Annotated in this window: 52 protein-coding genes and 1 pseudogene (1 of these 53 cut by a window edge); 26 read left to right on the top strand and 27 right to left on the bottom strand. The window is 72.3% G+C overall.

Translation table 11 applies throughout. The features are described from left to right. Positions 1 to 132 precede the first annotated feature (132 nt). The 3 genes from AB0C38_RS32980 to AB0C38_RS32990 all read right to left on the bottom strand — a co-directional run bounded on the left by AB0C38_RS32980 (position 133) and on the right by AB0C38_RS32990 (position 4,719). Positions 133 to 1,875 (bottom strand): FAD-dependent monooxygenase, encoded by a 1,743-nt coding sequence (locus AB0C38_RS32980; RefSeq protein ID WP_360681086.1) that lies wholly within the window; start codon positions 1,873 to 1,875, stop codon positions 133 to 135. After that, entirely contained in the window at positions 1,872 to 3,647 is a 1,776-nt protein-coding gene (locus tag AB0C38_RS32985; RefSeq protein ID WP_360681088.1) for a maleylacetate reductase and hydroxyquinol 1,2-dioxygenase domain-containing protein, read from the bottom strand. The genes AB0C38_RS32980 and AB0C38_RS32985 overlap by 4 nt, the downstream gene beginning before the upstream one ends. A gap of 196 nt (positions 3,648 to 3,843) precedes the next feature. Further along, complete coding sequence (locus AB0C38_RS32990; RefSeq protein WP_360681090.1) at positions 3,844 to 4,719, bottom strand: AraC family transcriptional regulator; 876 nt, start codon at positions 4,717 to 4,719, stop codon at positions 3,844 to 3,846. A 99-nt stretch (positions 4,720 to 4,818) separates the two neighbouring features. On the opposite strand from AB0C38_RS32990, the gene AB0C38_RS32995 reads away from it, so the two are divergent. Beyond that, positions 4,819 to 5,574 (top strand): DUF4184 family protein, encoded by a 756-nt coding sequence (locus AB0C38_RS32995; RefSeq protein WP_360681092.1) that lies wholly within the window; start codon positions 4,819 to 4,821, stop codon positions 5,572 to 5,574. Positions 5,575 to 5,632: 58 nt separating this feature from the next. Here the strand turns inward: AB0C38_RS32995 and AB0C38_RS33000 are convergent, their stop codons facing one another. Genes AB0C38_RS33000 through AB0C38_RS33010 form a run of 3 tightly spaced genes read right to left on the bottom strand, consistent with a single transcriptional unit; the run spans position 5,633 to position 7,952 of the window. Further along, positions 5,633 to 6,427 (bottom strand): siderophore-interacting protein, encoded by a 795-nt coding sequence (locus AB0C38_RS33000; RefSeq protein ID WP_360681094.1) that lies wholly within the window; start codon positions 6,425 to 6,427, stop codon positions 5,633 to 5,635. After that, the gene (locus AB0C38_RS33005) at positions 6,427 to 7,311 is read right to left on the bottom strand and encodes a PDR/VanB family oxidoreductase (RefSeq protein WP_360681096.1); all 885 of its coding nucleotides are present in this window, start codon (positions 7,309 to 7,311) and stop codon (positions 6,427 to 6,429) included. Before AB0C38_RS33005 ends, AB0C38_RS33000 begins: the two co-directional genes overlap by 1 nt. A gap of 2 nt (positions 7,312 to 7,313) precedes the next feature. Beyond that, positions 7,314 to 7,952, bottom strand: a complete 639-nt coding sequence (locus AB0C38_RS33010; protein ID WP_360681098.1) for a pyridoxamine 5'-phosphate oxidase family protein — start codon at positions 7,950 to 7,952, stop codon at positions 7,314 to 7,316. Between the two features lie 68 nt (positions 7,953 to 8,020). On the opposite strand from AB0C38_RS33010, the gene AB0C38_RS33015 reads away from it, so the two are divergent. Then, the gene (locus AB0C38_RS33015) at positions 8,021 to 8,638 is read left to right on the top strand and encodes a TetR/AcrR family transcriptional regulator (protein ID WP_360681100.1); all 618 of its coding nucleotides are present in this window, start codon (positions 8,021 to 8,023) and stop codon (positions 8,636 to 8,638) included. A gap of 7 nt (positions 8,639 to 8,645) precedes the next feature. Here the strand turns inward: AB0C38_RS33015 and AB0C38_RS33020 are convergent, their stop codons facing one another. Both AB0C38_RS33020 and AB0C38_RS33025 read right to left on the bottom strand, forming a co-directional pair. Then, positions 8,646 to 8,864, bottom strand: coding sequence for a hypothetical protein (locus tag AB0C38_RS33020; RefSeq protein ID WP_360681102.1), 219 nt, complete (start codon positions 8,862 to 8,864; stop codon positions 8,646 to 8,648). 219 nt (positions 8,865 to 9,083) lie between these two features. Then, positions 9,084 to 9,662: a response regulator transcription factor gene (locus tag AB0C38_RS33025; RefSeq protein ID WP_360681104.1), complete on the bottom strand. Its 579-nt coding sequence runs from the start codon at positions 9,660 to 9,662 to the stop codon at positions 9,084 to 9,086. A gap of 23 nt (positions 9,663 to 9,685) precedes the next feature. Between AB0C38_RS33025 and AB0C38_RS33030 the strand changes: the two genes are divergently transcribed. Then, entirely contained in the window at positions 9,686 to 10,675 is a 990-nt protein-coding gene (locus tag AB0C38_RS33030; RefSeq protein WP_360681106.1) for a histidine kinase, read from the top strand. On the opposite strand, the gene AB0C38_RS33035 is transcribed toward AB0C38_RS33030, so the two are convergent. Next, complete coding sequence (locus tag AB0C38_RS33035; RefSeq protein ID WP_360681108.1) at positions 10,617 to 11,348, bottom strand: polysaccharide deacetylase family protein; 732 nt, start codon at positions 11,346 to 11,348, stop codon at positions 10,617 to 10,619. The two genes, AB0C38_RS33030 and AB0C38_RS33035, sit on opposite strands and share 59 nt — an antisense overlap. Before the next feature lie 111 nt (positions 11,349 to 11,459). On the opposite strand from AB0C38_RS33035, the pseudogene AB0C38_RS33040 reads away from it, so the two are divergent. Then, a pseudogene (locus tag AB0C38_RS33040) lies at positions 11,460 to 11,582 on the top strand (helix-turn-helix domain-containing protein); the annotation flags it as partial. A gap of 9 nt (positions 11,583 to 11,591) precedes the next feature. Further along, entirely contained in the window at positions 11,592 to 12,122 is a 531-nt protein-coding gene (locus AB0C38_RS33045) for a hypothetical protein (RefSeq protein ID WP_360681110.1), read from the top strand. Between the two features lie 45 nt (positions 12,123 to 12,167). Here AB0C38_RS33045 and AB0C38_RS33050 read toward each other — a convergent pair whose 3' ends face one another. Then, complete coding sequence (locus AB0C38_RS33050) at positions 12,168 to 12,974, bottom strand: NAD(P)-dependent oxidoreductase (protein ID WP_360681112.1); 807 nt, start codon at positions 12,972 to 12,974, stop codon at positions 12,168 to 12,170. A gap of 26 nt (positions 12,975 to 13,000) precedes the next feature. Continuing rightward, on the bottom strand, positions 13,001 to 13,810 hold the full coding sequence (locus AB0C38_RS33055) for an IclR family transcriptional regulator (protein WP_360681114.1): 810 nt from the start codon (positions 13,808 to 13,810) through the stop codon (positions 13,001 to 13,003). Between the two features lie 159 nt (positions 13,811 to 13,969). Here AB0C38_RS33055 and AB0C38_RS33060 point away from each other — a divergent pair, with 159 nt between their 5' ends. From AB0C38_RS33060 to AB0C38_RS33090, 7 genes are all read left to right on the top strand, one after another. After that, positions 13,970 to 15,475 (top strand): sodium:solute symporter family protein, encoded by a 1,506-nt coding sequence (locus AB0C38_RS33060; protein WP_360681116.1) that lies wholly within the window; start codon positions 13,970 to 13,972, stop codon positions 15,473 to 15,475. A gap of 50 nt (positions 15,476 to 15,525) precedes the next feature. Next, the gene (locus tag AB0C38_RS33065; protein WP_360681118.1) at positions 15,526 to 16,461 is read left to right on the top strand and encodes a 5-dehydro-4-deoxyglucarate dehydratase; all 936 of its coding nucleotides are present in this window, start codon (positions 15,526 to 15,528) and stop codon (positions 16,459 to 16,461) included. Beyond that, a complete protein-coding gene (locus AB0C38_RS33070; RefSeq protein WP_360681120.1) occupies positions 16,461 to 17,717 on the top strand; it encodes a glucarate dehydratase family protein in 1,257 nt (418 codons plus the stop codon). Before AB0C38_RS33065 ends, AB0C38_RS33070 begins: the two co-directional genes overlap by 1 nt. 4 nt (positions 17,718 to 17,721) lie before the next feature. Beyond that, a complete protein-coding gene (locus AB0C38_RS33075) occupies positions 17,722 to 18,861 on the top strand; it encodes a hypothetical protein (protein WP_360681122.1) in 1,140 nt (379 codons plus the stop codon). 16 nt (positions 18,862 to 18,877) lie between these two features. After that, a complete protein-coding gene (locus AB0C38_RS33080; protein WP_360681124.1) occupies positions 18,878 to 20,332 on the top strand; it encodes an aldehyde dehydrogenase (NADP(+)) in 1,455 nt (484 codons plus the stop codon). A 161-nt stretch (positions 20,333 to 20,493) separates the two neighbouring features. Next, the gene (locus tag AB0C38_RS33085) at positions 20,494 to 22,860 is read left to right on the top strand and encodes a polysaccharide lyase 8 family protein (protein WP_360681126.1); all 2,367 of its coding nucleotides are present in this window, start codon (positions 20,494 to 20,496) and stop codon (positions 22,858 to 22,860) included. A gap of 70 nt (positions 22,861 to 22,930) precedes the next feature. Then, positions 22,931 to 24,412 carry an NAD(P)/FAD-dependent oxidoreductase gene (locus AB0C38_RS33090; RefSeq protein ID WP_360681128.1) on the top strand — a complete coding sequence of 494 codons (1,482 nt, stop codon included), beginning with the start codon at positions 22,931 to 22,933 and terminating at the stop codon, positions 24,410 to 24,412. On the opposite strand, the gene rpmJ is transcribed toward AB0C38_RS33090, so the two are convergent. The 6 genes from rpmJ to AB0C38_RS33120 all read right to left on the bottom strand — a co-directional run bounded on the left by rpmJ (position 24,403) and on the right by AB0C38_RS33120 (position 31,780). Further along, complete coding sequence (rpmJ, locus tag AB0C38_RS33095; protein WP_155546278.1) at positions 24,403 to 24,525, bottom strand: 50S ribosomal protein L36; 123 nt, start codon at positions 24,523 to 24,525, stop codon at positions 24,403 to 24,405. The genes AB0C38_RS33090 and rpmJ overlap by 10 nt on opposite strands. Positions 24,526 to 24,615: 90 nt before the next feature. After that, a complete protein-coding gene (locus AB0C38_RS33100; protein ID WP_360681130.1) occupies positions 24,616 to 25,788 on the bottom strand; it encodes a VWA domain-containing protein in 1,173 nt (390 codons plus the stop codon). Continuing rightward, entirely contained in the window at positions 25,785 to 27,968 is a 2,184-nt protein-coding gene (locus AB0C38_RS33105) for a DUF5682 family protein (protein WP_360681132.1), read from the bottom strand. The genes AB0C38_RS33100 and AB0C38_RS33105 overlap by 4 nt, the downstream gene beginning before the upstream one ends. Further along, positions 27,965 to 29,050, bottom strand: a complete 1,086-nt coding sequence (locus AB0C38_RS33110; protein WP_360681134.1) for an AAA family ATPase — start codon at positions 29,048 to 29,050, stop codon at positions 27,965 to 27,967. The genes AB0C38_RS33105 and AB0C38_RS33110 overlap by 4 nt, the downstream gene beginning before the upstream one ends. Further along, positions 29,047 to 30,432, bottom strand: a complete 1,386-nt coding sequence (locus AB0C38_RS33115; RefSeq protein ID WP_360681136.1) for a DUF5691 domain-containing protein — start codon at positions 30,430 to 30,432, stop codon at positions 29,047 to 29,049. Before AB0C38_RS33115 ends, AB0C38_RS33110 begins: the two co-directional genes overlap by 4 nt. Positions 30,433 to 30,460: 28 nt before the next feature. Continuing rightward, on the bottom strand, positions 30,461 to 31,780 hold the full coding sequence (locus AB0C38_RS33120; protein ID WP_360681138.1) for an SWIM zinc finger family protein: 1,320 nt from the start codon (positions 31,778 to 31,780) through the stop codon (positions 30,461 to 30,463). A 135-nt stretch (positions 31,781 to 31,915) separates the two neighbouring features. Here AB0C38_RS33120 and AB0C38_RS33125 point away from each other — a divergent pair, with 135 nt between their 5' ends. Beyond that, positions 31,916 to 32,419, top strand: a complete 504-nt coding sequence (locus AB0C38_RS33125; protein ID WP_360681140.1) for a PadR family transcriptional regulator — start codon at positions 31,916 to 31,918, stop codon at positions 32,417 to 32,419. Then, positions 32,419 to 33,018, top strand: coding sequence for a GyrI-like domain-containing protein (locus AB0C38_RS33130; protein ID WP_360681142.1), 600 nt, complete (start codon positions 32,419 to 32,421; stop codon positions 33,016 to 33,018). The genes AB0C38_RS33125 and AB0C38_RS33130 overlap by 1 nt, the downstream gene beginning before the upstream one ends. 127 nt (positions 33,019 to 33,145) lie before the next feature. Here the strand turns inward: AB0C38_RS33130 and AB0C38_RS33135 are convergent, their stop codons facing one another. The 3 genes from AB0C38_RS33135 to AB0C38_RS33145 form a co-directional block, all read right to left on the bottom strand. Beyond that, positions 33,146 to 33,409, bottom strand: a complete 264-nt coding sequence (locus tag AB0C38_RS33135) for a hypothetical protein (RefSeq protein WP_360681145.1) — start codon at positions 33,407 to 33,409, stop codon at positions 33,146 to 33,148. Further along, a complete protein-coding gene (locus tag AB0C38_RS33140; RefSeq protein ID WP_360681147.1) occupies positions 33,409 to 35,475 on the bottom strand; it encodes an AMP-binding protein in 2,067 nt (688 codons plus the stop codon). The genes AB0C38_RS33135 and AB0C38_RS33140 overlap by 1 nt, the downstream gene beginning before the upstream one ends. Before the next feature lie 284 nt (positions 35,476 to 35,759). Beyond that, entirely contained in the window at positions 35,760 to 36,698 is a 939-nt protein-coding gene (locus AB0C38_RS33145) for a WYL domain-containing protein (RefSeq protein ID WP_360681149.1), read from the bottom strand. A gap of 85 nt (positions 36,699 to 36,783) precedes the next feature. Here AB0C38_RS33145 and AB0C38_RS33150 point away from each other — a divergent pair, with 85 nt between their 5' ends. From AB0C38_RS33150 to AB0C38_RS33165, 4 genes are all read left to right on the top strand, one after another. Further along, positions 36,784 to 37,176, top strand: a complete 393-nt coding sequence (locus AB0C38_RS33150; RefSeq protein WP_360681151.1) for a VOC family protein — start codon at positions 36,784 to 36,786, stop codon at positions 37,174 to 37,176. A gap of 377 nt (positions 37,177 to 37,553) precedes the next feature. Continuing rightward, entirely contained in the window at positions 37,554 to 38,303 is a 750-nt protein-coding gene (locus tag AB0C38_RS33155) for a 3-hydroxybutyrate dehydrogenase (RefSeq protein ID WP_360681153.1), read from the top strand. A 42-nt stretch (positions 38,304 to 38,345) separates the two neighbouring features. Beyond that, positions 38,346 to 39,683, top strand: coding sequence for an MFS transporter (locus tag AB0C38_RS33160; RefSeq protein WP_360681155.1), 1,338 nt, complete (start codon positions 38,346 to 38,348; stop codon positions 39,681 to 39,683). 1 nt (position 39,684) lies between these two features. After that, a complete protein-coding gene (locus AB0C38_RS33165; protein ID WP_360681157.1) occupies positions 39,685 to 41,556 on the top strand; it encodes a GAF domain-containing protein in 1,872 nt (623 codons plus the stop codon). A gap of 70 nt (positions 41,557 to 41,626) precedes the next feature. On the opposite strand, the gene AB0C38_RS33170 is transcribed toward AB0C38_RS33165, so the two are convergent. Further along, positions 41,627 to 42,772: an MFS transporter gene (locus AB0C38_RS33170; protein WP_360681159.1), complete on the bottom strand. Its 1,146-nt coding sequence runs from the start codon at positions 42,770 to 42,772 to the stop codon at positions 41,627 to 41,629. Positions 42,773 to 42,802: 30 nt separating this feature from the next. On the opposite strand from AB0C38_RS33170, the gene AB0C38_RS33175 reads away from it, so the two are divergent. Beyond that, on the top strand, positions 42,803 to 43,813 hold the full coding sequence (locus AB0C38_RS33175; protein WP_360681161.1) for a LacI family DNA-binding transcriptional regulator: 1,011 nt from the start codon (positions 42,803 to 42,805) through the stop codon (positions 43,811 to 43,813). Here AB0C38_RS33175 and AB0C38_RS33180 read toward each other — a convergent pair. Then, positions 43,803 to 44,696, bottom strand: a complete 894-nt coding sequence (locus AB0C38_RS33180) for an NADP-dependent oxidoreductase (RefSeq protein WP_360681163.1) — start codon at positions 44,694 to 44,696, stop codon at positions 43,803 to 43,805. The two genes, AB0C38_RS33175 and AB0C38_RS33180, sit on opposite strands and share 11 nt — an antisense overlap. Before the next feature lie 79 nt (positions 44,697 to 44,775). Here AB0C38_RS33180 and AB0C38_RS33185 point away from each other — a divergent pair, with 79 nt between their 5' ends. The 3 genes from AB0C38_RS33185 (at position 44,776) to AB0C38_RS33195 (ending at position 47,617) form a co-directional block, all read left to right on the top strand. Continuing rightward, positions 44,776 to 45,312 carry a helix-turn-helix domain-containing protein gene (locus AB0C38_RS33185; protein ID WP_360681165.1) on the top strand — a complete coding sequence of 179 codons (537 nt, stop codon included), beginning with the start codon at positions 44,776 to 44,778 and terminating at the stop codon, positions 45,310 to 45,312. Between the two features lie 68 nt (positions 45,313 to 45,380). Further along, entirely contained in the window at positions 45,381 to 45,563 is a 183-nt protein-coding gene (locus AB0C38_RS33190; protein WP_360681167.1) for a hypothetical protein, read from the top strand. Then, the gene (locus tag AB0C38_RS33195) at positions 45,560 to 47,617 is read left to right on the top strand and encodes a TOMM precursor leader peptide-binding protein (protein WP_360681169.1); all 2,058 of its coding nucleotides are present in this window, start codon (positions 45,560 to 45,562) and stop codon (positions 47,615 to 47,617) included. Before AB0C38_RS33190 ends, AB0C38_RS33195 begins: the two co-directional genes overlap by 4 nt. On the opposite strand, the gene AB0C38_RS33200 is transcribed toward AB0C38_RS33195, so the two are convergent. Then, entirely contained in the window at positions 47,614 to 48,813 is a 1,200-nt protein-coding gene (locus tag AB0C38_RS33200; RefSeq protein WP_360681171.1) for a PHB depolymerase family esterase, read from the bottom strand. The genes AB0C38_RS33195 and AB0C38_RS33200 overlap by 4 nt on opposite strands. 189 nt (positions 48,814 to 49,002) lie before the next feature. Between AB0C38_RS33200 and AB0C38_RS33205 the strand changes: the two genes are divergently transcribed. The 3 genes from AB0C38_RS33205 (at position 49,003) to AB0C38_RS33215 (ending at position 51,778) form a co-directional block, all read left to right on the top strand. Continuing rightward, complete coding sequence (locus AB0C38_RS33205) at positions 49,003 to 50,331, top strand: tannase/feruloyl esterase family alpha/beta hydrolase (RefSeq protein ID WP_360681385.1); 1,329 nt, start codon at positions 49,003 to 49,005, stop codon at positions 50,329 to 50,331. Between the two features lie 314 nt (positions 50,332 to 50,645). Beyond that, positions 50,646 to 51,122, top strand: coding sequence for a hypothetical protein (locus AB0C38_RS33210; RefSeq protein WP_360681173.1), 477 nt, complete (start codon positions 50,646 to 50,648; stop codon positions 51,120 to 51,122). A 71-nt stretch (positions 51,123 to 51,193) separates the two neighbouring features. Beyond that, positions 51,194 to 51,778, top strand: a complete 585-nt coding sequence (locus AB0C38_RS33215) for a dihydrofolate reductase family protein (RefSeq protein ID WP_360681175.1) — start codon at positions 51,194 to 51,196, stop codon at positions 51,776 to 51,778. Here the strand turns inward: AB0C38_RS33215 and AB0C38_RS33220 are convergent. The 4 genes from AB0C38_RS33220 to AB0C38_RS33235 are packed head-to-tail and all read right to left on the bottom strand — an operon-like array spanning position 51,753 to position 55,785. Further along, the gene (locus AB0C38_RS33220) at positions 51,753 to 52,637 is read right to left on the bottom strand and encodes an aminoglycoside phosphotransferase family protein (RefSeq protein ID WP_360681177.1); all 885 of its coding nucleotides are present in this window, start codon (positions 52,635 to 52,637) and stop codon (positions 51,753 to 51,755) included. The genes AB0C38_RS33215 and AB0C38_RS33220 overlap by 26 nt on opposite strands. 49 nt (positions 52,638 to 52,686) lie before the next feature. After that, positions 52,687 to 53,667, bottom strand: coding sequence for a hypothetical protein (locus AB0C38_RS33225; RefSeq protein ID WP_360681179.1), 981 nt, complete (start codon positions 53,665 to 53,667; stop codon positions 52,687 to 52,689). Further along, positions 53,664 to 54,905 (bottom strand): MFS transporter, encoded by a 1,242-nt coding sequence (locus tag AB0C38_RS33230; protein ID WP_360681181.1) that lies wholly within the window; start codon positions 54,903 to 54,905, stop codon positions 53,664 to 53,666. Before AB0C38_RS33230 ends, AB0C38_RS33225 begins: the two co-directional genes overlap by 4 nt. Before the next feature lie 4 nt (positions 54,906 to 54,909). After that, entirely contained in the window at positions 54,910 to 55,785 is an 876-nt protein-coding gene (locus AB0C38_RS33235; RefSeq protein ID WP_360681183.1) for an alkaline phosphatase family protein, read from the bottom strand. A 235-nt stretch (positions 55,786 to 56,020) separates the two neighbouring features. On the opposite strand from AB0C38_RS33235, the gene AB0C38_RS33240 reads away from it, so the two are divergent. Continuing rightward, positions 56,021 to 56,134, top strand: the 5' end (the start) of a protein-coding gene (locus AB0C38_RS33240; RefSeq protein WP_360681185.1) for a hypothetical protein. The gene runs 144 nt beyond the window's last position; only the first 114 of its 258 coding nucleotides appear in the window; the start codon lies at positions 56,021 to 56,023; the stop codon falls past the right edge of the window.

The following is a 56,134-nucleotide window of genomic DNA, read 5'->3' on the forward strand; positions in this document are numbered from 1 at the left end:
CGGTCGGTCAGAACACACCAGCCGAGACCCGGATCAACTACGGTCAGGTCTCAGCTGCCTGAAAAACCGGTGTCCGTCTCCCGGGGGCAACTCCACCGCCGTGTCGTCGCTTCAATCACGCGTGTCGACTCCTCAAGCACGGTCGAGGAGGGTTCGCAACGCCGTCAGGAGGGACTTCGCCGCTTCGGGGGAAGCCGTGCGTTGGCGCCAGGCGACGTAGCCGTCCGGGCGGACCAGGACGCAGCCGTCCTCGTCGATGCCGCTCAGCCGGGACCAGTCGCCGTACGCGTCGCGGCCTTCCGGGTCGCCGACGCGCACCGCGCGCAGGTCGAGGCCCAGCTCGGCGCCCACCTTGGCCGCCGCCTCGCGCCACGGCGTGCCGGTCAGCCCGGTCAGCACCGTCCAGCGGCCGCCGCCCACGAGGTCCAAAGTGGACACCCGGCGCCCGTGCGGCCCGACCAGCCACGCGTGCGGCAGCTTCGCTCCCGGCTCGGTGCTCGGCCGGTGGAACAGCTCGGGATCGCGTTCCGAAACCGCCACGACCCCGTCGGGCAGCACCGCGCCCGAGGCGTACCGCTGGTCCAACTCGACGCCGTGGGCGTTGAACTCGTAGTGCTTCAGCTCGATGGCCTTCTCCAGCTCACGCCGTTTCCGCGCGCCCTCGGCCGTGGGCGCGAGGCAGGTCTCGAGCCCGGCCGTGACGCCGTCGGCGTCGGTGTCGCCGGTGATGCCCAGCGCGGCGAAGATCGGCCCGAACTGGTCGCGGCTCAGGTTCGCGCGGTCGACGATCTGCTTGCCGACGGGCGCCCGCTCGGCGCTGTAGCTGTCCAGAAGCCCTTCGCCCGCTTCGCCGCGAAGCACCATCGCGAGCTTCCACGCGAGGTTGTAGGAGTCCTGGATCGAGGTGTTCGAGCCCAGCCCGTTGGACGGCGGGTGCCGGTGCACCGCGTCCCCGGCGCAGAACACCCGGCCGCTGCGGTACTCGGTCGCGTAGTTGTGGTTGACCGTCCACAACGACGTCGAAGTGATCTCGACCTCCAGCAAGGGGTCGCCGACCAGGTCGCGCACCAGTCGTGTCGCCTCTTCGACGTCGACCTCCGGGGGTGCTTGCTCGATGTCGTAGCCCCAGGTCAGCAGCCATTCGTTCCACGGCCGCACCATCCGGACCAGGCCCATCCCGATCCCGCCCAGGTGCGCCCCGGGCCGCATCACCCAGTACAGGACGCTCGGGCGGTGCGCCACGTACGGCCCGAGATCGGCGGTGAACGTGATGTTCATGCTGCCCGCCTTGCCGGTCTGCCCGGCGATCGGCAGGCCGGCCTGCTCGGCGACGCGGCTGCGCGCGCCGTCCGCGCCGATCAGGTACTTGGCGCGCAAGGTGAACTCGTCGCCGCGCACGCGGTCGAGGAACCGCGCGGTGACGCCGTCTTCGTCCTGCGTGAAGTCGAGGAACTCGGTGTCCAGCCGCAGTTTCGCGCCGCGCGCCGCGGCTTCGCTGGCCAGGATCGGCTCGAGGTAGGTCTGCGGCAGGTCGATCATGTGACACGGGCTGGCCGCGGCGTACTCGGCCGCCGAGGCATCGCCGGTGCCCCAGCTCGCGATGCGGCCGATCTCCGGCCCGGTCAGCGACGTGCAGAGCACGGTGTCGCCCATCAGCTCCGGCGGCGTGCCGACGTCCAGGGCCTTCTTCTCGACGCCGAGGTCGCGCAGCACCTCCATGGTGCGCTGGTTGGTGATGTGCGCGCGGGGCGTGTTGGCCATCCAGCCGTACTTGGTGGCCAGCACGGCAGGCACGCCGTAGGTGGCGAGCAGCAGTGCGGCGGAACCGCCCGCGGGGCCGCTGCCGATCACTATGACGTCGGTGTCGTAGCTCATTCGCTGCTCCCTGAGATGCGGAACGTGAAGTCGAGCTGCCGCCCTTCTCCGCCGGGCCGCTCGGTGAAGTCGACGATCAGGCCGTCCTTGACGCCGAACACGGTGTCGGAGTCGAGGTACTCGCCGCCGGCGACGAACAGCTGGGTGATCAGGGTGCGGTAGCCGGGCTTGGCGATCATGAAGTGCACGTGCGGTGCTCGGTAGGGGTGCCGCCCGACGGCGTCGAGCAGTTGCCCGACGGGACCGTCCGCCGGAATGGGGTACGCGCTCGGCACGATCGTCCGGAAGCGCAGCCGGCCGTCGGCGTCGGTGCGGAAGCGGGCGCGCAGCACCGGGCCGTCGACGTCGGGCAGCTGGACGTCGTAGAAACCGTCCTCATTGGACTGCCAGACGTCCACGATCGCTTCCGCGACCGGCTGGTCGTCGGTGTCGGTGACCCGGACATCCGTCCACAGTGGAGTTCCCGGAAGCCCCTCCGCAATGTCGGCGCCCTGCGGGGTTTCGGGTGGTCCTTCGACGTAGAACGGGCCGAGCACGGCCGACGGCGTCGTGTCCGGCGTCCGCGAGTTCGTCAGGACGTCGACGACGCTCGACACGCCGAGGGTGTCCGACAGCAGGATGAACTCCTGCCGGGTGTCGGTGGTGATGTGGCCGGCGCGGGTCAGGAAGCCGATCGCGTACTCCCACTCGTCCTGCGTGAGGTCGGTGCGGATCGCGTAGCCGTGCAGCGTCTCGACCAGGTCCGTGAGCAGCTCGCGGATGCGGTCCGGCGCGGCGGCGAAGCTGTCGACGACCTGTTTCGTGAGCGCCTTGAGGCTCGGGGGCGCGGCCGGGCGGGTGCCGCGCAGGGCTTGGCGGAGCAGGTCCGCTTCCGGCTCGTCGGCGATGTCCGCTTCGGTGAGGCCGAGCTCGGCCAGCGAGTGCGGGATCGGCAGGCTCCCGGCGAGGTCGAAGACCTGGCCGGCGTCCTCGAGACCTTTGTGCGCCATGACGTACGGGAGCAGGACGGCGTGCGTCTCCGCGTGGGGGAGGCCGAACTTGCCGCCGAGGAGGTGGCAGAGCTTGTGATGCAGGCCCATCGAGACGGCGTCGAGGCAGGTGCCGGCCAGCCAGGCGCCGCGCAGGGCGTCGGTGCGGGCGTCCACATCGGACGGATCCGTGGCGATGCGCGGCAGGGCGCTCGTGAGCAGCTTCGTCGCTTCCGCGGCGAGGAGGTCGGTCATCGGGTTGGCGTCGGGGGCGTAGCGGGCCTCGACGGCGTGGGCGAGCGCGTTCAGCCCGCTGGCCGCGGAGAGCGGCACGGGCAGCCCGAGCGTGAGGTCGACGTCGTAGATGACGGTCTCGGGCCGGACCTTCGGGGTCTTCTGGGTGGTCTTGCGGCCGTCGGCCGTCTGACCGAGGACTTCGGTGAGTTCGGAGCCCGCGTACGTCGTCGGGACGATCAGCTGCGGCAGGTCGGTGTGCAGGGCGATCGCCTTGGCCAACCCGGTGGCCGAGCCGCCCCCGATGGCGACCACCCCGTCGACGTCGTGCTCGGCGACGACCTTGAGCGCGCGCTCGGTGACTTCGACGGGGGTGTGCATGGCGGCGTCTTCGAAGCGCGCGGCCAGCAGCGGGCCGAGGACGTCGGCGGCGCGGTCGGCGTAGCGCGGGCTGCCGACGAGCAGGACGCGGCTCAGCCCGAGGCTGCGTGCCTCGTCACCGAGGCTGCCGAGCGTGCCGCGGCCGAAGACCACCCGGACGGGGTTCGCGGCGTAGGTGAACGAGGTCATGCGGGGGAGTATCCGGCGGCCGGACGTCGCGGTCCTGCACGTTCGTGCTGCGGGGCGGCACGAAACGCGCGTTGCCACGCCGTGATCGGAGCCGGAACTCGCGTGATCCAGGCCGGAACTGGCGTGATTGAAGCCGGAACTCGCGAGTCACGGGTTCAGTCACGCCGGTTACGGCTCCGATCACGCGAGTTCCGGGTCAGCCCGCCCGGCGCAGGGCCGCCGGGGTGGTGCCCAGCTGGGCGCGCAGCACCCGCGTCAAATGTTCTTGGTGGGAAAAGCCGCAGCGGGCCGCTATCTCGGCGATCGGGTCGGTGCCCGTGCGCAGCAGGAGGCCGGCCTGCTCCACTCGCAGGCGCAGCAGGAAGCGGTGCGGGGGCAGGCCCGTGCGGGCCTTGAACTGCCGCGAAAACTGGCTCACGCTCAGCCCGGCGAGCGCGGCCAGCTCCGCCAGCGGCACCGGCTCGGCCAGGCGTTCGGCCATCAGGTCGCGGACTCGCGTGAACTGCCGGTCGGAGAGACCGCGCGCCGGGCCGGGCTCGGGGGCCGGGCCGGCGTGGTGGCGGCGGACCAGCTGCGCCGCGACGAGCGTGCCGAGCTGGTCGGCGTAGGTGCGGGCGGCCGGCTCCCAGTCGCGGACCACGCCGTCGAGGCTGAGCACCAGCTGTTCGAGCAGGGGGTCGGAGCTGCCGAGCTCCTCCGCGAGCCGCACCGGCGCGTGCTCCCCGGCGGCCTCCTGGACGGCGTCGTCGGCGACGTACACGTGCACGGTTTCGAGGTCCCCGCCGAGCTCGACCGACAGGTCCGCGTGCGACGGCTGCAGGAACAGCCCGCCGGCGGGCATCCGGCGGCTGCGCTCACGTGGGGTCCCGACGCCGCGCCGGACCGTCACCGGCCCGTCGAGGTGCAGGATCAGCTGGTGGCTGCGGGCGGGCGCGAACTCGGCGCGGTAGGGACGTTCCCGCTGCTTGGAGACGTAGACCCGGTCCCAGCCGAGCCCGGCGCTGGTGCGTTCGGGCCGGACCCAGGGCAGCGCGAGGATGCCGTTGGTGTCGGTCAGCCCGAGTTCGCCCACGCCTGCCTCCTCGACGTCGAGGCTGCTCGCGATGGTACGCGAACCTCGTCCGGGGGCCGGACGTCTTCTCCGCAGTCCGTCCGAGCCCTGGGGAGTCCGTTGCCGTTCACCTTCGCCCACCCGGCCGCCGTGCTGCCGCTGGCCCGCCGGCTGTGGCTGCCGGGTCTCGTCGCGGGCTCGCTGGCGCCCGACGTCGCCTACTACCTGCCCGTGCCGGGTGGCGAGCTCACCCACGAGCCGCTCGGGCTCGTGACGCTGGACCTGCTGCTGGGGCTCGTCCTGGTCGCGGCGGGCTACGCCGTGCTCGGCCCGGCCCTGGCGCTGGGCCCGGCGGGGCTCCGGGACCGGGTGTCCCGGCCGGCCGTGCGCGTGCGGTGGCCCGGAGCGGTGGTGGCGATCGTGGTGGGAGCGGCCACCCACCTGCTCTGGGACGCCTGCACGCACACGGCCGGCTTCCTGGTCCGGCACTGGCCGCTGCTGCGGGTGCCGGTGCTCGGGCCGCACCGGTTGTACAACGTCGTCGGCTACGTCTCTTCGGTACTCGGTCTCGTCCTGCTCGGGGTGGTGGCGGCACGCTGGTACCGCCGGACGCCGCGGGCGGACCGCGCCTGGCCGGCGCTCCCGCGAGCCACCCGGCTAGTCGTGCTCGCCGGCCTCGGCGCGGGCTTGGTGGCCGGCGCGCTGCTCGGCCTGACCGATCCGGTGAGCCGGGTGAGCGGCTACGACTGGGTCCGGTGCCTGCTGCTCGGCGCCATACGCGGATTCGCCCTGACAGCGGCGGCCTACGTACTCGCCTGGACGGTCGGCTCGCGTACCCAGACGGTCGGCTCACGAGCCGACCCTCCAGGTACGTGAGCCGACCCTCCAGGTACGTGAGCCGACTCTTCAGGTACGTGAGCCGACCCTCTGGGTACTAGCCCGGGGCGGCTCGGCCGTGGCGCCAATAGCCCAGGAACGCGATGTCGGACTTCGCCCAGCCGCGGTCTCGCACCAGGTGGCGGCGGACTCCCGTGGCCAGCGCGGCTTCGCCGGCGACCCACGCGTAAGCCCGGCCACCGGGGAGAGCGGCCGCGCGGATCGCCTCCAGCGCCAGCGACCCCGGGCGACCGGGCCGGAGACGCGGCAGCCAGTGCACCCGCGCCCCGGGCGGCGCCTCGAGCACCCGGACGTCCGCCGCCGACGGCACCTCCAGGAACACCTCGGCCACCAGGTCGGCCGGGGCGTGCTCGAGGATCGCCAGGATCGCCGGCACCGCGCTCTCGTCCCCGGCCAGCAGCTGCCACCCCACCCCGGACGGCGGCAGGTAGCTCACGCCCAGGTCGAAGATGCCCGCCGGATCGCCGGGATGCGCTCGCCGGGCCCACGACGCCGCCGGGGCGTCGCCGTCGTGCAGCGCGAACTCGATGTCGATCTCACCCGGACGCGCGCGCCGGATCGTGTAGTTGCGCACCCACGGCCGGCGGCTCTTCGGCAGCATCAGCACTTCCGCCATCCAGCCCTCGTTGTCGAGGGTCGGCATCCGCAGCCCGTCCTGGCCGTCACGCGGGAAGAACAGGCGCACGGCCTGGTCGTCGCCCGCCACTTCGAGGTCCGCCACCCCGGGGCCGCCGAGCGTGACGGTCCGGAACGCCGGGCTGGGCGCGGTGTTTGCCAGGACTTCCAGGCTGATCATCCGGCGCGTCCGCGGGCGCCGTACCTTCGGGATCATCAGACGTCCAGCACGAGACGCGGCGACGAGGAGCGCGACACGCACGCGTACATCCGTCCCGGCGGCGCGCCGATGTCGTCCCGGTGCTCGGGTTCGCCGTCGATCACCGACAGCTCGCAGCTCCCGCAAACCCCCTCGCGGCACCCGGAGGGCACCGGTCGTCCGGCGTGGTTCAACGCGTCGAGCAGGGACTCGTCGGCCGGGACCCGGATCGTCGCCCCGGACCGCGCGCACTCCACCTCGAACGGCTCGTCGGGCCCGAAGACGCGCCGGGTCGGCTCGAAGCGTTCGGCGTGCACCCGCGGGAAGACCGCTTCGGCCGCGGTGAGCATCGACGCCGGCCCGCAGCAGTAGACCTCACCCGCGAAATCCGCGAACGAAGCGAGATCCGGCCGCCCGTCCGCGAACAGCCGTACGCGTTCCCCATACGTGGCAACCAGTTCCGACGCGAACGGCATACTCGAAGCCGACCGTCCCACGTAGACCAGCGACGCGGCGGCCCCGGAAGCGACGGCCGCCCGCAGCATCGGCACGATCGGCGTGATCCCGATCCCGCCGGCCAGGAACAGGTACTCCGGCGCGGGCCGGAGCGGGAAGTGGTTGCGTGGCGAGGAAACCTCGAGCGTCCGGCCCGGGCTCAGGTACCAGTGGACGTACTCCGAGCCGCCCCGGCTCAGCGGATCGAGCCGGACCGCGATCCGGTACGCCGAAAGGTCGCCGGGGTCACCGCACAGCGAGTACTGCCGCGTCAGCCAGTTCGGCAGCGCGAGGTCGATGTGCGCGCCCGGCTCCCACGCTTCCAGGGGCCCTTCATCACCGCGAAGCACCAGCGAGACGACGTCGTCGGCGACGCGCTCGACGCGGTCCAGCATCGTTTTCTGCATGGTCAGTACAACTTCCGGTAGCTGTCTTCGAGGACCTGCTCGAACACCGCCGGGTCGACGGCGACGCCCAGCTGGTCGACGACGATCTCGCCGGCCGACGGCAGCTCCGCGGCCAGCGCCTGGCTGGCCGGGTCCCACAGGCGGGACCGGATCAGCGCGCGGCCGCAGTGGAAGTACGCCTCGGCGACCTCGACGATGATGGCCAGCATCGGGGCCTTGGCCTCGGTGCGCATCCGGGCGAGCACGTCCGGATCGTCGGTGACGTACGCGCTTCCGTTGACGCGCAGGGTCTCCCGCAGGCCGGGGATGAGGAACAGGAGGCCGACGCCGTCGTTCTCGGCGATGTTGCGGAACGAGTCGGCGATCTTGTTGCCGGGCCGGTCGGGCAGCGCGAGCGTGTGCTCGTCGAGGACCTTCACGAAGCCCGGGTAGTCGCCGCGGGGCGAACAGTCGGTGTGGCCCGTCGCGTCGGCGGTGGCCAGCGCGAGGAACGGAGCGTGGGCGATGAAGCGGCGGGCGTGCTTGTCGACGTGGTCGAGCTTCTTGCCCTCGATCATCTCTTCGGGGGCGCCCAGCCGGTTCCTGACCTCGGCCATGGAGACCCGCCGGTACCGGGTGCTCAGCGTGTTTGTGCTGGTCATGGCATAATTATGAGCAAATACTCAGGTCTTGCGCTACTCGCTTTTCCAGCCGCGCGGAAGGGAGCGCCGTGTCCGCGGACCAGCGCCGCATCCAGCCACGTAAACAGCCGCGTCAGGTCCGCGCCGAGCTGACCCGGCAGCGGATCCTGACCGCGGCTGCTCACGTTTTCGGCGAGCACGGCTACGCCGCCGGCACCACCAACCGCATCGCCGAGCGGGCCGGGATCTCCATCGGCTCGCTGTACCAGTACTTCCCGAACAAGGACGCGATCCTCGCCGAGCTGCTCGTCCGCCACCTCGACGACGGCGCGGCGATCGCCGAGCGGCTCCAGCGCGAAGCGCTGCCGGGCCCGATCGAAGACATCTTCCGCCTCTTCGTCCGCGGGGCGATCGAAAGCCACCTCGACGAGCCCCGGCTGCTGCGGGTGCTGCTGGAACAGGCCCCGAAGTCGACCGACGTCCTCGTGAAGGTCGAGCGCCTCAAGACGAACCTGGTCGGCTACCTGCGGGCGCTCCTGGACGGGCACCCCGAGGTCCGGATCACCGACACCGAGACGGCGGCCCGGCTGATCGTCACGACGGTCGAGCTGGTGATCCACCAGCTGGTGGCCGACCACGAGCCGGTGGACATCGGGTGCCTGGAGACCGAGCTGGTCGCGATGCTGACGCGCTACGTCCGGGGGTAGGCGCCGATCACGCGTTCGCGCGGCGGAGGCGTTCGGCCGCCTGGGCGCAGACCGCGTCGCCGGACACCGGGGGATCGGCAGCGACGTCCACCTCGGCCAGCTCGGTCATCAGCCACGCGAACACCGCCGCGCAGCGCACGGCGACGTCCGGTGAGTCGCCGCGCAGCACCGCACCGCCGGGGCGCGACTCCTCGGCGTGCACGGCCAGCGAGCCGACGACCGACACCGCGGGTCAGCGGCCGGGGACACGGAAACCCGCGCTCCGCCAGCCGGGCCTGCGCGGTGACGCACGAGGACGCGCGGCCGTCGTCTTCGCGGGCCTTCACCACGACCTCCCGGCCGTCGGCCGGCCGCAGGCCGGACACTGAGGAGAGGGAGTGCCGTTCGAAGAGCACTTCGACCGGGGTGCTTCCCAGGTGCTCCGCGCACCAGGGCGAAAGCCAGGTCACCGGTCCCGGGCCACGAGCGCGGCCTGCGTGCGGCTGGTGACGCCCAGCTTGGCGAGCACGTTCCCGACGTGCACCTTGACCGTCCGCTCGGCCAGCCGCAGCCGCGCCGCGATGTCCCGGTTGGACAGTCCTTCGCCGAGCAGCTCCAGGACATCCCGTTCGCGCGGGGTCAGCGCACCGCCGCCGCTCAACGCCGAGGCCACCGCCGGGCTCAGCGCGGTCACGCCCTGGTGGGCGGCCCGGACGGCGGCCGCGAGCTCGTCGCCGGAAGAGTCCTTCAGCACGAACCCGGCCGCACCCGCGCTGAGCGCTTCACGGATCTCGCGCGGCCGGCCGACCGTGGTCAGCATGAGGACGCGCGGCGCCGGGGGCCGCAGCCGGCGCAGGACTTCGAGGCCGTCCATGCCGGGCAGGTAGAGGTCGAGCAGGATGACGTCGGCTTCGACGGACGAACCGAGCAGCTCCGGCCCGCTCGCGTACTGCGCGACGACGTCGAGGTCCGGCCGCGCCCCGAGGATCAGCGCGATGCCCTCGCGCACCAGCGCGTGGTCGTCGACGACCTGAATCCGGATCATCCCGGCACTCTACTGTCGGGCGCATGCGCCAGTCTCTCGTCACGACGGCCGCGGCCGCCGCGGTGTTCTTCGCCAGCGGCGCCTGGGCCCCGCACCAGGGCTGGGTCGCGGCGCTGCTCAGCGCGGTCCAGCTGGTGCCGCTGCTGTGGTCGCGCCGCGCGCCCGCCGTCGTGCTGGTGGTCGTCACCCTCGCGACGGCCGGGCACCTGCTGCTCGACCAGCCGCGCAACACGATGTACGTGCCGGTGCTGCTCGCGTTGTACAGCACGCCGCAACGATGGCTCGCGGCCGCCGCGGCGCTCGGGATCGGCGCCGCCGTGTTCCCGGCGAAGGGCCCGCTCGACGGCACGGTCCTGGTCATCACGATCTGCGCGGTCGCCTGGCTGCTCGGCGCCGAACGCCGCCGGGCTCTCGCCGACCGTGCCGAACGCGCGGCCCGGCGGCTGCACGACACGCTCGCCCAGACCACGGCCGTGATGCTGGTGCAGGCCGAGACGTTGCGCGCGGTCGGCGACCTGACCGACGCCGACCGCGAGCGGCTCGACACGTTGCTGGCCGCCGGCCGCGGCGCGCTCACGCTGGTCCGCCGCACGCTGGACGACCTGCGCGACGACGCCGAACGAGCACCCGACCTCGCGGAGGTGCTGGCCCGGCTGCGCACCGCGGGACTCGTCCTCGACCGCGACCCGATGCTGCCCGTGCTGCCGCGGCCGGTGCGGGAGCTGGCCGAGCGGTTCGTCGCGGAGACGGCGGTGAACGCGTTGCGGCACAACGGTCCCGGCGTCCGGCTGCGGTTCGACGTCGGAACCGGCGACCCGGTGACGATCACCGCGCGCAACGCCGTGAAAGTCACTCCGCGTGCCAAGGCGGGTTACGGTCTCGCCGGGCTCGCGGAGCAGGCCGCGGCGGCCGGGGGAGCGTTGACGCACGGGCCGCGAGACGGCGAGTGGGTCGTCAGCGTCGCATTGCCAGCAGCTGCGACACGGTCACGAACCGGAAGCCGCGCTGCTTGAGCCCGTCGATGATCGGCCCGATCGCCTGCCGGCTCTGCTCGCGTGCCCGGTACATGCCGTGCAGCACCACGATCGAGCCGGGCCGGACCTGGTCCAGGGTGGTGCGCTCGACGGTGGCGGCGTCCGGGATGCCTTCGGAGTCCGGCTCGACGTCCCAGGTGATCGTCGTGCGGTCGTGCGACGCGAGGTAGTGCGGCAGCGCGAAGAGCTTTTTGCCGTAGGGCGGGCGGAACAGGATGTCGCCGGTGTAGCCGGCGGTGCGGATGAGCGCGTCGGTGGCCTCGACCTCGTCGGCGACCCAGGCCGGCGTCACCCCGATCATGTGGTCGTGCGAGAAGCTGTGGTTGCCGATCTCGTGGCCCGCCGCCGCGATGTCGTGGGCCAGGTCCGGGTGCGCGGCGATGTCGTGGCCGATGAGGAAGAAGGTCGCGGGCACCTGACGGCTCTTCAAGGTGTCCAGGATCGTGTGGGTGCCCGCCGGGTCGGGCCCGTCGTCGAAGGTGAGGGCGACGACCTTCTCGCTGGTCTCGACGCGGCTCACGAGCGTGCCGAAGAACTGGAAGGTCGGCGACTTCGACACCTGAAACAGCGTGAACGCGGCGGCGAGGACGACGACCAGCACGCACGCCACGACGATGGCCCACTTCCGCGCCCGGCGGGATTTCAAGATCATGACGCCACCCTGGTGTCACCCGCGAAGACGAGGAAGCCGCGAAGGTACTAGTACCAAGGCCGTGACCTCGATGATCGATCTCGACCAGGCCGTGCGCAGTGCCGATCCGGACGGCTCGAGGCCGACCAGGTCGCTTCGGCCCGGCGGGCCGGCTGGTCGTGGCAGGACATCGCCGAGCGGCTCGGCGTGACCAAGCAGACCGTGCACCGCAAGTACCGCGGCCGGGAGGGCTGATGTTCCAGGGTGACGATCCGGCGCTGGACCGGACGTTCGGCCGCGCGGGCGCGCTCGCCCGCGAACTCGGGCGCCCCGGGTCGGCAGCGAGCACCTGCTGCTCGCGCTCACCGAAGGACCGTTGGCCGGGCTGGCCGGGCCGTCCGCCTGGCGGCCCCGGACGGCGCGGGCGCGGCCGCCGACCGTGAAGCGTTCGCCGTCCTCGGCATCGATCTCGGACCGCTGCCCGGTGCCCTGGCGGATCGTCCGCCGGCCACCGAACCCCTGCTGCCGTTCGGCGCCACGCGGGCACGGCGGCACCGCGTCGAGCACCTCGCGCTGACGCTCGCCGGGCTCGATCCCGGGGTCGCCTGGTCCTGCGTGCCGCCGGTGGTGACGCTGCCGCGCTGCTCGCCGGCCTCGCCGAAGCCTTCCCGCCGCCTCGGCGCAACCCGCTGCTGCGCGCCGAACGCCGGCTGGGGCACCGCGTGCGGTGCCGTGACATCGTCCGCCGCGACGAGCACACGACCGGCCGGACGGTGGTCGCGCTCGCGGCCCTGACGCACTGAAGGACGCTCTCGGCGCCGAAAGCGTCCTTCAGCGGGCTCAGAGCGGGTTGAAGACGCCCAGGGGAGCGGTGCAGAACGGGCCGCCGACGTACTCGGCCGCCGCGCCGGTCGGCGCCGGGCGGGAAGCCAGCTGCTCCGCGTACACCTCGGCGTCGTCCAGGGACTTGTAGCCCAGCGCTTCGGCCTCCGCCAGGGAGTAGATCCGGCGCGTGTTGTCCGAGACGCCCCAGATCAGCCGGTACCCGGGCGACGGCGCGGAGAGGCAGGCCTCGAACAGCCGGGCGCCGTCGTCCGGTGACAGCCACGTCGTCAGGCCGCGCGGGCCCAGCGGCAACGGCGTCTCGAAGCACGAGCCGATGCGGATCACGATCACGTCCATGCCGAAGCGCGAGTGGTAGAGGCTGCCGAGCGCCTCGATCACCGCCTTGCTGACGCCGTAATAGGTGTCCGGGCGCGGGGACGAGTCCGCGGGGAGGTCGGAGTCGTTGCGCCGGAAGCCGACCGCGTGGTTGCTCGACGCCAGGATGACGCGGCTGATTCCGGCCGAACGCGCCGCCTCCAGCACCGTGTGCGTGCCGTCGATGTTGACGTCGAGGGTCGCTTCCCACGAGTTCTCGCGGCTGTGCCCGCCGAGGTGGATCAGCGCGTCGACGCCTTCGCACGCCGCAGCCATCGCCGCCGGGTCGGTGACCGACGCCGTCACGATCTCCTCGGAGGCGTCCGACGCCGTCTGCGGCGCCAGGTCGAGCAGGCGCAGCGACCGGCCGTCGCGCTTGAGGCGGGGGCGCATCAGGGTGCCGACGACACCCGCCGACCCGGTGATGAGCACACGCTGGTCCGTCATGGGGTTCCTTCCGTAAGGGCGGCGGTTCAGCGAATACCGGCACGGCGCAGCTGCTGCCCGAGCTCGGCGGTGGTTTCGGCGAGCAGCTCGCCGACGCGCTGCGCGTCGGCGTCGGTCACCTGGGAGATCGGCATCGAGCAGCTGATCGCGTCGGTGCCCGGGATCCGGTAGGGGATCACCGCGGCGACGCACCGGACGCCGAGCGTGCCTTCCTCGACCTCGGCGGCGTATCCGCGCTCGCGGGTCGCGGCGCACTCGGCGTGCAGGCCTTCGAGCGTGGTGATGGTGTTCGGCGTCAGCGCGGTCAGCGACGCCGGCATCAGCGCCTCGATCTCGTCGTGCGTCAGCTCGGCCAGCAGCGCCTTGCCCAGCGCGGTCGCGTGCGTGGGCAGCGTGCGCCCGACGCGGGAGACGAGGTGCGTCGAGCGCTGCGACTCGCGCGTCTCCAGGTAGACGACCTCGGTGGCGTTGCGGCGCGCGAAGTGCGCGGTGAAGCCGGTCTTCTCCCGGATCCGCTCCAGCGCCTCGGTGGCGAACGGGACGACGGCGTCGCGGTCCAGGTACGCCGTGCCGCAGATCAGCGCGCGGACGCCGAGGCGGTAGCGGGCGGTGTTGGCGTCCGCCTCCAGCCAGCCGGCTTCCAGCAGCGTGCGGAGCAGGCCGTGCAGCGACGAGCGCGGGAAGCCCGTGCGCGCGTGGAGGTCGGAGAGCGAGAGCCAGACGTCGTTCGCCGCGAAGGTCTCGATGAGGTCCACCGCGCGGCGCGCGGACTTCACTCCAGAGGACTCCGCGGGGGCACCGTCGGCCACTGCCGGGTTGTCCACCTTTTGCGGCATTTAGGTGCCTCCGTCCGGCCGTTGACTTGTGACTCCGGCCATATTAGCGTCCCGAACAACGTTCTTATGGATGAACATAATCACTATAACAGACTCCGTTCATGGATGTGAACATCCCTTTCGGGAACTCATCCCCGTGGACGCGGGAAGGAGCCTGCGGTGCACGTACTCGACTGGGCGATGGTCTGCGCGTATTTCGTGCTGATGATCGTGATCGGCTGGTGGTCGCACAAACGGGTCAGCGACGTGAAGGACTTCTTCACGGCCGGCGGCAAGATGCCGTGGTGGCTGGCGGGCATCTCGCACCACATGTCCGGCTACAGCGCAGTGCTCTTCGTCGCGTACGCGGGCGTCGCGTATACCAGCGGCGTCACCGTGTACTTCTGGGGCTTCGCCAGCATCGGTATCGGCGTCGGGATCGGCAGCTGGCTGTTCGCCGCCCGGTGGAACCGGCTGCGCTCGAAGCTCGGCGTCGCCTCGCCGCTGGAGTACCTGGCGAAGCGGTACAACGTGCCGACGCAGCAGGCGCTCGCCTGGAGCGGCAGCCTGCTGAAGATCTTCGACATCGCGGCCAAGTGGTTCGCCGTCGCGACGCTGCTGCACGTCTTCGCCGGGCTGGACTACAACCTCGGCATCCTGATCACCGGTGCCGTCACCCTCGTCTACTGCACCATCGGCGGCCTGTGGGCCGACGCGCTCACCGACTTCGGCCAGTTCGTCATCCAGGGCATCGCCGCGATCGTGATGATCGTCGTCGTGCTGGGCAAGCTGGGTGGGATCTCCGCGCTCTGGACGATGTGGGACAAGCTGCCGGAGAACCACATCGACCCGGTGACGTCCAAGTACACCACCATCTTCTTGCTCGTTTACGTGCTCGTGAAGACGCTGGAGTACAACGGAGGCATGTGGAACCTGGCGCAGCGCTACATGGCGGCGCCGAACACCCACGAGGCCCGGCGCAGCGCGCGGCTTTCGTCCGCGCTGTACCTCTTGTGGCCGCTGGTGCTGATGTTCCCGATGTTCGCGGCGCCGCTGCTCATCCCGGGCGTCAAGGACCCCACCCAGTCCTACGCGATCATGACGACCACGTTCCTGCCGCCGGGCCTGATCGGCCTGGTGCTGGCCGGGATCTTCTCGCACACCATGGCGATGGTCTCCTCCGACGCCAACGCGATCTCCGCGGTGATCACCCGCGACATGATCCCGGCGATGTTCCGCCGCACCCGCCAGTGGACCGACACGCAGGGCCTGAAGGCGGCGCGGATCACCACGGTCGTGTTCGTCGCGCTGACCATGCTCGTAGCCACGCAGGCGCAGAACCTCGGCGGCGTGCTGCAGATCGTCGTCAACTGGGTCGCCGCGCTGATGGGCCCGATCTCGATCCCGCTGCTGCTGGGCATGCTGCCGTGGTTCCGCAAGTGCGGCCCGCGCGCGGCGCTCGTCTCCTGGGCGGGCGGCCTGGCCGCCTACGGGCTCTGCTACTACGTCTTCAACGCGAACCAGACCGTGCTCGTCGCGACGCCGATCCTGGTCTCGCTCGCCCTGTTCGTCGGCCTCGGCCTGATCGCGCCCGAGCGGAGCGCGGTCGCCGATGAGATCGTCGACACCGTGAACACCGACGACGACGTCGACCGAAAGAAGGAAGGCACGACCGTGCCCGCCTGACGTTGGCCACACCCGGCCGAAACCGAATAAGGACGAGAGAGCAGAAACTGATGGCACAGACCGAGATCGAGCTGGACGGCCTGCTGGCGTTCCCCCTCACCCCGTTCACCGAGGACCTCGAGGTCAACCTCGACGCGCTCGCGGAGAACGTGGAGAGCCACATCGCGGCGGGCGCCGGTGCGCTGTTCGTCGCGTGCGGCACCGGCGAGTTCAGCTCGCTCTCGCCCGCCGAGCACGCCTCGGTGCTCACCCGCTCCCGTGAGGTGGCCGCCGGCCGCGTCCCGGTCTGGGTGGGCGCCGGTGGCGGCGCGGCGTCGGCGCGGGCCGGCGTCGCGGCGGCCCAGGCCGGCGGCGCCGACGGTGTCCTGCTGCTGCCGCCGTACCTCGTCTCGGGGCCGCAGGCGGGGCTGGTCGACTTCGTCCGCTACGCCGTCGGCGACTCGTCCGTGCCGGTGATCGTCTACCACCGCGGCACCGGTGTGTTCACCGCGCCGGCCGCGGCTTCGCTGCTGGAGATTCCCTCGGTCGTGGGACTCAAGGACGGCTACGGCGACGTCGAGGTGATGACCCGGATCGTCACCACCATCCGGGCGCTGGACACCGAGCGGTCGCGGGACTTCCTGTTCTTCAACGGGTTGCCGACCGCGGAGGTCTCGGCCAAGGCGTACGCCTCGATCGGTGTCGCCCGCTACTCCTCGGCCGTGCACTGCTTCGCACCCGAGATCGCGCACCGCTTCCACCGCGCGCTCGGCGAGGGCGACACCCGCGTGATGGACGCCCTGCTGACCGGCTTCTACCTGCCGCTGGTGGCGCTGCGGGACGAGACGCCCGGCTTCGCCGTGTCCCTGGTCAAGGCCGCCGCCCGGCTGCGCGGCGACAAGGTCGGCCCGGTCCGGCCGCCGCTGGTCGAGCCGACGCCGGAGCAGATCCGCCGGCTCGAGAAGGTCGTGGAGGACGGCTTCGTCACCTTGAAGGCGCTGGGCTGATGAAGATCCTCGATGTGGTGGTGACGCCGGTCGCGTTCGCCGACCCGCCGCTGCTCAACGTCATGGGCGTGCACGAGCCGTTCGCGCTGCGCAGCGTGGTGCAGGTCAAGTGCGAGGACGGCATCGTCGGGCTCGGCGAGTCCTACGGCGACGACGCGTTCCTCGGCGAGGTCCGCAAGGTGCTGCCGCAGCTGCGCGGCCACGACGTCTTCGACCTGCCCGGCCTGCAGCGGCTGGTCGCGCGGGCGCTCTCGGGCACGGTCCTGACCGACGCCCACGGGCTGATCGGCGGGTTCTCGATCCGCAAGACCGTCGCGAGCGTCTACTCGCTGTTCGAGGTCGCGTGCCTGGACGTGCAGGGGCAGTACCTCGGCCGCCCGATCACCGACCTGCTCGGCGGCAAGGCCCGCGACGCCGTCGAGTTCTCCGCCTACCTGTTCTACAAGTACGGCAAGCACGTCGACGGCCGCGAGGACTCCTGGGGCGAGATCACGACGCCGGAGACCCTGGTCGGGTCCGCGAAGCGGATGATCGACGAGTACGGCTTCCGTTCGATCAAGCTCAAGGGCGGCGTCTTCGAGCCCGGCCAGGAGGTCGACGGGATCCGCGCGCTGGCCGAGGCGTTCCCCGGGCACCCGCTGCGGATCGACCCGAACGGCGCGTGGACGGTCGAGACCGGGATCCGGGTGGCGGCCGAACTGGACGGGGTCCTGGAGTACCTCGAAGACCCGACGCCGGGCATCGAGGGCATGGCGCGGGTCGCCGAGCGGGCGTCGATGCCCCTGGCCACCAACATGTGTGTCGTGAACTTCGGCGACATCGACCCGGGCTTCCGGGCGCGCGCGATCGGCGTGCTGCTGTCGGACCACCACTTCTGGGGCGGCCTGCGCGCGACGCAGTCGCTGTCGACGACGTGCGAGAGCTTCGGCGTCGGCCTGTCGATGCACTCCAACAGCCACCTCGGGATCAGCCTGGCCGCGATGGTGCAGGTCGCCGCGGCGACCCCGCACCTCACCTACGCCTGCGACACGCACTGGCCGTGGAAGGTCGAGGACGTCGTCGAGCCGGGCGTGCTGGAGTTCCGCGACGGTGCCGTCGCGGTGCCGGCGACCCCGGGCCTGGGTGTCAAGCTGGACGAGGACGCGCTGGCCCGGCTGCACGAGAACTACGTCCGATGTGGACTGACGAAGCGGGACGACGTGACGTACATGCGCAATTTCGTCGAGGGCTTCGAGCCGAACACAGTGAGGTGGTGACCCGGTGAAGGTGACGGGATACGCCTACCCCTGGGACGTCCTGGAGGCCGGGTTCGCCTCGCGGGCCCGCGACCTCGGCGTCGACGAAGTGGCCGTCGCGCTGTCGTACCACAGCGCCCGCGCGGCGACGCCGTGGTCGGCGTCGCACACGGCCGTGGTGGCGCGGCACGCGGCGTTCTACCGCCCGGTGCGTGCGGAAGCCTGGGAAGGCAAACGTTTGCGGCCGTCCACTCCGGACTGGGTAGCTGCCCGGGACAGTGGTTCCGACGCCGTCCGGGTGCTGAACGAGGTCGGGATCCCGGCGGCCGCGTGGATCGTGCTGACCCACAACTCGCAGCTCGGCTACGAGCACCCGGACGTCGTGGTGCGCAACTGCTTCGGCGAGAGCTACCCCTGGGCGCTGTGTCCTTCGCAGCCCGCGGTGCGCGAGTACGCCGCGACGCTGACCGCCGAGGCCGTCGCCGGGCTGGAGCTGTCGTCGGTGATCCTCGAGGCCTGCGGCCCGCTCGGCGCGGTGCACCAGCACCAGCACGAGAAGACCGACGGCGTCTGGGCGCCGGCGGTGGCCCGGCTGCTGTCGATCTGCTGCTGCGATGCCTGCGCGGCGGGTTGGGACCTCGACGCGGACGCCGTGCGGGCCCAGCTCGTCGAGGAGGTCCGGCGGCTGGTCGCGACCGGCGACCTGGGCGTGACGGCCGACAACCTGCCGCCCGAGCTGACCCAGATGCTGCTACGCACCCGGCAGGAAGCGACCGATGCCTTGCGGGCCGCGGTGCTCGCGTCGCTGCCCGCGGGCGTGCGGATCGTGCTGCACGGCGCGCTCGACCCGTGGGTGACCGGCGCGCTGCCCGGGCTGACGCCGTCCGCGCCCGACGACGTCGACGCGGTCGTATTGTTCGGGTGGGCGCCCGCCACCGGGGCCGACGCCGTCGCGGCGGCCCGGGAGGCGCTGCCCGGCCGCGTGGCGATCGGCAGCTACATCACCGCGGTCGCCGCCGCACCGGTGCCGGACATCGCCGCGTACGTCGGCGAGCTGGCCAAGGCGGGCGCCGCGGAGCTGCACCTGTACCACCTCGGACTGGCCGGTCCGGGCCGCTGGAGCGACCTCGGCACGGCCACCGCCGCCGCCCACGAGATGCACTGAGGAGCTGTCCCAAGTCATGAGCCAGGCCACCGACGCCGCCACGCTCGAGAAGATCCTGACGGCCGCGGCCGAAGCCGCCCGTCCCGCCGCCGCGGCCACCCCGGCCGAGCGCGCCGGCTGGCTCGTCGCGGCCGCCGACGCCCTCGACGCCGCCGCGGACGAGCTCGTCCCGCTCGCCCACCGTGAGACCCACCTGCCCGCCACCCCGCGGCTGGCCGGCGAGCTGAAGCGCACGACGTTCCAGCTCCGCCTGTTCGGCGAGGTGCTCACCGACGGCGAGTACCTCGGCGCCACCGTCGATCACGCCGACGCGGACTGGCCGATGGGCCCGCGCCCGGACATCCGTCGGGTCAAGACCGCGATCGGGCCGGTGCTGGTGTTCGCGGCCAGCAACTTCCCGTTCGCGTTCAGCGTCGCCGGCGGCGACACCGCGTCCGCGCTCGCCGCGGGCTGCCCGGTGATCCTCAAGGCCCACCCCGGCCACCCCGAGCTGTCCGCCCTGACCGGCCGGATCGTGCGCGAAGCCCTGGTCGGCGCCGGTGCGCCCGAAGGCATCTTCGACGTGATCTTCGGGCAGGAGGAAGGCGTCACCGCGCTGAAGGACCCGCGGATCGCGGCGGCGTCGTTCACCGGGTCCATCCCCGGCGGGCGCGCGCTGTTCGACATCGCGAACGCGCGGCCGCGGCCGATCCCGTTCTACGGCGAGCTCGGCAGCGTCAACCCGGTCGTCGTCACCGAGGCCGCGATCGCCGCGCGCGGGGAAGCCGTCGCGAAGGGCTACGCCGGGTCGTTCACCCTCGGCGCCGGCCAGTTCTGCACCAAGCCGGGCCTGCTGTTCCTGCCCGAGGACCACGGCCTCACCGACACGCTGCGCTCGGCGCTGGACGGCGCCGCGGCCCAGCCGCTGCTGAACGACCGCATCGCCGCCGGGTACGCCGACAAGCTGGCGCAGCTGCGGGAGGTGCCGGGCGTCGACGTCGTGTCGGAGTCGGCTTCGGAGTCGCCGGCCTTCACGCCGACGCTGCTGGCCACCACCGGCAAGCAGTTCCTCGAGGGCGGCGACGCGGTGCACGAAGAGTGCTTCGGCCCGGCCTCGCTGATCGTCACCTACGCCGACCAGGCCGAGCTGCTGCGCCTGCTCGACGTCATCGAACCGGGGCTCACCGCCACGATCCACGGCGAAGAGTCCGATGTGGACTGGATCCGGCCGGTGCTGCCGGCGCTGGGCCGCATCGCCGGGCGGCTGCTGTGGAACGACTGGCCCACCGGCGTCACGGTGAGCTGGGCCCAGGAGCACGGCGGCCCGTACCCGGCCACGACCGCCCCGACCACGACGTCCGTCGGCACCGCCGCGATCGAGCGGTTCCTGCGTCCGATCGCCTGGCAGGGCTTCCCCGACGCCCTGCTGCCCGAACCCCTGCAGGAGGCCAACCCCTGGCAGCTGCCCCGCCGCACCGACGGCTCCCGCTGATCCACTGACCCGCGGGGGCGCCCCCCCCGTTTTCCACGTTACCGCCCGGCACCGACAGTTTCGGTGCCGGGCGAGCCGAGCCCCTGCTTCCGCCGCCGCACAACTGAATCCCGTTCCCCATCCCGCAAGCCGAGGATGTCTTGATCCTGGGAGGCATTGTCATGCCCGTGAACCGGAGAAACGCCCTGCGCGGCGGCGCCCTGGCGGCCGCTTCCACCGTGTTCCTCACCCGTCCCGCGTTCGCTTCGGCGGCCCCGTCCGCGGCCCCCGCCGCGAGTGGGGTGCCGGCGGCCACCGCGCCGATCGTCGCCGCCTACCGGCAGCTGCAGACCGGCATCAACCGGCCGTCACCGGAACGCACCGAGGCGCTGGCCAACCTGAGCCGCGTCGCGAAGGCGTACAACGACAGCATGTCCGTCGCCGGCGGGGGTGCTCCACTGTGGATGGACCTGCCGCTCGGCCCGGGCAGCGACTACACGACGTCGATGTACGCGCGGCTGCGCGCGATCGCCGTCGACTGGGGCACGCCGGGCGGCGCGCTGTCCGGCGACCCGGCGGTGCTCGACCGGATCAAAGCGGCGCTCGAGCTGATCTACGCGAGCCAGTACAACCCGGACGTCGGCGAGATCGGCAACTGGTACACCTACGAGATCGGCGTCCCGTACTACGTGCTGCACACGCTTTCGGTGGTTGCCGACCAGCTGACCGCCGACGAGCTCGCGCGGTACGTGAGCCCGATCAAGCGGTTCGTCGGCAACCCGAACGTCCGCGCGAACAACACCGGGCTCGTCGAGACCGGTGCGAACCGGGCGGACAAGGGCCTGATCTCGATCGTCGCCGGCGCGCTGATCGGCGACACGGCGTGGATCAAGACGGGCATCGACGCGCTCACCGACGTCGCCGGCGGGGGCGCGGCGAGCGTCGTCGCCAAGCTGGACCGCGCGGCCGGCGACGGCTTCCACGTCGACGGCTCGTTCATCCAGCACGACACCATCCCGTACCCCGGGCACTACGGCATCGTCCTGCTCACCGCGCTCGCCGGCGCCATCCACGTCACGCAGGGCACGGAATTCGCGCTCCCGCAGCCGCTGAAGGACAAGATCTACGCGCTGGTCGCGGACAGCTTCGCGCCGTTCGTCTACGCGGGCGCGCTGATGGAACCGGTGCGCGGCCGGATGCTTTCGCGGCAGGGCGAGACTGGGCACGACATCGGCCACCAGTTGACGGTCGCGACGCTGGTGCTGGCCCGCACGGCTTCGGGCAAGACGAAGACCGACCTCGACGCCCTCGCCGCGAAGTGGATCAAGGAAGGCACGTACGCGCCGTTCCTCAAGATCCCCGACCCGGAGCGGTTCGCGCCCGGCCCGGACCTGGTGGCGACGCCGGGCATCGAGTTCGCGCAGGCCATGCTGGCCTCGGGCGCGCGCCCCGCGCGGGTGGTCGCCACGCACCGGGACTTCGGCCAGCAGGACCGGATGGTGCACGTCACCGACGGCTGGTCGGCGTCGCTGGGCGTCAGCTCGACGCGGATCTCGCGCTACGAGTCCATCAACGGCCAGAACCTCAAGGGCTACTACGTCGGCGACGGCGTGCTCTACACGTTCCTGCCGAACGCCAGGGGTCACTACACCGACGCTTACTGGCCGACGGTCGACCCGCTGCTGCTGCCGGGCACGACCGAGAACGACGGCCCGGCCGACCCGAAGTTCGGCAACGTGCCGGTCGGCCCGAACCCGCACACCGGCGGCGTCCGCTGGGACGACAAGCACGGCACCTACGCGTTCGACTTCAAGTCCTGGGACGGGTCGCTCGTCGCGAAGAAGTCGTGGTTCTTCACGCCGTCCGGGATCGTCTGCCTGGGTGCGGGGATCACCAGCACGTCGGCGTCGAACGTGCGCACGACGATCGAGAACCGCAACCTCGGCGAGGGCGGCCGGGGTGCGCTGACCGCCGACTTCCGGCGCGTCGCGACCGATCTCGGCAAGGTCTCCGTGCTGCGGCGGCCGCGCTGGGTGCACCTGGAGAACGTCGGCGGGTACGTGCTCCTGGACGACGCTTCCGTGACGGCGTTGCGGGAGGACCGCACCGGCGCGTGGCGCGACATCGACACCGGCGCCAACACCAAGGGCACCACGACGCCGAACACGCGCCGGTACCAGAAGCTGGTGCTGGAGCACGGAGTCAAGCCGACGGACGCGAAGTACGCGTACGCGGTGCTGCCCGGCGCGTCGGTCCTCGGCACGGTCGGCGCGTCCTGGGCGTGGCAGGTGCGGGCGAACACCGCGACGGTCCAGGCGGTCCAGGTCGGGGACACCCTGCTGGCGAACTTCTTCGCGGCGGGCTCAGCCGGTGACGTGCGCGTCTCCGGGCCGGCGTCCGTGGCGATCGGGCGGTCCGGGTTCCGGCGCGTGCTGGCGGTTTCGGACCCGACCCAGACGCAGGACAGCGTGACGGTGACGGTCCACGGCAAGTCCGTCGTGGTGCCGCTGAAGGGCTCGTTCGGCGCGACGAAGGTCGTCACCCTGTAGTGGTCCTCCCCGCCGGGTCGGTGCCCCGACCCGGCCCGGCGGGGTCCCCACCTCGGTTACGCTGGATTTCATGACCAGTGCCGAGCACGTGGACGTCCTGATCGTGGGCGCCGGCCTGTCCGGCGTCGGCGCGGCCTGCCGGCTCCAGGAGCGGCTGCCGGGCCAGACGTACGCCATCCTCGAGGCGCGGGACACCATCGGCGGCACCTGGGACCTGTTCCGCTATCCGGGCATCCGGTCCGATTCGGACATGTTCACCCTCGGCTACCCGTTCCGGCCGTGGAAGGACCCGAAGGCGATCGCCGACGGCCCGTCGATCCTGGCCTACATCCGGGAGACGGCGGCGGCGCACGGTGTCGTCGACCGGATCCGCTTCGGCCACCGGGTCATCACCGCGAGCTGGTCGTCCACGGACGCGCTCTGGACGGTCTCGACCGCGCACGCGGCGACGTTCACCTGCCGGTTCCTGTACCTGTGCAGTGGTTACTACTCGTACGAGAGCGGGCACGTCGTCGACTTCCCCGGCCGCTCGGAGTTCGCGGGGGAGATCGTGCACCCGCAGCACTGGCCCGCTTCGCTGGACTACACGGGCAAGCGGGTCGTGGTGATCGGCAGCGGCGCGACGGCGGTGACGCTGGTCCCGGCGATGGCACCGGACGCCGCCCGGGTGACGATGCTGCAGCGTTCGCCGTCGTACATCGTGGCGCGGCCAGGGCAGGACGCGCTCGCCGACCGGATCCGCGCGCTGCTGCCGGAGAAGCTCGCGCACCGGGTGGTGCGCGGCAAGAACGTCGTCATGGGCACGTTCTTCTTCCAGCTGATGCGGCGGCTGCCGGACTGGGCGTCCCGGACGCTGCGCGACCGGGTGGCGGCGCAGCTGCCGGCGTCGATCCCGGTGGACCCGCACTTCGTGCCGTCGTACGACCCGTGGGACCAGCGGCTGTGCCTGGTCCCGGATGCGGACCTGTTCCGGGCGCTGCGCTCGGGCAAGGCGGACATCGTGACCGACCGGATCTCACGGTTCACGGCGTCCGGAGTGGCGTTGGAGTCGGGCCGCTCGCTGGACGCCGACCTCATCGTGACGGCGACGGGTCTCCGTCTGGTGGCCTTCGGCGGGATCGCGCTGACGGTCGACGGCCGCGCGATCGAGCCGGGCGAGCAGCGGGCGTACAAGGGCATGATGTTCGGCGGCGTCCCGAACCTGGCTTGGTGCGTGGGCTACACGAACAACTCGTGGACGCTCCGGGCGGACCTGACGTCCCAGTATGTGTGCCGCCTGCTGGCGCACCTGGATCGGCGCGGGTACGCGTACTGCGCCCCGGACGCGGCCTCGGCGTCTTCCGCGGGCCGGCCGCGGCCGATCGTGGACCTTGCGTCGGGGTACATCAAAAGGGCCGCCTCCGGCCTGCCGAAGCAGGGTGAGAGGCGGCCCTGGATGATGCGCCAGAACTACTTGCTGGATCTGGCCGACATGCGGTTCAACCGCGTGGAAGACGGAGTGATGCGCTTCAGCCGCGCGCGGGCCCGCGCGACCGCCTCGAATCAGCCCTGACGAGCCTTCTGACGCGGGTTGTCCTTGTTGATCACGAACACGCGGTTACCGCGCCGGATCACCTGGGCGCCCGGCTGGCGGGCGAGCGAACGGACCGAGCTGCGAACCTTCATGGTGAGCCGTCCCTTCCTGGTCGGCGGTGCGGGCCCCGAACACGTCCCGCTCTCTCGTCAACCGCCGGCCAGTCGGTTTCATTCCGCAACTCAGCTGGTCTCGCGCGCCACCCAGGCCTGCAGGTCGTCACCCCGGATCGCCGCCGCCATGAGCTCCGGGAACTGGTCCGGGGTGCACGCGAACGCCGGAACCCCCAGCTCCGCCAGCGCCGCCGCGTTCTCGTGGTCGTACGACGGCGCGCCCGAGTCGGACAGGGCCAGCAGCGTCACGACCTGGACTCCCGCCCCCACCAGCTCGGCGACCCGGTGCAGCAGCTCGTCCTCGTTGCCGCCCTCGTACAGGTCGCTGATCAGCACCAGCAGCGTCCGCTCGGGGCGCCCGACCAGGCCCTGGCAGTAGGCGATCGCCCGGTTGATGTCCGTGCCGCCGCCCAACTGGGTGCCGAACAGCACGTCGACCGGGTCGGCGAGGTGCTCGGTCAGGTCCGCGACCTCCGTGTCGAACGCGACGAACGACGTCTTCAGCGCCCGCATCGACGCCAGCACCGCGCCGAACAGCCCCGAGTACACGACCGACTCCGCCATCGACCCCGACTGGTCCACGGCCAGGATCACGTCACGCTGCACCGCCTGCTGGCGCCGGCCGAAGCCGATCAGCTTCTCCGGCACGATCGTGCGCAGCTCGGGGGAGTAGTGCTTGAGGTTCGCGTGGATCGTGCGCGCCCAGTCGACGTCGCCGGGCCGGGGCCGGTGCGTGCGCGACGCCTTGTCCAGCGCGCCCTTGATCGCCGCGCGCGTGCGCTCGGCGAGCCGCTCCTCCAGCTCCTCGACCACCTTGCGGACGACCTCGCGCGCGGTCTCCTTGGTCTCCTCGGGCAGCACGCCGTTCAGTGAGAGCAGCGTCCCGACCAGGTGCACGTCCGGCTCGACCGCCGAGAGCAGCTCCTTCTCCAGCAGCATCCGGGTCAGCCCCAGCCGGTCGACGGCGTCGCGCTGCATCACCTGCACGACGGTGCTGGGGAAGTAGCGCCGGATGTCGCCCAGCCACCGCGCGACCCGCGGCGCCGACGCGCCCAGGTTCGCGCTGCGCGGCCCGCCGGCCTCCTCCTCGTCCGGCTTGTCGTAGAGGGCGGCCAGCACCGAGTCGACCCCACTGTCCTCATCGGACAGCTCGGCGTCGGCCAGGCCCGAACCGGGACCCGCGCCCTCGGCGCCCAGCACCAGCCGCCAGCGCCTCAGCCGCTCCGTGTCGACGGTACTCATGCCCCCACCCCCAGCAGTGTCGCGAGAACGGGCAGCACGCGTTCCGCCCGGTCTTCGTCCAGTTCCTCGGCCACCGCCACGACCGCCGCGGTGCCGGTGAGCCCGGTCGCGCGGTGCCCGATCGCTCGCTTCTCGGGCCCGCTGAACGCACCGAAAGTGCGGCGCAGCAACGGAAGCACCTCGGTGAAGACGTCGTCGTGGATCGCCGCGAGCCACGCGTCGATCACCCGCAGCAGGCCTTCGTCGTGCACCAGCAGCAGCGCGCCGCCGTCGAAGAAGCCCTCGACGTAGGCCGCGCCCGCCGACGGCGCGACGCCCGGCGTGAGCGCCCGGCCCAGCCGCAGTTCGACGTCCAGCGCGTCGAGCAGCCCCGCGTCGAGCAGGATCCGGGTGAGCCGGCCGGCCAGCAGGGGTGGCAGTGACGGCCGTTCGGCCAGCCGCGCCAGCGCCGCGAGCCAGCGCTCCTTCGGGTCGTCGCCCAGCAGGGACGTCGCGTCGTGCACCCCGTCGACGAGCTGGGCCATCCGGGCCGCGGCGTCGTCGTCGATCCCGTGCGTCGCCGGCGGCAGCCCGGCGCAGATCCGGTCGAGCATGCGGTCGGCGACCGCGCGCAACGCGCCCGTGCCGGTGCCGCGCACGTTCCCGTACCGGGTCGCCCTGGCCAGCGCGGGCAGCGCCGACATGAGCCGGGCGACGTCCGCGTCGGCCGCCGCCCGCGCGTCGAGGGCCGCCAGCGCTTCGGGTAGCGCCTCCGGCAGGTCGGCGAGCAGGCAGTTCTCGACGGCGGTGGTCACCTCGTCCAGCGGGGGCGTGCCCCCGACGGTGTCGCGGACGGCGGCGGTCGCCGCCGAGGGCACAGTGGTGCCGTGGACCGCGGCCGCGACCAGGTCGACCTCGAACGCCGGTTCCCAGCACAGCGCCCAGGTCTCCCGGAACGTGCCCTTGTTCCGCCGTGCCGACGCCTCCCGGCTGCCCCACTCGATGCCGAGGATCCGCAGGCGGTGCAGCAGCTTCGAGCGGTCGAGCCCGCCGGGCGTCCGCAGGTCGAGGTCGAGCTCCTTGACGATCGGGTCCTTCTTGAGCCGCAGGCGTTTCGCCGTCGCGGTCAGGTCCGCGGCCAGCGGCGGCTGCGGCACCCGGTCGGGCACCTCGCCGAGCCGTTCGCCGACGACCAGCCGCCGCGTGACCAGCTCGACCTGGACCTCGTCACCGCCGCAGAGCACGGACCGGGTGGCTTCGGTGACCTCGGCCAGCCCGGCCGACGACCGCCCGCGCAGGGTGGCGAGGGTTTCGGACAGCCGGACCGCCTCGATGACGTGCGCGGTCGAGACGGGCAGGTCCTCCTCCCGCAGCACCGCCGCGACGCCGGCCAGCCAGCGCGTGGTGACGTCCTCGGCCGTGGTGAAGAGGTGGTGGTACCAGCCCGGCGACCGCACGCCCGCGCCGTAGCCGCTGGCCGCCGCGAGGCGCCCGTGGGTCCACGGCACCCAGGTGCACGCGACCTTCCGCTTCGGCAGTCCTTTGAGGACGGCCTGGTCGTGCGACGCCGGCGGCAGCGGGTCGGCCAGCGCGGGCACGTGCCAGGCGCCGCAGACCACGGCGATGTTCTCGAAGCCGTCCTTGCGGGCGCGGCGCAGCACCGAGCGCATGTGGGCCTCACGCCGGGCTTCGTTGCCGCGCGGCGGTTCTTCGTCTTCGCGCAACGCGGTCATCGCCTCGGCGATCACCTCGAACGGGTTGTCGTCACCGCGCCGCGACTCGACGACGTCGTCCCACCAGCGTTCCGGGTCGTCGTAGCCGCCGGCCGCGGCCAGCGCGGCCAGCGGGTCGCCGGGCGGCCCGCCGTGCTCGTCCGGCCCCGCGGCGAACGTGTTCGCGGCCGGGAGGTCGCAGAACCGCACCGGGATCCCGGCTTCGCGCGCGTACGCGAGCGCCTGCCATTCGGGGCTGAAGACGGCGAACGGCCAGAACGCGGCGCGCGAGACGTCGTCGGTCGCGTACGCCAGCAGCGCGACCGGCGGCGCCATCGCCGGGTCTTCGGTCAGCTCGACCAGGGCGTCGGCCTCCGGTGGACCTTCGATCAGCACGACGTCGGGTTCGAGCTCGGCGAGCCGCGCCGCCACGGCCCGGGCCGAACCCGGGCCGTGGTGGCGGATGCCGAGGAGGTGGGTCGAGGTCACGAAATCTCCTGGCCCGCCCGGTAGAAGTCGGCCCAGCCGTCGCGCTCGCGGATGACCGTCTCGAGGTACTCGATCCAGATCGCGCGGTCGGCCACCGGGTCCTTGACCACCGCGCCGTGGATGCCGGCCGCGATGTCGTGCGGGCGCAGCACGCCGTCGCCGAAGTGGGTGGCCAGCGCGAGGCCGCCGGTGAGCACGCTGATCGCCTCGGCCGTCGAGAGGGTGCCGGACGGGGACTTCACCGCCGTGCGGCCGTCCTCGGTGCGGCCCGACCGCAGCTCGCGGAACACCGTGACCACCCGCCGGATCTCGGCCAGCTCGGCGGCTTCCACCGGCAGCTGCAGCGATGTGCCCAGCTGGGCGACCCGCCTGCTGACGATCTCGACCTCCGCCTCGGCGCTGTCCGGCAGCGGCAGCACCACGGTGTTGAACCGCCGCCGCAGCGCGCTCGAGAGCTCGTTGACGCCCTTGTCGCGGTTGTTCGCCGTCGCGATCAGGTTGAAGCCCGGCCGCGCCTGCACCTCGGTGCCCAGTTCCGGGATGGGCAGCGTCTTCTCGGACAGGATCGTGATCAGCGAATCCTGGATGTCGGCCGGGATGCGGGTCAGCTCCTCGAGCCGGGCGAGCTTGCCGTCCCGCATCGCGCGCAGCACCGGGCTTTCGACCAGCGCGGCGGCGCTCGGGCCCTCGGCGATCAGCCGGGCGTAGTTCCAGCCGTAGCGGATCGACTCCTCCGACGTGCCCGCGGTGCCCTGCACCAGCAGCGTCGAATCCCCGCTGATCGCGGCGGAGAGGTGCTCGGACACCCACGTCTTCGCCGTGCCCGGCACGCCGAGCAGCAGCAGCGCACGGTCGGTGGCCAGCGTCGCGACGGCGACCTCGATCAGCCGCCGCGGGCCGACGTACTTCGGCGTGATCACGGTGCCGTCCGGCAGGGTGCCGCCGAGCAGGTACTCGACGACGGCCCACGGGGACAAGTTCCAGCTGGGCGGCTTGGCCCGGTCGTCGGCGGCGGCCAGCGCGGCCAGCTCGGCGGCGTGGTCCTGTTCGGCGTGCGGCCGGAGGACGGTGGCGGCGGTCATGCGAGCTCCTCGTACATTTCGCGGCGGAAGTTCAGCGTTTCGGTGAGCGCCCGGCGCCACGGCCCGGCGTCCATGGTCAGGCGGGTGGTGGCGAGCGGGTGCCGCAGGCACGCCGCGGGGACCGCGCGGGCGATCACGACGGCGGCGTGCGAGACCAGGCGGTGGTCGTCCTGGCGGGCGATCCAGTCGAGCAGGGCGGTGCCGAGCTCCTTGGTCCACGGCCGCGGCAGCTCGTGCACCAGCCGCGCGAACGACTCGACGGGCAGGCGGCTCACCAGGTGCCCGACGGTGGCGGCCTGGCTCGCCGGGCTCAGCACGCCGAGCAGCGGCGGGGTGGTGCGGCCGCCGGGGTCGGCGCCGATCAGAGCCTGCGCCCAGGTTTCGTCGCGCTGGCGCAGGGCCGCGGTGGCCCAGGAGTCGCGCAGCACGCCGGCCGGGCAGCCCTCGACGGTCATCCGCACCACCTCGGCGGGCGGGCCGAACTCGGTCCAGAAGGCCAGCGGAGCGGCGGCGGCGAGGGTGCGCAACCGGACGGTGCCTTCGCCGCGTTCGCCCTGGGGGACGGAGACTTCGAGCACCCGGCCGCGGCGGCGGACGAGCGGGCGCAGCCGGTCGGCCATGCTTTCGCCGTACCGCGTGCCGGGCAGCCGGCCGAGCAGTTCGGCGGCGCGTTCGCGGACGGCGGCCGCGCGATCGGTCAGGGCGGCTTCGAGGAAGGCTTCGTCTTCGGCGCTCACGTGCCCGGCGAGCACGCCGAGGAAGTCCGACCGGACATCGGCCGGCTCCCGCTTCCACGACCCTTCGAGGGCTTCCCGGGCGGTGCGGGGATCGTCGGCCAGCTTGGTGGCGAGCCAGCGGCGGCGCTGGGCGAGGCTGCCGTACTGCCACACGTCGCCGGACTCTTCGGGCGGCGCGGAAAGGAAGGCCCAGTCGGGGTTCCGCTGCCCGAGCCAGGCCCCGACCGGCCCGGCGACGGCGACGAGCGGCCCGCGCAGGGCGGCCTTGCTGCGGGCGGCTTCGGCGAGCAGGGGGAGGGTTTCGGGCGGGACGCGGTACGCCGTGCCGGCGACGATGCCGAGCCACTCCACGAGGAGGTCGGGATGGCTGGCGGCGAGCAGCCGGGCCAGCCGTTCCCGTGCGAGAGGCGGGACGAAGGGCCGCTCGTCGGCGGCAGCGACGGGGAGGGGGCGGACGTCGGCCAGCGGGCGTCGCCCGGCCCGGCGGTAGGTGGTGAGGACGGCCGCCGCGGCGAGGAGCTCTTCGGCGGGGTCTGCGCGGTCCGCGACCAGGTCTTGGACGGCGGGCGGCTGGGTGGCGGGGTCGAGGGTGCGCCGGCGGGTGCCGAGCAAGGCGGTGCCGACGAGGTCATCCCAGGCTTTCACGGGCGCACCTCCTGGTTGTCGTGAACGTTCACAGCCGCACCGCCCGGTCTTCCTGCCAGCACATCAGCGGCCGCAACCCCGGCTGGCTCCACTCGCCCGCGACCGTCAACGGCTTGCCCGCGGACATCGCCAGCAACGACCACGGGAACGCGTACGGCACCAGCGGTAGCGCGGTCCCGTCCTTTTCGGACAGACACCACCCGCCCGCGTGTTCGGCGGGCGTCACGCCGGAAAGAAGGACCGGCCAGCGCTCCAGCCACGGATCCGCCGCCATCGCCCGCGCGTGCGCCGCCAGCGCGTCCGAGATCGAACCGCCCTCGGCGGCCGGCGCCGGCAACGGGATGCCGCGCTCGGCCACCAGCGCCCGCAGGGGCGCCGCGCCGGGGTAGAACGCCAGCTCCGCCGTCAGGAAATGCCCGGGTGGCAACGACGCGTCCAGCGGACGGCCCGGTGGCGCGAACGACAGCACCAGCGCGTCCCGGCCCGTGTTCCGCCCGCGCAGCCAAGTGCGGCGCGTGAGCAACCGGTCGTTCTCCTCGTCGGCCGCGCCCGTGATCAGCCACTCGTCCGACACGCGCTCGCCGCTCTCGAGAACCCGGGCGGTCTCCACCGAGAACCCCAGCCGCGTCCGGACGGTTTCCGCCAGCGGAACCGGCAGCGAATCCAATCGGGTCGCCGCGTCTGCCAGCAGGTACAGCAGCGAAAGCTCGCCGAGCAGCGCCTCCGGCCAGTCGCGGCGGCCGACGATGCCCGCGGCCCGCCGGAGACCGCCCGCCAAGCCGGACGCCTGCGCGTCGACCATCCGCGCGGCCACCGTGCGCAGCTCTTCGCCGCCGCTGCGCTCGAAACCGGCGAAGCCCGCGCCGACCCGGTCGGTCAGCCAGACCTTCAGCTCCGCGACACCGCCTTCGACCCGCGCGGCGCGCTCGCCGGCCCGGCGGGCGGCGGCCTCCTCGTCTTTCGGGCCGGCCGCTTCCGCGCGCTTCTCCGCCCGCTGGGCGCGATCGGCGCGTTCGGCGAGCCAGGTGTGCACCCACTCGGGTGGTTCGGCCGGCTCGAGCTGCCGCGCGGCCCACACCATCAACAGCCCGAGCGCGTGCTTGCACGGGAACTTCCGGCTGGGGCAAGAACACCGGAACGCGGGCTCGGCGAGCTCGACGCACGTTTGGTACGGCTTCTTGCCACTGCCCTGGCAGAAGCCCCACACGGCGTCTTCGGACGCCCCCGCGCCCGACCACTTCGCCGGCGCGGCCAGCGCCCGGCCCGCCTTCTCCGAAGCGGGATCCGGGGCGAGCCCGGCCACGCGTTCCGCGGTCCACGGCACCGCCGTCACCACCTGTCCCCCCACTGGTTTCCTTTGCCGTCCGGTCGAATTCCCCAGGCTAGTGGCCCGGGGAGGCTTACCCGGTGAAGCATGCCAGCACCCACCGACAATTTCCGGCGACCTTGACGAGCGGCCATATTCTAGTCCTAGAATAGTCGCGTGCTGACCGACGCGGAACTGACGGTGCTCGGCCTCGTGGTCGAGCGGCCGAGGCACGGCTACGAGCTGGACGAAGTCGTCTCGGAACGCGGCATGCGCGACTGGACCGCCCTCGGCTTCAGCTCGATCTACTACGTGCTCGGCAAACTGCGCGACCGCGGCCTGGTCGCCGAGGTCGCGGGGGAGCGGGCGCACGCCAAAGCGAAGAAGACGTACACGGCGACGGAGGCGGGCCGGCAGGCGTGCGCGGCGGCCGCGGAGGCGGCCATCGCCGAGCTGCGCCCGGTGCACCCGCCGGTGCTGGCCGGACTGGCCAACAGCCCGGCTATCCCGCCCGAACGGCTAGCGGCGGCGTTGGCCCGGCGCGCGGAGGCGGTCGAGGAGCGGCTGGCCGAAGTCCGCCGCGCGGCCGCGGTGGAAGCACCACCGTTCGTCCGGGCGATCTTCGACTACTCCCTCGCGCAGCTCGAAGCCGAAGCCGCGTGGCTGAAAGGAATGACCTGATGCCCTACGACGTCAAGAGAGACCTGAAGCAGCTGTACGCGCCGAAGAACACCGACTGGGCGCTGGTCGACGTGCCCGAGCAGCAGTTCCTCGCGATCGACGGCCGCGGCAACCCGAATACGGCCGAGAGCTATGCGCGAGCGGTCGAATCCCTTTACGCCTTCGCGTACACGATCAAGATGACGGCGAAGCGAACCGGCGAAGACTTCGTCGTCGGGCCGCTGGAAGGCCTGTGGTGGGCTGAGGACTACGCCGCGTTCACCGTGCGGGCCAAGGACTCCTGGCAGTGGACGATGCTCATCGCCCAGCCCGCGTGGATCGGCGAGGGCGCGGTCGAGGAAGCCCGGGAATCGGTGCGGCGCAAGAAGAAGATCGACGCGCCGGTCCGGCTGGAGAAGCTGCACGAGGGCCGGTGCGCGCAGGCTCTCCACATCGGTTCGTACGACGACGAAGGCCCGCTATTGGCCCGGTTGCACGGCGAGTTCCTCGAGCAGCAAGGGCTCGAGCCGGCCGGGTTGCACCACGAGGTGTACCTCGGTGACCCGCGGCGGGTGGAGCCGGCGAAGCTGAAGACGGTGCTGCGTCAGCCGGTGGGCTGAGCACGGCCGCGCGTTCGCACCGGGCCCGGCATGTTCGCGCGGTCGTGGTGCAGTGAACGACCCTTTCACCGCGTCAGATGAGGTGAAAGGGTCATTCACTGCGTCCGGGCCACCGTCGCCATAGCGATCAACCGCTCGGCGGATCGAGCTCCGCGAGCCCGCGTTCCCACCGCGCACGCCGTTGCGCGGAAGTCTGCTCCCACCACGGCTCGCCGCGTTCCCCCAGCGCCACCTTCGCCAGCTGGGTACGTGCGCGATCCTGCACCCGACGAGCCGCCATCAGATGCTTCTGCAGCCGGTCACGGACGTCGTCGGGGATCTCCGGGTCCGTCGCTCGCCAGCGGCGGCCGTTCACGATGATGTAGCGGCTGTCCGGGGTGTACTCGGGCATCAGTATTCGGTGGTAACCGGCCAGGTGTCGTCGTGCAGCAGGCGCTTCAGGATCTTGCCCGTCGCGTTGCGGGGCAGGTCCGGCACAAAGTACACGTCCCGCGGCACGGCGAACCGCGCCAGCCGCTGGTGGATGTAAGCCCGGATGTCCTCCGCGTGCAGCGAAGCGCCGCGCCGCGGGACGACGTACGCCGCGAGGCGCTGGCCCCACTCCGCGTCCGCCACGCCGACCACCGCCGCGTCGTGCACGCCGGGCAGCGCCACCAGTGCCTCTTCGACCGGGCGGGGGAACACGTTCTCGCCGCCGGACACGATCATCTCGTCGGCGCGGCCGGTGACGAACAGGCGGCCCGCCGCGTCGAGGTAGCCGACGTCGCCGGTGGCCATCAGGTCCGCCGCGCGCGCCGGGTCCGTGCCGTTCGTGTAGCCGTCGAACAGCATGTCGTTGCCGACGAAGATCTGGCCCTCGCCGCCCGGCGGGACGGGCTTGCGGTCCTCGTCGAGGATCGCGACGCGCGTGCCGAGCGGGCAGCGCCCGGCCGTGCTCGGCGCCGCGCGCAGGTCACCCGGGTCGGCGATGCTCGCCCAGGACACCTCGGTCGAGCCGTAGAAGTTGTAGAGGACGTCGCCGAAGGTGTCCATGAACTGCGTGACGAAGGTGCCGGACATCGCCGACCCGCTGCTCGCGACGATCCGCAGCGACGACAGGTCGTAGCGCGCCCGCACCCGCTCGGGCAGGTCCATGATCCGCTGCAGCATGATCGGCACGACGAACAGCGCGTCGCACTTCTGCTCGGCGATCGCCCGCAGCGTCTCCTCGGCGTCGAACTTGCGGATCAGCGCCAGCGACGCCCGCAGCGCCATGCCGAGCTGCATCGCGGCCAGGCCCCAGCTGTGGAACAGCGGCGCCGCGACGAGGATCCGGTCACCGGAGCGCAGCGGGATGCGGTCGAGGATCGCCGCGGCCGTCCCCATGCCCTTGGGTGTGGGTCGCCGCGCGCCCTTTGGCGTCCCGGAGGTCCCGGACGTGAGCACGACCACGCGGCCCGGCCGGTCGACCGGCTTGGGCGGGTCGGCGGGCGCGGCGTGGATCAGCTCGTCGACGGTCGGGTAGCCGGTTTCGGCGTCCGGCCACGTGCTGATCCGGGCGAAGTCGCCCGGGACGTTCGCGATGGTCTGGGCGAACTCGTCGTCGGCCAGCACGGCGGCCGGCTCGTGCTCGGCGAGGACGTCCTTGACCGAAGCCGCGGACAGGCCGGTGTTGAGCAGGATCAGGTCGGCGCCGAGCTTGCTGGCGGCGACGAACGACTCGACCATCGCGGCGTGGTTGCGGCACATCAGCGCGATCCGGTCGCGTTCGCCGACGCCGAGCTCGCTCAGCCCGTTCGCGAGCCGGTCGCTGCGCTCCTGGACCTGCCGGAAGGTGCGGAGGTTGCGCTCGTCGTGCAGGGCGGGTTCGTCGGGGACGCGGGCCGCGGCGGCCTGGTAGCCCCCGGCGATGGTGGCGCCCCAGTGGGCGAGCTGGCTGAGCTGGCGGGCGATCTTGTCCGGGCGGCCCGCGCTGAGGACGCCGGCGCGCACCAGGATGCTCGCGGTGCGCAGCTTGGTGGCCTTGTTGCCGTCGGTGTCGGGGTCGGGGTCGGACTCCCCGGCCAGGTGCAGGTCGAGGCGCCGCCCGAGGGCGCGGAGGTCCTTCTTCACCGACGACACCAGATCCAGGTGCGAGGGCGGCAGCATCATCCGGACGAACAGCTCGGTCTTCCCACCGGCCAGGGGTCTCAGCTCGAGGGAGACCCACGTGCCTTCGTCGGGGACACCGCACCACACGACGTGTTCGCCGGGCCGGTACACGACGGCCTGGACCTGAGCCTCCATCACGCGTCCACGCTCGGGGACGATCCGGATCACGCCCTTGGGTCCCCGGCCGCGCGAGGCAGGCTCGTGGATCTCGCACCCGCTGATCTCGGGCACGAACCGGGAGTACCACTCCGGCGATCCGACGATCTGCCACACCACGTCCGGCGTGTGCCCTACTACTGCACTCGCCTCGACCACATCGTCACGCATCTCTGCCCTCACCGAAGTGTCACCGAACACACGTTCAGGTCACGGAGGCGTCACAGTAACAGCAAACGGGTGATCCCGGATACTCCGAACGGCCAGATACCGGTCAGTAACGGACACTCGCAGTAGGTGTTCTCAATGTCCACTGTGGAGTGATTAACGCCGTTCACCGAGCATAACGGGCGAGCGGCTTCGATCAAAGGCTCGCGAGTTCGATCTTCGCGGACTTCTCACCTTCGCCAGGGGTGAGCGGCCGGCGAATGTCATGGTCATTCTCAATCCCGACATCAAGGTATATATCGGGCAATCAGCTCGGAACCCAGGCGGGCCAGTTCGGCCTTCACCGAGTCCGGGCTTTCGACCTCGACGAGCGCGCCCCAGCCCGCCAGCTCCTGCGCGATCATGATCGGCGCGGGCGCCGCGACCCTCGCTCGCACCCGGTCGTCCGGCAGTTCCGCGACCAGCTCGCAGTGCCGGCCGAACCGATCGCGCAGCACGCCGAAGTGGCGGCGGGCGAGGACGATGTCCGCGGTGAGGAGTGACCGGCGCCGTTCGATCTCTTCGACGACCTCCTCCCACACCTTCGCCAGTTCGAGGTCCGCCGGACGATCGGCGGCGTCATCGGTGGCGGCCGCCTCGACGATCCGGTCCACCCGGAACGTCCGGCGGCCCTTCGCGGTCCCGGCGACCAGGTACCAGACGTCGTCCTTGTCGACGAGGCCCCAGGGGTCGACGAGCCGTTCCGACTTCTCGCGTCCGGCGTAGGTGAGCCGGACGCGCCGGCGCGCGATGACGGCGTCCTGCAGCAGTGACACGATCGGTGGCCGGTCCTTCACGCGCTCGCCCCAGCCGGTCTGGTCGACGAGCACCGCCTCCGCGGCCGCCGACGCGTCCGCCCGGAACGTGCCGGGCAGCGCGCCCATCAGCTTCCGCAGGGCCGACTTGACCTCCGGGGCCGCAGCCGCGGCCGGGCCGGCCAGGAGGAACAGTGCCTGCGCTTCGCGGGAGGTCAGGCCGGATAGGTCGGTGCGGGCGCCCCCGACCAGCCGCCAGCCGCCGCCGCGGCCCGGCTGCGGGTAGACGGGCACCCCCGCCGTCGAGAGCGCTTCGAGGTCGCGGCGGGCCGTCGCGACGGAGATCTCCAGCTCGGCCGCGAGTTCCGCGGCCGTGACGCGGCCGCGCGTCTGCATCAGCAGGAGGGTGGCCACGAGGCGGTCGGCGCGCATGGGAGAAGTCTCGCAAACAAAGTGCTCATTCGGTGCGCACTTTCATCCCGCATGATGGCTCCACACCGCTTGAAAGGGAGTAGACATGCTGCGAGGAATGGCCACCGTCTCCTACTTCGCCGACGACCACGCGGCCGCACAGGCCTGGTACACCGAGTTCCTGGGGATCGAGCCGTACTTCCACCGGCCGGGGTACGCCGAGTTCCGGATCGGCGACTACCAGCACGAGCTCGGCCTGATCGACCGCAAGTACGTCCCGGCGAGCATGGGCGGGGCGAGCGGCGAGATCGTCTACTGGCACGTCGACGACCTCGAGGCCACCGTCGCGCGCCTGCACGAGCTGGGCGCGAAGGAGAACGAGCCGATCACCGAACGAGGGCCCGGGTTCGTGACGGCGTCGGTCGTCGACCCGTTCGGCAACGTCCTCGGCGTCATGACGAACGTGCACTACCTGGCGGTGCTGAAGGAACGCTCATGAGGCGGAAGGCCTCCTTCACGCACTTGTCGCACCGCTCGTGCCGGACGGTCTTTTCGGCCGGATCGGTGCCGTAGAAGGGAAAGCAGCCCGCGCCGCAGCTCGCGAAGTAGATGAGGCCGAGCCGGACCTCGCCGCGGCCGACGTAGTCGGCAAGACGGCGGCGCGGATCCGGCCCGCACTCGGGGATCCAGCCGTGGGCGGGCAGGCGAGCCGACCCGGACAACGCGCTGCTGACCGCGCCGGGATCGCCGAAATCTCCACCCGATCGTGGGATGCCTTCCTGATCTCCCTGTGTCGTCCCGCACCACAGGATCTTCGCGAGCTGTAGCTCCCTCGCACATAGCCCGCGACCCGGGTCACGCTTACCGTTCCCGTCCATGACCAGCGATCTGGACGGGCGCACCGCCCTCGTCACCGGCGGGGCCGGCGGTATCGGCCTGGCCTGCGTCCGCGCCCTCGCGGCGGCCGGGGCGAAGGTGCACGTCGTCGACATCGACGCCGAAAACACCGAGGCCGTCGCCGGCGAGGTCGGGGGCTGGGGGCACGTCGCCGACCTGACCGATCCCGGCACGATCGACGCCCTCCCGGCCGAGGTCGACATCCTGGTCAACAACGCCGGGATCCAGCACGTCGCGCCGCTCCAGGACTTCCCGCCCGACGCGTTCACCCGCATCCAGGCGCTGATGGTCACCGCTCCCTTCCTGCTCATCCGGCACACGCTTCCGGCCATGTACGCGCGGGGCTTCGGCCGGATCGTCAACATGTCGAGCGTCCACGGGCTTCGCGCGTCCGCCTTCAAATCCGCGTACGTCGCAGCCAAGCACGGTCTCGAAGGCCTCTCCAAGGTCGCCGCGCTCGAAGGCGCCGAACACGGCGTCACGAGCAACTGCGTGAACCCCGGATACGTCCGCACGCCCCTCGTCGACGGTCAGATCGAGGCGCAGGCCGCCGAGCACGACATCCCGCGCGAGGACGTCGTCACCGAGGTCCTCCTCAAGCGGGCCGCCATCAAAAAGCTCATCGAAGCCGATGACGTCGCTTCCCTGGTGACGTGGCTGTGCTCGCCGCACGCCGGCCACGTCACCGGGGCGTCCATCCCGCTCGACGGCGGCTGGACAGCCGCGTAAAGCCGCCTGAAACCCTGACACCACAAGGAAGTGGAGCCCGCAGTGAGTCAACCGAACCGATCGGCGATCGCCAAGATCGTCGGCGCGAGCCTGATCGGCACCACCATCGAGTGGTACGACTTCTTCCTCTACACCTCGGCCGCCGCGCTGGTGTTCAACAAGCTGTTCTTCCCGACGGCGAACCCGCTGACCGGCACGCTGCTGGCGTTCCTGACCTACGCCGTCGGGTTCCTCGCCCGTCCGGTCGGCGGCCTGGTCTTCGGCCACTACGGGGACCGGCTCGGGCGCAAGAAGCTCCTGGTCGTCAGCCTGGTGCTGATGGGCGGCTCGACCTGCCTGATGGGCGTGCTGCCGACATTCGCGAGCGCGGGTGTCGCGGCGCCGATCCTGCTCACGCTGCTTCGCCTCGTCCAGGGCTTCGCGCTGGGCGGTGAGTGGGGTGGGGCCGTCCTGATCGTCTCCGAGCACGGCGACGACCGCCGTCGCGGCTTCTGGGCGAGCTGGCCGCAGTGCGGCGCGCCCGGCGGCAACCTCCTCGCGACCGCCGTCCTGGCGATCCTGTCCGCGACGCAGTCCGACGCGACGTTCATGGCGTGGGGCTGGCGCGTCCCGTTCCTGCTCTCGGGCGTGCTGCTGCTGATCGGGCTGTGGATCCGGCTGGCCGTCGCCGAGTCGCCGGTGTTCCTGGCTGCGCAGAAGCAGGCCGAGACGCACGCCGACAAGCACGTGCCGGTCGTGGAGGTCTTCCGCAACAGCTGGCGCCAGGTGCTGGTCACGATCGGCGCCCGGATGGCCGAGAACGTCTCGTACTACGTGATCACCGCGTTCATCCTCGTGTACGTCACGACCGGGCTGCACCTGCCGAAGGGCGTCGGCCTGAGCGCCGTGCTCATCGGCTCGGCCGTGCACTTCGTGACGATCCCGCTGTGGGGCGCGCTGTCCGACCGTGTCGGGCGCCGTCCGGTGTACCTGTTCGGCGCGATCGGGATGGCGTTCTGGGGCTTCGCGTTCTTCGCGCTGCTCGACACGAAGTCGTCGGCGGTGATCGTGCTGGCCGCGACCGTCGGGCTGGTGCTGCACGGCGCGATGTACGGCCCGCAGGCCGCGTTCTTCGCCGAGCAGTTCCCGACGCGGGTGCGCTACACGGGGCTGTCGGTCGGCGGGCAGCTGTCGTCGATCGCCGCGGGTGCCGTCGCGCCGCTGATCGCCGTGGCCCTGTTCTCCGCCTGGGGCAGCACCGTGCCGGTGTCGCTGTACGTCGCGGCGATGTGCCTGATCACGGTGGTCGCGCTGCTCGCGGCCCGCGAGACGCGCGGGGAGTCGCTGCACGACGTTGGTGGCGAGGACGTCGAGGCGGAGACGGCGACCGTTTCGCCCTAGCATGACGGCCGTGACCGCACCCACGGACGCGCTGCGCCGGCTGCTCGACCTGCTCGCCTCCGGGGCGAGCAGCGAGCAGCTGGCGCACGTCGTCGTGGCCGCCCGCGCCGAAGGTGCCCTCGGCGCGGCCGACCTGACCGCCCTGGCCAGCGCGGGCGAGCTGGCCCTGCGGATCCGCGAGACACTCGCCGAGCACCGGCGGCGGGAGGCCCAGCTCGGCGCGCTGTTCGACACCGCGAGCGAGCTCGCCGCACTGTCCGATCCGGACACCGTGCTGCGCTCGATCGTCCGGCGGGCGCGGGCGCTGCTGAACGTCGACGTCTCCTACCTTTCGCTCAACGACGAGGCCGAGAACCGGACCTACGTCCGGGTCAGCGACGGGTCGGTGTCGGCGGAGTTCCAGCAGATCGTGCTCGGCATGGGGGAGGGCCTCGGCGGGCTGGTGGCGCAGACCGCGCGGCCGTACGCGACTTCGGACTACTTCCACGACGACCGGTTCAAGCACACCCGCCACATCGACTCCGGCGTCCAGGACGAGGGCCTGACCGCGATCCTCGGCGTCCCCCTGGCGATCGGCCCGAAGGTGCTCGGCGTCCTCTTCGCGTCGGACCGGGGCACGCGGGAGTTCTCCGCGGACGAGGTGGCGCTGCTGTCGTCGCTCGCCGACCACGCGGCGATCGCCCTCGACAGCGCGAACCTGCTCGACCAGACCCGCCGCGCCGTCGCGGAGCTCAACGAGGCCAACGCGACGATCCGGGCGCACACCGAAGCGATGGAGCGCGCCCAGGACGCGCACGACCGGCTGACCGACCTGGTGCTGCGCGGCGGCGACCTGCCGGACGTCGCGGCGGCTGTCGCCGGGGTGCTGCACGGCGACCTCACGGTCTACGACGCCGACCGCACGCTGCTGGCGAGCTCGGCGGCCCCGGCGGCGCTCGACCCGGACGCCCTGTTCGCGGCCCGCGCGGCCGGGCGGGCGGTGTCCACAAAGGACACCTGGGTGTGCGCGGTGCAGGCCGGCCCGGAATTGCTCGGCAGCCTGGTGCTGGCCGGTCGCGACGGGCTGACCGACCCGGACCGGCGGCTGTTCGAACGCGCGGGCGTCGTGACGGCGCTGTTGCTGATGCTGCGGCGATCGGTGGTGCGGGCCGAGGACGAGGTCCGCGGCGAGCTGCTGACGGATCTGCTGACCGCGCCCGACCGCAACCCGCGGGCGCTGCTGGCTCGCGGCCGCCGGCTGGGGATCGACCTGTCGGCCCCGCACGCGGTCCTGGTGGCGCACGCGGACGGCGGCTCGCGGCGGCGCGTGGCGAGCGCGGCCGCCCGGCACGCGACGCTGGTGGGGGTACACGCGGAGGAGGTCGTGCTGCTGGGCGAGGGCGACCCGGACGAGCTGGCGAGGCGCGTGGCGGCCGACCTCGGCGCGGCAACGGGCCGCCCGGTGACGGTGGGCGCGGCGGGCCCGGCGAGCGGCCCCTCGGCGATCGCTTTGGCCCACGGCGAAGCGGCGCGGTGTGTCCGGGCGTTGCTGGCTTTGGGCCGGACCGGTGAGGGTGCGGCGATGGCGGGGCTCGGGTTCCTCGGCCAGCTGCTGGGCGACCACGCGGATCTGGACTTGTTCGTACGGCAGACTTTGGGACCGGTGCTGGACTACGACGCCCGCCGGGGGACGGAGCTGGTGGCGACGCTGCGGGCGTACTTCGCGAGCGGATCGCAGCTGGCGCGGACGAAGGATGTGCTGCACGTCCACGTGAACACGGTGGTGCAGCGGCTGGAGCGGGTGGCGTCGCTGCTGGGGGAGGAGTGGCAGGCCCCGGACCGGGCGCTGGAGATCCAGCTGGCGCTGCGGGTGCACCGGCTGCGCGAGGCCTAGCGGCGCGGAGGGCGCGACCGGTGCTGTCCGCTCGCCGGCAGCGCGAGAGTGGGCTGCACCCGGGCACCGCTCAGGTGGGTGACTCGAACGACGCCGACCGGCGTACCACGATCGCCGACGTGAGTCCGCCGGCCGCCGCGATCACCACCGCCGCCGGCAGCATTCCGTGGTCCAGCCCCAGGCCGCCCAGCGCGGCCCCTAAGGCGATGCCGATCTGGAACGCCACGATGTACACCGCCGACGCCAGGTCCGGCTGACTCTTCGCCACCCGCAGGACCGCCGCCTGCAGCACCACCCCGATCCCCGCCGCGGGCCCCGCCCACGCCACGATCGCCGTCCCGGCGACGACCGGGCCCGGCGAGACCAGCAGCGCCACCATGCACACAGCAAGGCCACCCGTCGTCACCAGCGCCGTCGCGCGGGGGTGGCCGTCGATGTGGCGGCCGATCAGGACCAGGCCCAGCAAGCCCACCGTTCCGTGAGCGAACAACAGCAACGACGTCGACGAACCCGTCAGGTGGACCCACCGGGCGATGATCGCCGTGATGTACGTGAACGCCGCGAAGTGTCCCGTCACCACCAGCAGCGTCGTCAGGTTGACCGGAAACAGCGAACGATCCGCAAGGCGCCCCCGGACCGCGGGCGCCGTCCCGGGCATCGGGCCGACCGTGAGGCGGATGACCAGTGCCGTCAGCGCCGCGACGACCGCCACCACCAAGACCGCGGGCCGCCAGCCGAGGGTCGCGCCGAGCCACGAGCTGGCCGACAGCCCGAACAGGAACGCCAGGGAGTTCCCGGCGAACACCACCGCCGTTGCGCGGCCGGCCTGGCCGGGGCCGAGCAGCCGGGCCGCCATCGACGCCACCACCGACCAGAACACGCCGTGGCCCACCGCCGCCACCAGCCGCGCGGCGATGGCCACGCCGTAGTTCGGCGCGACCGCCAGCACCAGGTTCGACACCACGACCATCCCCAGCGTGACCAGCGCGGTCGTCCGGCGGTCCCAGCGCGACGTCAACGCCACCAGCGGCACCACCGAGACCGCGACGACCAATGCGTACCCGGTCATCAGCAGCCCGATCGCGGAGTCCCCGACCCGCAGCCCGGAAGCGAGCTGAGGCAGGAGCGCGACGGGCAGGTTCTCCGAGGTCACGGACACGAAGCAGGCGGCGCTGAGCGCTCCCAGCGCGAGCCTCGTCCGGGGTGCGACGAGCATTGTTTAACGATACACAGCTAGGGTGGGGAGATGTCCAGACCGACGATGGCGGACGTCGCGCGCCGCTGCGGCGTCTCGGCGATGACCGTGTCGTACTGCTACAACCAGCCCGACCGGGTCGCCCCGGAGACGCTGCGCCGGGTCCGCGAGGTCGCCGCCGAGCTGAACTACCGCGGGCCCGACCCCACCGCGCGGTCCCTGCGCCGCCGCCACAACGGCGCGATCGGCGTCGTGCTCGGCGAACACCTCGCCTACGCCTTCGAAGACCCGCAGGCCCGCCGGTTCCTTGCCGGCGTCGCCGAGGTCTGCCGCGAGCGCGGCAGCGGGCTCAACCTCATCCCGACCACCGGCGCGGACGACGACGGCGAACGCGTGCGGTCGGCGTCGGTCGACGGCTACCTCGTCTGGACGACCGTCGACACCGACCCGGTGCTCGACGTCGTGAGCGGCCTCGGCAAGCCGGTCGCGATCCACGGCGGGCCCGCTTTCGCCGGGGCCCAGGTCGTCAGCATCGACAACCGCGCGTCCGCGCGTGAGCTGGCCGCGCGCACTTTCGCCGACGCCCACCGCCCGGCCGTGCTGAGCTTCCCCTTCGACCGCGACCGCCGGCCGAGGCTGGAAACCGGGCCCGCGGCGGAAGACATCGCGTTCCCGGTCACCCGCGAACGGCTCCTCGGCATCCACGACCACCTCGGCGACCCTGGCGGCCTGCCGGTCGCCGTCGTCGCCCGCAACGACCGTGATGAAGCCGCGAAGCTGGCCGACGCGCTGCTGGACACCGAGCCCGACGCGGTTATCGCGATGAGCGACCAGCTCGCCTTCGCGGTCCTCGACGCCGCGGGCCGCCGCGGCCTGCGCGTCCCCGAAGACGTCGCGGTCGCCGGGTGGGACGACGACCCGGACGCGGACCGCGCCGGGCTCACGACCATCGCGCAGTCGCTCTTCGACCAGGGCCGCGACTGCGCCCTGATCGCGCTCGGCGAGCGAGGTCCTGCCCGGCCCGCGGAGTGGACCGTCATCGTGCGGACGACTACCCGCTGACCGCGACGACCAGCTTCCCCCGCCGCGGCCCGCGCTCGGCGGCGGCGTGCGCGGTGGCCGCGTCGGTGAACAGCTCCTCGACCGGCACCCGGAACCGGCCCTCCTCGAACAGCGCCGCAGCCAAAGCGAGGCCGTGCCGTCCGTCCGGCTCGCCGCCGAGAGCGCCGACCGACACCCGAACGCCGTGGGACGGTCCGCTGAAGTCGGCCAGCGTGACCACCGACGACGGCGTCCCGGTCAACGCGACCAGCTCCGGCAGCGAGCCCTTGCCGGCGACGTCGAGGGCCGCGTCGACCCGGCCGGACACCCGCGTGGCCAGGCCGGGACCGTACGGAACCGGGGTGGCACCGAGGCTTTCGACGAACTCCAGGTCGCCGCCCGTCCCGAGCACCCGCGCGCCGCGCGCGAGCGCCAGGCCGACGACGAGACTGCCGACCCCGCCGGACGCGCCGTCGACCAGCAGCGTCATGCCATCCCGGACGTCCAGGAGGTCGAGCGCGCGGGTGGCCGTCTCGATCCCCGAACCCGCCGCGCCCGCCTGCTCCCACGGCATCGACGCCGGCTTGAGCGCCCAGAACGCCAGCACCGCGAACTCGGCGGTCGCCCCGCCGAGCCGGGCGACGTCCACCGCGCCGAACACCTCGTCGCCGGCCGAAACGCCAGGGCCCGCTTCGTCCACGACCCCCGCGGCGTCGACGCCGGGGATGTGCGGCAGGGCGATCGGCGAGCGCGACTTCCCGGCGCGGATCGCCAGGTCCACCGGCGAGACGCCGGCCGCCCGCACGCGGATCCGCACCTCGCCCGGCCCGGCGTGCGGCTCCGGGAGCTCCCCGACGGACAGGACCTCGGGCGGGCCGAACCGCTCGAACCGGGTTGCGAACACGATCACTCCTCCACATCGGACACGCTGACCGCGCCTACGCTAGGAGTGATCACCGGCGACGAGCGGGGAAGTGAGAGCCGTGCGCGACGAACTGACTCGGAAACGCCGGGCGGACGCCGAGGACAACCGGCGGCACCTCGTCGCGGTCGCGCACACGGCCTTCGCGCGGCACGGTCCGGACCTGCCGGTGCGGGAGATCGCGCGGCGCGCGGGCCTGGCGCCCGCGACCGTCCACCGGCACTTCCCGTCCCGCGACGACCTCCTCGCGGCGGTGCTCGCCGGCCAGGTCGAGCGGTGCGAGGGGCAGCTGCGCGCCGCGCTCGCCGACCCGGACAGCCGCCGCGCGCTCACCCGCACGTTCCACCGCTTCGGCGAGTGGCGGGTCGAGGAGCCCGGGCTGATGGGTGTCCTCGAAGGACCGGAGTTCGCCGACCGCCGACACGCGCACGCCGAAGCGTTCGCGCGGCTGGTCGACCGGGCCCGCGCCGACGGTGTCCTCCGGCCCCGGGTGTCCATCGAGGACGTCCGGCTCGCCCTGACGGCGACGACGTCGGCGCGGACCGGCCCGGCGGCGCGGAGGCTGACCGCGGTCCTGTTGACCGGACTGCTGACCTGAGTCCCCCGTCCGGCCCTGGTGGGAGCCCGGTGACCGGGCGAAGATGCGGACGGACGGAAGGAGCACCCGTGAACGAGTTCGAAAGCGGGCTGAGAGCGGCGTTCGAGACCGGACCGGCCGAGGTGCCCGGGCTGACGGTCGTCCCCCTCGACGGCCGCCCGACGGCCGGGACCCAGTTGTTCTGCGTGGGGGACGGCTCGGTCAGCCCCTGCGTGACCGACGGCCCGGAGCGGGGCACGACCGCCGGGTGACCGACCCGGTCGGGTTCAAGCGCCACTTGAGCACGGCGGCGGTGCCGGGCGACGCGGTGTACGTGCTGTCCGAAGACGGCGCCACGGCGTTGAGCGGGCCGTACGTCGAGGCGCTGGTCCCGCTGCTCGACGGCACCCGGGACTTCGCCGCGCTGCGCCGTGACCTGCCCGGAGACGTTCCCGCTGACGCGGCCGCCGGGGTGCTGAACCGGTTGGCCGAGGAGCGGGTGATCGGCTTGCTCGCTCCCGGCCCGGACCCGGCGGCACTGGCTTACTGGGACGCGGTGGGCGTCGAACCCACGTCCGGCACGGTCGCGCTCGTGGGCGCGGATCCCGCGGCTTTCCGGGCGGCCGGACTGACGGTCGTCGAGCGCGACGCCGACCTGACTGTGGTGCTGTGCAACGACTACCTCGATCCAAGACTGTCCGAAGTGGACTTTGAGCACCGCGCGTCCGGCCGTCCGTGGCTGCTTGCCAGGACCGTCGGCGCGCGGGTGTGGATCGGCCCGTTCTTCACCCCCGGCGCCGGCCCCTGTTGGCATTGCCTGGCCACGCGGCTGTGGGCCAACCGGGCGGCGGAGGCCCATGTGCGGGACGCGCTGGGCTTGCCCGGCCCGCTGCCGCGTCCCGAAGTGACGCTCCCCGCGCTGTCCGCCCTCGCGCTCAACCTCGTCGCGCTGGAAGCGGTCAAGTGGCTGGCGGGGCAGCGGTACCCGGGCCAGCGTGCACTGTGGACGTTCGACAGCCGGGACCTGACCGGCGAACGGCATGAGGTGCGCGCCCGGCCGCAGTGCGCGTCCTGCGGGAACCCGGAACTGGTGCGCGAGCGGACCCGCCGTCCGGTGGTCCTCGGCGAGCACCGCGCCCGGCCGCCGGAGCAGGTGCTCGAGACGTATCGCCACCTGGTCAGCCCGCTGACCGGCGTCGTCAAGGAGCTGCGCCGGGACCCGCGCGGGCCGGCGTTCTTCAACTCCGTCCGGTCCGGGCCGAACGTCGTGCCGGGTCTGCGTGGCGCGGACCGGCTCGGGTCGGCGTTGCGCGCGGAGAACGGCGGCAAGGGCGTCACGCCGCTGCACGCCGAGGTCAGCGCGTTGTGCGAAGCGCTCGAACGGCACAGCGCCCGGTTCGACGGCGACGAGGAAAGGGTGCGCGGCAGCTTCCGTTCGCTCGGCGACAAGGCCGTGCATCCCGACACCTGCCAGCTGTTCCACGAACGCCAGTACACCGACCGGGCGCCCTTCGACGACGACGCCGAGCTGGACTGGACGCCGGTGTGGTCGCTCAGCCGCGGCGAGCACCGGCTGTTCCCGACCGCCCTGCTGTACTTCGGCGCGCCCGGACCGGCCTCCGTCGTCACCGATTCGAACGGCAACGCGGCGGGCAGCACCCTCGAAGACGCTGTGCTGCGAGGGATGCTGGAGGTCGTGGAACGCGACGCCGTCGCGCTCTGGTGGTACAACCGCACCCGGCAGCCGGGCGTCGCCCTGCCCGGCGACCCGTGGACCACCGAGCTGCGCGAGGTGTACGCCGGGCTGGGCCGCGAGGTGTGGGTACTGGACGTGACGTCCGACATCGGCGTCCCGGTCATGGCCGCCGTGTCCCGGCGCACCGGGCCGCCCGAAGAGATCATGCTGGGGTTCGGCGCGCACCCCGACCCGGCCGTCGCGCTGCGGCGGGCGCTGACCGAGCTGAACCAGCTGATGCCCGCGGTCCTCGACGGCCGGCTCGGCGACGACCCGGACGCGGCGCGCTGGCTGCGGGAGGCGTCGGTCGCCGAGCACCCCTATCTGCTCCCGGCGCCACCCGCGGCCGTCGTGCCGGCGGATGTCCTTCCGGTGCGGGAGAAGATCGAGCGCGCCGGGCTGGAGGTGTTCGTGCTGGACCAGACGCGCCCGGACATCGGCCTGCCCGTGGTCAAGGTACTCGTGCCGGGCATGCGGGGATTCCGGGCGCGGTTCGCGCCCGGCCGGCTCTACGACGTGCCGGTGCGGCTCGGCCGGCTGGCCGAGCCGCACGCGTACGACGACCTCAACCCGATGCCGATCTTCCTTTAGCACTGCCCGTCGGCGAGGACCCAGTAACCCGAGGACGTCTCGCGCAGGGCGTGCGTGGTGAACGTGTTCCACAGGCCCATGGCCTGGTTGGAGCCGTTCGCGTACACCTGGCCGCTGCTCTGGTGCGCGCGTCCCGCCTGCGTGTGGGCGTAGTTGCTGGCGTTCACACACGTACCCGAGGGCGGAGTCGTCGTGGTCGTCGGCGGCGTGGTCGTGGTGGTCGGCGTGGTCCCGGATCCCTTGTCCAGCCCGAAGAACACGCCCGTGTAGTAGCTGGAGCAGATGCCCGCGAGGAAGTACGCGCCGGTGCTGCCGCACTGCGTCGTGCCGGTGCCCGGGGCGACCGCGGTGCCGTGGCCCATCCCGGCGATCGAGTACAGCTGGACCTTGTCGGCGTAGTTCGTCAACGTCGTGCCGCCGGGCAGGGACTGCGTGCTCGTCGGCGTCTGGGAGACGTCGTGCACCGCGGTCCACTGGTCGCGCAGCTCGGTGCCGTTGACCGGGTAGACCGTGTAGTCGCCGGTGCCCTGCCAGATCGCGACGCGCGGCCACGGCCCGCTGTAGCCGGGGTACTGCGCCTTGACCTTCGACGCCCACTGCGCCGGCGTCAGGTTCTGGTTGTTCTGCTGGCAGCTCGTCGCCTGCGTGATGCTCGTGGCGCACTGCGCGGGCAGCCCGGCGTTGATGCCGCCGCCGGCGAAGACGTCCGGGTAGGCGGCGAGCAGGTCCGCGGTCATGCCGCCGCCGGCCGACAGGCCCGTGACGAACACGCGGGAGCGGTCCGAGCCGTGGTCGCCGACCGCCTTGTCCACCATGGACTTGACGGACGCGGCCTCGCCGTTGCCCCGGGTGTCGTCGGCGGTGGAGAACCAGTTGAAGCACTTGAGCGAGTTGTTCGCGGTGGACTGCTGGGGGAACACGACCTCGAACCGCCACCGGTCGGCCAGTTCGGGCCAGCCGGAGTGGGCGTAGTAGTCCGAGGCGCTCTGCGTGCAGCCGTGCAGGGCGACGACCACCGGGCGGCCGGACTCGAGCCCGGACGGCGTGTAGGTGTACATCGCGAGGGCGCCCGGGTTGGCGCCGAAGCTCGACACCTGGACCAGGGAGGACGGGGGCGGGTCGGCGCTCGCCACCCCGACGGTGGTGAGCACGGCGGCGGTGATCGCGGCGAGTCCGGCGAAGGCGAGCTTGCGCATGAGGGCGTCCTTCTCGTCGTTGAGAGGGTTTCCAGCGACGCTAGGTCGGCCCGCTGGTTCGGACCATGTGGCCGTCCACCACATCCTCGCGGCGATTCATGGTGACCGGCGGGGTGGCTCTCCCCGGGCGCACGCGCTTGGGTTCTCTTGCATCGAGACCGGAGGTGGACCGTGCGCAGATGGCTGGTTGTGGTTCTGGCGGGGGCGCTCGCGGCGGCGCTGCCCGCATCGGCGTCGGCTTCGGCCGGGCGCTGCCGGGTGGACGTGCCCGGCGCTCAACGGCAGGTCGCCGTGTGCCTGGACGACCTGACGACGACCGGCACGCTCGCGTCCGGGCACACCGTCGAGGCGGACTGGGCCGGGCTGACGTCGGCCGGGCTGCCGACGTACGGCCGGGTGCCCGGCGTCCAGGTCGACGGGTACTTCCCGGACACGTCGACGGCGAACACGAACAACGGCTGGAACCACGACTCGCAGTTCGTGCTGCGCCTGCCGGCGCACTGGAACGGCGGCCTGGTCGTCGCCGGCTCTCCGGGCGTGCGGCGGCAGTACGCGAACGACCGCGCGATCGGTGACCAGGCTCTGGCCGAGGGTTACGCGTTCGCCGCGACCGACAAGGGCAACACCGGCGCCGCGTTCTACGACGACGGCGTCCGGCCGGGAGACGCGCTGGCCGAGTGGAACACGCGCGTCACGCAGCTGACGCTGGCCGCCCGCACGGCCACGGCTTCGCACTACCGCCGTCCGGTGACGCGGACGCTGGCCGCCGGGCTGTCCAACGGCGGGTACCTCGTGCGGTGGCAGCTGGAGAACCGGCCGTGGCTCTACGACGGGGGCGTCGACTGGGAGGGGACGCTGTGGCGTGCCGATGGACCGAACTTGCTGACGTTCCTGCCGCCGGCTCTTCGTGCCTACCCCGCCTACGCGGCGGGTTCGCCGGCTGCGCACCAGTCCATTTTGGACGCCGGGTTCGCGCCGGGGTCGGAGTTCCTGTGGGACTACCACTACCGCGTCTACTGGGACCTGACCCAGCGGATCTATCGCGAGGAGGTGGACCCTTCGTTCGATGGTTCGCTGCCGGCCGGAACTCCTTTCTGTGCTTCGGGAACGCCGTCGTGTGATGCGGACTATGCGTATGCTTCGCGGCCCGCTTCGGTGGCACGGGCGGTGGAGCGGATCTCGCTGACCGGGCGGATCGGCAAGCCGCTGCTCACGCTGCACGGCACGCTCGACACGCTGCTGCCGATCACCCGGGACTCCGATGTGTACGACCGGATGATCACGTCGGCGGGCCGTGGGGCGTTGCACCGGTACTACCGGGTGGTCGGCGGCAACCACGTCGACGGACTGGTCGACGCTTATCCGGACCAGCTGCGGCCGCTGGGGCCGTGCTTCCGGACGGCGTTCGACGCACTGGGCGGCTGGCTGCGCGGGGTGCGTCCGCCGGCCTCTTCGACGGTCGCCCGCCCGCCCGGCGCGAGCCCGGCCGACCTGGCCAGGTCCTGCTCGCTGGGCTGAGCCCAAGCGCCCCAATGTGGCCTTGGTTGCGTTCAACGCACCCAAGGGGCCCTTCGGTGCGTTCAACGCACCGAAGGGCCCCTTGGGGCGCTCGGCCCGACGCGTCCGAAAAGAATGTGAACCGGACGTCACCGGGACTCGTACTACTGGGTGAGGGGCCTTGTTCCGGCTACTCGAAAACCGTTTCCGACCTGCGGATCAACCGCCCGGACGGGCCACCCCGTTCGGCCGCTTGCGGGAGCGTTGCCCGTCGTTCATGATGGCCACCGGGGTCCGCGAAACATTCGTTCACGTCGAATATCCAGGTGTCGGCCATGCTTCGGAAGAACCGCAAGTCCGGAAGTGAACGCCATGCTGCTACCCGTCGCCGGGGCCTCCTGATGGCCGCCGCGGATCTGCCCGCTTTCGCCATCATCGCCGGCCTGCTGCTCCCGGCGCTCGCCGCGGCGGCCTGGGCCATCACGCTCGAACGCCGGCCGCGCCGGGCGACCGTCAACGCGGAGCCGGACCTCGAGCCGGACTGGACGGTGGCCGGCATCGAGGCCCGTCTCCGCTTCGAGCAGTCGGCGCTGCGGCTGTCGGAAGCGGGCACGATCGCGCTGCCGACCATGCCGATCCCGGAGCAGACGAGCCGCGACTCGTCCCCGGACCGGCTGCCGTGGCGGGTGCCGCGCACGATCCCGCCCGCGGGCCCGCAGTCGGGCCGGGTGCCGGTCTCGCGGTTCGCGTTCGCGCCCCCGGACAGCCTCCTGATGCGCCGCATCCTCGACGGCCTGCGCAACCTGGACTGAGCCCGCTGTCGATCCGCGGCTCCGCCGTTCGTACAGGAGGTGACCAGCCACCTGAACGAAAGGGACATCCGATGCGTTCGATCAGCGTCACCATGAGCGTCACCCTCGACGGCGTCGTGCAGGGCCTCGGCCGGCCCGACGAGGACACCCGCGGCGGCTTCGCCCACGGCGGCTGGGGCAACGGCTACCAGGACGAGGTCATGGCCCGCGAGATGGGCCAGGGCATGAGCCGCGCCGGGGACATGCTCTTCGGGCGGCGGACCTGGGAAGACTTCATCGCCGCGTGGGCCGGGCGCGACGACGGCAACCCCTTCACCACCCACATGAACGCGGCCACCAAGTACGTCGCCTCGGCCACCCTCGAGGACGCCGGGGCCTGGCAGAACTCCGTGCTGCTGCGCGGCGACGCCGAGAAGACCGTCGCCGAGCTCAAGGCCGAGCCGGGCAACGACCTGTCCGTCATCGGCAGCGCCTCGCTGGTGCACACGCTGCACGCCGCCGGCCTCATCGACCGCTACACGCTGCTGATCCACCCCTTGACCCTCGGCGCGGGACTGCGCCTGTTCGAGGGGCCGGCGCCGCTCACCGAGTTCACCCTCACCAGCAGCGTCCCGACGACGAAGGGTGTGATCATCGCCCGGTACGAGCGTCGGTGAGTGCCTGGACGATCTGGCGCGTGGTCTGCGCGGCGACGCCGGGGTGGTCGGCGGCGTAGTGCGTGTAGGCGTTCAGGCCGGTGCTCAACGCCCAGCCGCGGCCGCGGGTCCAGGTGGCGTCGTCGGTGCCGAGCGCCGCGCGGAAGGTCGCTCGCGGCCCGGCTGCCAGCAGGGTGAAGGCGACCATCAGGTCGCACGCGGGATCGCCGACGCCGAGCCCGCCGAAGTCGATCACCGAGCTGAGCCTGCCGCCGGTGGTCAGCAGGTTCCCGGTGTGGAAGTCGCCGTGGAACCAGACCGGCGGGCGGTCCCACGCGGGCGCGCCGAGCGCCGCCTCCCACAGCTCGAGCATCGCCGAGGCGCCGAACACGTCGCCGGCCTGCTCGATGGCGGCGCGCGTCGCCGCGTCCCGCGCGCTCAGCGGCCGGCCGGTGAGGTCGCCGGCGCCTTCGGTGGGCTGGCGCTGCAGGTCGGTCAGGAAGCCCGCGAGGGTGGCGGCGGCGTCGTGCGAGCCGGCCAGGGCGTCGACGGTCGCCACCTCGCCGGGCAGCCACCGCGACACCGCCCACGACCAGGGGTAGCCGGAGCCCGGCTCGCCGACGGCCACGGGTTCGGGGACGGCCAGCGGCAGGACGGGGGCGAGCCGGGGCAGCCACTCGGCTTCCTTCTTCGCCTGGTCGATCGCGCCGGCGTGGCGGGGCAGGCGCACGGAAAGATCCGCGCCCATGCGGAAGATCGCGTGGTCCGAACCGCCCGGCTCGACCGGGCGCAGGGGCAGCCCGGCCCAGTGCGGGAACTGGGCGCCGACCAGCCGCCGGGCCAGCGCGGCGTCGACCGCCGGGAGCGTCTCGGGTGCCATGGGCACCGAGAAGATCACGTCCGAGCGGGGGCCGCCACCGGATTTCGGCTCACGAGCCGAGCGCCGCGGGGGACTCCGCCTCCGGGATCAGCAGCCGGGCCGCGCCGGAGCCGTCGGCCGGGACCGACCAGACGTCAGCGTGACCCGGCCCGCGGGGGACGCCGTAGCCGATCGTGTGGTCGTCGAGCCACGCGGGCTGGTCGTCGACGCTGCGGGTCTCGGCCAGTGGCGTCACCTTCGAACTGGCCAAGTCCACCACGGACAGCCGCCAGCCCTTCGCCGGGTCACCGTCCACAGCGGACTTGTACGCCACGCGCGTCTCGTCCGGCGAAAGGGAAGGGCACTCGACGTTCTCCCGCAGCGTCCGGATCGTGTGCGCGGCGAAGTCGCCCGCGACGAGGTAGCGGTGCCCGGCCGTCGACATCGTCGCGTAGAAGCGGCGGTCGTCGCGGGTGAACGTGACGCCCCAGAAGTTGAGGTCCGCGGCCTGGTACGGCTTCCCGTCGAGCGTCACCGCGTAGTCCTCCAGGGTCCCGGCCAGGTCGCCGGTCGCCGTGTCGAGGATGCCGGCGCGCGTGGAGAACATGCCGCCGTTGTAGGAGTCACCGGTGACGAACACCGTCCACGCGAGCATCCGGCCGCTCGCCGACACCCGGGCCCGGTTCGGCAGCCCGACCAGCGGGATCTCCCGGCTCACCGCGAGGCCCGCGTCGAGCACCGCCAGCTGGTAGGTGGTCAGGTCGCCGTCCGGGCGCAGGCAGAGCCCGGTGCCGCCGGCGGCGTACACCCGCGAGCACGACAGCGGCGACACGGTCCGCGCGCCGCCGGGGTCGGTGGTGGACACCGTGGCGACGTGCCCGCGGTCGGCGTCGGCGGTGCTGCGGAACAGCAGCCGCGGGCCGGGGGAGAGGCTCACCGCGCCGGTGACGGCGACGTCGTGGCTGCGCGCGCTGGCGAACCCTACGTAGGCGACCGCGGCCCCGGCCAGCACGAGCACGCCGGCGATCGCGATCAGGATTCGCGCCTTCATGCGGCCGCCTTCCGGGGCGAGAGGACCACGAACGTCACGGCGATCGCCACCAGCGCCGCACCCGCGGCGACGCCGATCGCGAGCCCGGCGCCCCAGAACTGCCAGGCCAGTCCGAAGAGGACGGACGAGACGAAGTACGCAAGCGCTTGCGCCGTCTGCACGAGCGAAATCCCCGTGGTGCGCAACGACTCCGGCAGCAACGGACCGGCCAGGGCCATCAGGACGCCGTCAGTGGCCGCGTAGAACGCGCCGTACAACGCGAGTGACAGGACGAACAGCGGCCAGCCGGACACCGGCCCGGCCAGCAGCAGGTAGACGAGCACGAGCGCGCCGTAGCCGCCGAGCACGACCGGCAGCCGGCCGACCCGGTCGGCCAGCGCGCCCAGCGGCGCGGCCAGCAGCAGGTAGCTCAGGTTGGTGCCGACCGCGAGCAGCGGGAACCAGCCGGTCGCGATGTCTTCCTTGTGCTGCAGCAGCAGGTAGACGAACCCGTCGCCGACCGTGGCCAGCCCGAGCACGCACGCGGCGACCAGCAGCCGCCGCACACCGCTGCCGCGCAGCAGGGCCGCCGCGACGCGAGGCGAGACGGGGTCGGCGGGCCGCGGCGTCCGGTGGTCGCGGACGAACAGCACGAGCAGCAGCACGCCGATCGCGGCGACGCAGAAGCTGACGACGAACACCGCGTCGAACGCCTCGGGGTTCGTCGTGCCGACCGCGGCCAGCACGGCGAGCGCGACCAGCGGACCGGCGAACGCGCCCACGCTGTCCATCGCGCGGTGCACGCCGAAGGCCCGTCCGAGCAGCGGTTCCGGCGTCGACAGGGTGATCAGCGCGTCCCGCGGCGCCGTCCGCAGGCCCTTGCCGGTGCGGTCGAGCGTGATCACGGCGCCGATCGCGGCCGCCGACGCCCCGGCCGCGAGCAGGCCGAGCTTGGCCACGGCGGAGAGGCCGTAGCCCACGCCGGCCACGACCTTGCGCCGGCGGACCCGGTCCGCGACGTAGCCGCCGACGATCCGCAGCAGCGCCGTCGCGCCGGTGTAGAGGCCGTCGACCAGGCCGTACGCGGCGGGGCTGAGGTGCAGGCCGAGCACCAGGTACACCGGCAGGACCGCGGTGACCATCTCCGAAGAGACGTCGGTGACCAGGCTGACGGCGCCGAGCGCGAAGACGTTCGCGCCGACCGCCGAGAGCTTGCCCTTCGCGGCGTGCTCCCGGCGGCCGATGGTGGAGAGGTACACGCGGTTACTGCCAGACGTCGAGGATCGGCGACTTGCTCGCGGCGCCGCCGATGCCCGGCAGGCCGTACGACGCCTCGATCGTGCGCAGCACGGTGTAGTGGTTGATCGACTCGCTGTAGCTGCCGGTCTTGACGTGCGCGCCGGTGAAGCTGGTGAAGATCTGGTTGACGGACGTGCCGCTGTCCTCGTCGAAGGTGACGATCAGCAGGCTGTTGTGCGTCTTGGCCCACTGGGCGTAGGCATCGAGGTGGTTCTTGAGCCAGGTGTCGCCGGTGCCGACCGAGCAGTCGTGCATGTCGTTGCACATGTCGGGCGTCACGAAAGCGACCGTCGGCAGCTGGGTGAAGTCCGTGGGGAAGCTCGAGTACCGGACGTTGCTCGCGGCCGGGACGTTGCTGAAGTCGACCCAGCTGTTGTGCTTGCGCATGTACCGGCCGCTGGAACAGCCGGTGTAGCCGTCCGACGGCATGGCCTCGGAGTAGCCCGTGAAGGTCTTGCCCGCGCCGATCAGCTGCTGGCCGAGGTTGGCCTTCGCGCCGAGGTTCGCCGGGCAGCTGTCGCTGGTGACGCCCTGCGTAGCGCCCGAGAACAGGGCGACGTAGTTGGGCTGGCTCGGGTGGGTGATCGCGAAGGAGTTCGTGAACTTCGCGCTCTGCGACGCGAGGGCGTTGAAGTAGGGCGCGCTGGAGCTGCCGTTGATCGAGGAGTACTTCTTGTTCTCGAACATCACGAGGACGATGTGGTCGAACGCCGGCACGGTCGACGCGGTGGGCCGTACGGCCGTGGGCTCGTCCGTTCCGGTGACGACGGCCGCGGCGACGACACCGGCTGTGACCAGGGTGGCGGCGGCGAAGGCGGCGAAGATCCGCTTGCGGATCATGGGTCCTCCAACGGTGGCGGGTGAGGGCGCCTCATGATGTCCACTCCGCCGGGCCGGTCGGTGCCGTGCCGTGGTCCGGCTCGTGAACATCAGGAAACCTCCGGCGGACAACGGAAAGAGTGGGTTAATGGCTTTCCGCTGTCAACCTCCTAAGGTAGGTGTCCACTGTGGACCGTCAGGGAGTTGACAGGTCGCTCCCAGGTCGTTCAAAGGAACGGCGCCGAGACTCGGTCCCATGGAACCCACCACGACCGGCGGAGCGGCCCGCCGCGAGCACGGCAGGCGCAAGGCCGCCCTGGTCACCGCGACGGTGGCGGTGCTGGGCGCGGCCACCGCCGGCGCGGTCGGC

Source organism: Amycolatopsis sp. NPDC048633, from assembly GCF_040650695.1.
Taxonomy (GTDB): domain Bacteria; phylum Actinomycetota; class Actinomycetes; order Mycobacteriales; family Pseudonocardiaceae; genus Amycolatopsis.

Bases quoted from the DNA above. Each gene is read 5' to 3' on its own strand.
- AB0C38_RS33175 (WP_360681161.1), top strand. From the start codon at position 42,803: ATGTCCAGACCGACGATGGCGGACGTCGCGCGCCGCTGCGGCGTCTCG.
- AB0C38_RS33165 (WP_360681157.1), top strand. From the start codon at position 39,685: ATGACGGCCGTGACCGCACCCACGGACGCGCTGCGCCGGCTGCTCGAC.
- AB0C38_RS33215 (WP_360681175.1), top strand. From the start codon at position 51,194: ATGCGTTCGATCAGCGTCACCATGAGCGTCACCCTCGACGGCGTCGTG.
- AB0C38_RS33170 (WP_360681159.1), bottom strand. From the start codon at position 42,772: ATGCTCGTCGCACCCCGGACGAGGCTCGCGCTGGGAGCGCTCAGCGCC.
- AB0C38_RS32985 (WP_360681088.1), bottom strand. From the start codon at position 3,647: ATGACCTCGTTCACCTACGCCGCGAACCCCGTCCGGGTGGTCTTCGGC.
- AB0C38_RS33135 (WP_360681145.1), bottom strand. From the start codon at position 33,409: ATGCCCGAGTACACCCCGGACAGCCGCTACATCATCGTGAACGGCCGC.
- AB0C38_RS33005 (WP_360681096.1), bottom strand. From the start codon at position 7,311: ATGCAGAAAACGATGCTGGACCGCGTCGAGCGCGTCGCCGACGACGTC.
- AB0C38_RS33010 (WP_360681098.1), bottom strand. From the start codon at position 7,952: ATGACCAGCACAAACACGCTGAGCACCCGGTACCGGCGGGTCTCCATG.
- AB0C38_RS33025 (WP_360681104.1), bottom strand. From the start codon at position 9,662: ATGATCCGGATTCAGGTCGTCGACGACCACGCGCTGGTGCGCGAGGGC.
- AB0C38_RS33035 (WP_360681108.1), bottom strand. From the start codon at position 11,348: ATGATCTTGAAATCCCGCCGGGCGCGGAAGTGGGCCATCGTCGTGGCG.
- AB0C38_RS33225 (WP_360681179.1), bottom strand. From the start codon at position 53,667: ATGAAGGCGCGAATCCTGATCGCGATCGCCGGCGTGCTCGTGCTGGCC.
- AB0C38_RS33030 (WP_360681106.1), top strand. From the start codon at position 9,686: ATGCGCCAGTCTCTCGTCACGACGGCCGCGGCCGCCGCGGTGTTCTTC.
- AB0C38_RS33145 (WP_360681149.1), bottom strand. From the start codon at position 36,698: ATGCGCGCCGACCGCCTCGTGGCCACCCTCCTGCTGATGCAGACGCGC.
- AB0C38_RS33000 (WP_360681094.1), bottom strand. From the start codon at position 6,427: ATGATCCCGAAGGTACGGCGCCCGCGGACGCGCCGGATGATCAGCCTG.
- AB0C38_RS32980 (WP_360681086.1), bottom strand. From the start codon at position 1,875: ATGAGCTACGACACCGACGTCATAGTGATCGGCAGCGGCCCCGCGGGC.
- AB0C38_RS33055 (WP_360681114.1), bottom strand. From the start codon at position 13,810: ATGCCGCAAAAGGTGGACAACCCGGCAGTGGCCGACGGTGCCCCCGCG.
- AB0C38_RS33150 (WP_360681151.1), top strand. From the start codon at position 36,784: ATGCTGCGAGGAATGGCCACCGTCTCCTACTTCGCCGACGACCACGCG.
- AB0C38_RS33050 (WP_360681112.1), bottom strand. From the start codon at position 12,974: ATGACGGACCAGCGTGTGCTCATCACCGGGTCGGCGGGTGTCGTCGGC.
- AB0C38_RS33080 (WP_360681124.1), top strand. From the start codon at position 18,878: ATGAGCCAGGCCACCGACGCCGCCACGCTCGAGAAGATCCTGACGGCC.
- AB0C38_RS33085 (WP_360681126.1), top strand. From the start codon at position 20,494: ATGCCCGTGAACCGGAGAAACGCCCTGCGCGGCGGCGCCCTGGCGGCC.
- AB0C38_RS33140 (WP_360681147.1), bottom strand. From the start codon at position 35,475: ATGCGTGACGATGTGGTCGAGGCGAGTGCAGTAGTAGGGCACACGCCG.
- AB0C38_RS33210 (WP_360681173.1), top strand. From the start codon at position 50,646: ATGCTTCGGAAGAACCGCAAGTCCGGAAGTGAACGCCATGCTGCTACC.
- AB0C38_RS33110 (WP_360681134.1), bottom strand. From the start codon at position 29,050: ATGACCGCCGCCACCGTCCTCCGGCCGCACGCCGAACAGGACCACGCC.
- AB0C38_RS33235 (WP_360681183.1), bottom strand. From the start codon at position 55,785: ATGATCCGCAAGCGGATCTTCGCCGCCTTCGCCGCCGCCACCCTGGTC.
- AB0C38_RS33100 (WP_360681130.1), bottom strand. From the start codon at position 25,788: ATGAGTACCGTCGACACGGAGCGGCTGAGGCGCTGGCGGCTGGTGCTG.
- AB0C38_RS33090 (WP_360681128.1), top strand. From the start codon at position 22,931: ATGACCAGTGCCGAGCACGTGGACGTCCTGATCGTGGGCGCCGGCCTG.
- AB0C38_RS33130 (WP_360681142.1), top strand. From the start codon at position 32,419: ATGCCCTACGACGTCAAGAGAGACCTGAAGCAGCTGTACGCGCCGAAG.
- AB0C38_RS33155 (WP_360681153.1), top strand. From the start codon at position 37,554: ATGACCAGCGATCTGGACGGGCGCACCGCCCTCGTCACCGGCGGGGCC.
- rpmJ (WP_155546278.1), bottom strand. From the start codon at position 24,525: ATGAAGGTTCGCAGCTCGGTCCGTTCGCTCGCCCGCCAGCCGGGCGCC.
- AB0C38_RS33200 (WP_360681171.1), bottom strand. From the start codon at position 48,813: ATGCGCAAGCTCGCCTTCGCCGGACTCGCCGCGATCACCGCCGCCGTG.
- AB0C38_RS33070 (WP_360681120.1), top strand. From the start codon at position 16,461: ATGAAGATCCTCGATGTGGTGGTGACGCCGGTCGCGTTCGCCGACCCG.
- AB0C38_RS33220 (WP_360681177.1), bottom strand. From the start codon at position 52,637: ATGGCACCCGAGACGCTCCCGGCGGTCGACGCCGCGCTGGCCCGGCGG.
- AB0C38_RS33065 (WP_360681118.1), top strand. From the start codon at position 15,526: ATGGCACAGACCGAGATCGAGCTGGACGGCCTGCTGGCGTTCCCCCTC.